The organism is Novosphingobium organovorum (genome assembly GCF_022832435.1).
GTDB lineage: Bacteria > Pseudomonadota > Alphaproteobacteria > Sphingomonadales > Sphingomonadaceae > Novosphingobium > Novosphingobium organovorum.
On record NZ_JALHLF010000017.1, the window covers coordinates 1 to 56,075 of the forward strand.

Sequence of the window (56,075 nt, forward strand, 5' to 3'; positions counted from 1 at the left end):
CAGCCGCGCCACACACTCGCGGCCACGCTCGCTTCGCGCCTGCCCGTGCCGGCAGGCATGCACCTCAACACGATCGAGAGCGATGCGGGAATGGCGCTCGTCTGGGCGACCCAGCCGCCGCACCAGGACGTGCCGGCCACGACCATCACGCCCGCCACCACGCTCTATCTGGTGGAACCACTCAAACCGACACAGTAGGCCGACCTGCCATCGCCCGACTCCCGAACACGCTGAGGACCGCGCCGCTTCCAGGCGCGGCAGAGCCCATCAGCACTGCGGCTGCGTTTGCCGAAACCTGCTCTCGATCCAGAACGTCGGCTAAACACAAGACCAGTCATGCTTAACTCAACCAGCGACAGGTCCGATCCTGTGATACTGCCGACCGAAATAGATCAGACCTTCCCCCTGTTCCCGCATATGCACCTCCTCGACGTGACCAATGAAGACCCCGTGGGACCCCACCTCCTGGATATGGTGGAGACTACAGGATAACGAGACGAGCGCATCGCTCAACAACGGCGTGCCGTTGTCGAACGCGCGCCATTCCCCCTTTGCAAAACGTTCCTGTGACCCTAGCCCTGGCGTTGCGAAGGTCCCCGACAAGTCTTCTTGATCGCCCCCCAGAACGTTGATGGCGAGAACTTTGTTTTCGATGATCGCCGTGTTCAGCCGGGAATTGCGATTGATGCAGACCAGTACCGAACCAGGGTCATCCGAGACGCTGCAGACCGCCGATGCCGTGCTTCCAAAGCGCCCTGCCGGGCCATCCGTGGTTACAATCGTCACAGCAGCACCGAGTTGGGCCATAGCCGCGCGAAAAAGAAGCTTATCCATGCCGTTCTGCTTTCCCGTTGATCTGCTTTTTAAAATGACTGGCCCACAGCATTTCTCTGCGGACCGCCTGCCAGCAGGCTCCCCTTCGCGCTCTATGGCGCGTGTTAAGAGGAATGCCTTACCGCAGTTAAATTACAGAGCCCCGATCATTTAGGAAATTCATTATCATGAACTAGGCCATCAAGCATACTAATGCGAAGAGCCTTGAAGCCAGTGATATTGTGCTGCGTTCGGCGGGAGAGGCCATCAAGCAATATGGGCAAGCTCCCCCCTTTCCTCCTGCATCTGCCTTGGTCAGGCTCCCAAGCCATGGCTACGCGCCACCTGCCCCGCCTCGGCGAACCCACGCATGACGATGTCAATGTCATTGGCCCCTACGACAAAGGCGTAGCCTTGTTCCAATCGCCTTGCCGCGGCCTGGGCGTTTCCGGTAAAGATCCCACACGGCTTTCCGATGGACCGGCATGCATCCAGGATTGCCGTGCAAGCATCCTCGTGCGCCGTGCCCTCGCCTGGGCCGCAGTCGAGCGACAGAGCCAGATCGCCCGTACCGATGAACACGAAATCCACGCCTTCAACCGCCGCGATCTGGGCCGCGTTTTCGATACCGGCACCCGTTTCGATCATGACCCCGATCAGCGGGGCCATGCTGCGCTTAAGATAGCGGTCAAAGCCTTCACTTAGGGGGCGTACGCCGCCGCCCGACCGATTTCCGACAGGTGGAAACGTCGCGGCAGCGACACCCGCGCGCGCTTGTTCTGCGGATTCGACGAGCGGCACCAAGACACCAGCGGCCCCCGTGTCGAGCGCCTCGCCGATAGCCTGTGGCGTATTGGCAGCGACGCGCACAATAGAGCGCTCCGTCCCGATGGCGCCGACTGCCAAATGAGCCCCCATGCGATCCCACAGGCCATGTTGCAGATCGAGCACCCCGGCATCGAACAGTGCACTATGCCCTCCCTCGACGAGGGGGATCGAACCCATAGTAAACCAGGAGACGACAAGCCCTCCGGCGGTCAGTTTCGCGCGTATGTCCGTTCCGGTTTCGGGCACCGCCAGGTCGACCTCACTCATGGTAACAAATCCTTTTAATGACGGGGAGAGACTGGGAAGCTAGCGGTTCGATTCGGACATTTGACACCCTATCGGATAGGGCGCGCTCAAATGTCCGAATCGCTTCGAACCACTAGCATTTATTTGATTCTAGTGGATTTTACGATTTTGGCATTTGCAGACCCATCCCAGCCGCCAGGGGATGCAAATGGCAAAATCAATCCACTAGCTTCGCAAGGAAAGGTCTGCGCCTTGCGGCAGGCGAGCCGTTTCGAGCACCGCGAAATAGCGCAGCCGTGCGGTGTCCAGAAAGCGCCCCATGGTATCGAAGACCGCCAGGGAATCGCGCCGCCGGAAAGCATCGAGTTGCTCCCCCAGAAGCTTGAGCACCACCTGCTGCGTGCTCGTATCGTGCAAGGTCGTGCGGCGTACGATCTGCACATGATCAGCAAAGCGCGTAATCGTGGTCGCCATTTTGCGGTTGGGCACCGCTCGAAGCCAGACCTTGCGAAAGTCGCTGTTGGCGCGCATCAATTCGCGTCCGCTGCCACTCTCGACCGCCTCGCACGTCAGGCGATAGCCCGCTTCCAGATCAGCAATATCGGTCATCGTCAGGTGATAGGCCGCACTGGCTGCCGCACGCGGTTCGAGCAGACTGCGCAGTTCGAAGATATCCGCGACATCCTGATCGCTGAAATGCGGGAGGACGAACCCCCGCGTCGATCCGACCAGATAGCCCTCATGGACAAGCCGCAACAAGGCCTCGCGCACAGGCATGCGTGAAACGCCCTGCTCCGCCGCAATTGCCGTATCGACCAAGCGATCGTCGGCCGAAATTTCCCCCTGCTGCAACCGGCGCAGAATTTCGAGGTAGACCGCAGACCCTTCCGGGCCCTCGTCGCGTCGATCACCCATGCCTTACGATCCTTCTCTGGAGGGAGGTGAACAAACAGAATACTGATTTGCGATAAATCGTCCATACAGAATACAAATTTTCGCCATAAATCGGCGGAAAACTTTCAAAACGTCTCATCATTGCGCAATTTTCCTTGACCACGGTCAAATTTCGTATTCAGTTTAGCCCTGAAGCAAACTGCGAGATTCGGCACATCATTACCCGCCTGCGGTCGTCCACAACCAGAACAGAGCCGGGTTTTCGCAGCCACATCAAACAGATCAGGGCCGTCTGCGGCACCAGCACAAGGGAATTGCCACTGTGACCAGCGCCACCCAGACGAACGAAGGCATCGCGCTCTTCTCGCAGAGCGCCAATCCCGTGTCGGATCAAGCGCTCTTCAACAAGGTCGCACGCAGGCTCATTCCGTTTCTTTTCATCAGCTACCTGATCGCGCAAGTGGACAAGATGAACGTCGGCTTTGCGAAGCTGACGATGCTCAACGACCTGGGTTTCAGCGATATCGTCTATGGCCTTGGGGCGGGCATGTTCTTCATCGGCTACGTCCTTTTCGAAGTGCCGAGCAATATCGCCTTGCGCCGGTTCGGCGCACCACGCTGGCTTGGCCGCATCATGATCTCCTGGGGGTTGCTCTCGGTAGCGATGCTGTTCGTACACTCCCCGACCAGCTTCTACAGCTTGCGTTTTCTGATCGGCATTGCCGAAGCTGGCTTCTTCCCTGGAGTCATCTACTACCTGACCTTGTGGTTCCCGGCTGAGCGGCGCACACGCATGACGGCCATGTTCATGAGCGCGATCGCACTGGCGGGCGTCGTCGTCGGCCCGGTCTCAGGCCTCATTCTGGAAACGCTGAACGGCTTTGCCGGCCTTCGCGGCTGGCAATGGCTGTTCATCATTGAGGGCACTCCTGCGATCGTCCTGGGCGTCATCGCCATCGCCCATCTGGACAACGGGCCGGATGAGGCCCGCTGGCTGACCACCCGGGAACGCGAACGCATCAAGACACTCGTCGCCAGCGAGGCCAGCACGCGTGGACACGCCCCTCTGAAATCGGTGCTCTTGAACGGCCGTGTCCTGCTGCTCAGCCTGGTTTACGGCTGCTACGGAACATCCTTCTTCGGGTTCGTGTTCTGGTTGCCGACGATCATCGAGAATGCCGGTGTCCAGCGCCCACTGCTAATCGGCATTCTGAGCACCATCCCGTGGATCGCCGGTGCGGTCACGATGCTGGGCCTGGCTACGTTCGTGAAGCGGCGCGAACAGACCACGCCGCTGCTCATTGCGCTCGCCCTGCTCGCCGCGTTGGGCTGGGCGGCAAGCCCGTCGGCGCTTTCCAGCCTCCCCATGGCCATGCTGTTCTGCTCGCTGGCCATGGCCGGAACGATGGGATCGCTGCCCCTTTTCTGGAACCTGCCCACCGCCATGTTCTCCGGGATGGCCGCAGCGGCGGCGATCGCCCTGATCTCTGCCCTTGGCAACATTCCTGGCTTCCTCTCCCCCTACATGGTGGGCTGGGTGAAGACCGCCACCGGCTCGTTTGCCCTGCCGATGTACATATTCGCTTCCGGCATGCTGCTGGTTGCCATCATCCTTTTCATTCTCCAAAGGCCCACATCCGATGACTGACAGCCCTCTTGCTGCGACACCGCCCGCCCGCACGAACCCGCACACCATTGAACGCCTCGTCGCGCAGCTCGGTCCAGACGTCATCCTGACCGGTTCAGCCATCGCAGACCGCCGGTTCGCCGACTGGAGCCAGGTGCCCAGTGGCACGGTGCCTGCCCTTGCTCGCCCACGCACGACGCAGGAACTGTCCCAGATCATGGCGATCTGCCACGAAGCTGGCCAACCCGTCGCCATTCAAGGTGGTTTGACCGGCCTGGCCGGTGCCGCCAGCGCCCAGGATGGCGAAATTGCCATCACCCTGGAGCGCATGCGCGAAATCGAGGAAATCGACGCCGTTTCGGCGACCATGACCGTTCAGGCCGGCTGCGTTCTGCAATCCATCCAGGAAGCGGCCGCAGAGGCAGGCTACTACTTTCCCCTTGACCTTGGCGCACGCGGCAGTGCTGCGATCGGAGGGGTCCTGGCCACCAATGCCGGTGGCAATCGCGTCATCAAGTACGGCATGGCGCGCGATCAGGTGCTGGGCATCGAGGCTGTTCTCGCAGACGGTCGGATCATCACTGGCCTGCACAAGATGATCAAGAACAATTCGGGTTATGACCTCAAGAACCTGCTGATCGGGAGCGAAGGTACGCTGGGCATCATCACCCGCGTGGTCCTGCGCATGATCCCCCGTCCCAAGGCCATTTCGACGGCCTGGTGCGGACTTGGCGACTTCACGGCCGTCACGACGCTTCTGCGCCGGGCTCAGGCGGAACTGCCCGGCGGCGTTTCCGCCTTCGAAGTGATGTGGCCCAGTTATCATGATTTCGTCATCGGCCATTTCGATCAATTGCGCCGCCCCCTGCAAGAGGACCATGCCTTCTACGTTCTGTTGGAAAGCGAAGGCAGCAATGCGGACATCCAAAGCGAGCAGTTCGAAGCCTTTCTGGGCCAGATGTTCGAGGACGGCATTCTCGAGGATGCCGCCATTGCCCAGTCCGAACGCGATGCGCTCGATTTCTGGGACGTGCGCGATGCACCGGCGGAATTCCCGATCCTGATGCCGCGCCTGATCGCCTTCGATATCAGCTTTGCGGTTCGCGACCTCGCCACGGCAGCCGATACGATCACCAAGGGCATTGATAAGCGCTTTCCCGGCGCCCTCGCGCTTGTCTACGGGCACCTAGGTGACGGCAACATTCACCTGATCGCCAACATCCCCGACGGCGACGATGCCGCGATCAAGGCCGTTGAGGACTTCGTCTATTCGGTGGTGAGCGACCTCAACGGTTCGGTTTCGGCCGAACACGGGATCGGCCTGAAGAAGCGCAATGTCCTGGGGAAATCGCGCTCAGTCAACGAGATCGCCACGATGAAGGCCATCAAGAACGCTCTGGACCCACGCAATATTCTAAGTCCTGGGCGTATCTTCGCCTGAGGCGAACACGCGCTCAAACCCTCTTGCCGCAGGAGGCAATTCGTCCGCGATCGGTCCAGAGGACACAAGTCCCTGGATCCGGTCGCGGATTTTCTTTGCACAACCGCCACGCCCCGACGATGTTGATGTAGGAGCGAGCCCTGCGCCAGAGCATGTACGCGCTAGTGGTTCGATTCTGACATTTGGTACCCTATCGGATAGGGCGTGCTCAAATGTCAGAATCTCTTCGAACCACTAGCATTCATTTGATTCTAGTGGATTTTACGATTTTGACATTTGCAGACCCATCCCAGCCGCCAGGGGATGCAAATGTCAAAATCAATCCACTAGCCCCCCTGCCTCTTTCCGGATGTCTGGGAACAAGCCTGGTTGGCACGCGCCACCGATGATCTGGAATGGCCGTACAGCTCTGGGCCGCCTTGCAGGCACAGAAAAACGGGCCGAACGACGGAGGGAGGATGCTTCCCGTCGTTCGACCCGCCTTCCATCCATCGCATTATGGTCGGACGAGCGAACACGCTTTCAAACCCGAAGCCGCGCCGAGTTCGCGCAACAATAACCCGGCTGAACCACAGGAACTAGGCGAGTGCCCCCGACCAGGTGCGATGAGAAAAACGTCGTAGAGGGTGCGGCCCCTAGTGGTTCGATTCTGACATTTGATACCCTATCGGATAGGGCGCGCTCAAATGTCAGAATCGCTTCGAACCACTAGCATTCATTTGATTATATTAGATTTTCCAGTCATGTGGAATCACCTGACGGTTCAGAAAATGCGTTAAAACAAAAGGCTGGAGCGCTCGATCTGACGCAATCCGATCGAAAACCGCTCTCGTGCATCGAAAGGCCGCTCGTCGAAAGAACAAGCCGGGCGACCCGGGATGCATCAGCCGGCTGCGGCAATGGCCTTGTCCAGTGCGTTGCATGTTTCGTCTGACAACGCCAGATCGCGCAGATTGCGGACTTCAGCCGCTGTCTGGCGACGGGACGTGTGCAGCGCGATAATCGCGGAATAATTGCGCAGACCCCGTTCGAACGTGTCACCGTAACCCTTGATGAGGCGCTGGCAGCGGACCAGCTCAAGAGCCAAGGCACGATCCCCGTTGCCAACAGCCTCGTGCACGAGAGACAGCCAGCCCTCGATCCGCTCCTGCTCTTCGAGGTAGCGCAACGAACGCGGGCGCAACGCCTGCATCCGAGCCACCATGCGCAGCATGAGAAACCAGCGCAGGCTGGTGGTTTCAACGTGGCGACCGGTGTTGAAGAAGCGCGCAAAGAACGCCTTGGCGACCCCGCTTCGAAGCAGCTTGCGGGCAAGCCCTGCAGGCAGCATCTCGCAGATTTCCTGCATCCTCGGGTGCATGAATTCGGTCACCGAAAGGACCTGATCGTCTTGCGCCTTGACCTCGTCGCGGACGCGTTCGACGCGCGCCGCACGGGTCTTGAGATCGGCAACACGAACCGTATCCTCATAGCTCATCCACAAGGCCACGTGGCGCGCGGCCTCCGCAGTCAGATCGAAAGGCTGCGCATCCATGCGCGCCAGCGAGACGAGACGATCGATATAGAGAGCAGCATAGTCTCCACTCTGGTAATCCATCAGCCGCGCGACGCCATGCAGGGCATTTTCCTGCGCGGCCGCTGGCAGCTCCGCCCGGACCCGCGCCTCCAGTTCCCGTCCCTTTTCCGTGGTCGCGACCGGCACCGCGTGCGCAATCTCGACCGGCTTGGCGACCGGCTTTTGTGCGGCATCGAACCCTTCGGCGAAACCGCGAAAGTTGCTCGTGACGGCAATACCGCTCTTTTCTATAACCGAGCGGAACGTTTCGGTCGGGAACGGCAGCGCACCGCTCCCCGCCAGCGCGCCGAACATGATCGAACTGATGACACTGCCCGACCGATCTGTGGCCGCTTCCATGTCAAAGCCGATGAACCTGCGCGAACGCTCATGCGCGGCGGCGATGATCTTGTCGCCGTTGCCGCGGCCGTCGCCCATCGCCATCTTTTCGCCAATGGCGTAAATGCGATGGGTCGAGCCGATAAGCGTCGTGCGCTCAGCGGTCGAGAAGCCGCGCAGCAACGCGCGCCCGGTTTCCATGAGTTCGGATGCCAGTACGATGTCCACATCGCCCGGCATCGGCATTTGCGCCATCACCGGAAGGCGACCCGAGGCATCGGGTCGGGCCAGTTCGACATAGTACACGGTCGACCCGGTACGCTGGGCAACGCCCGCGATCGACGTTCCTTGCGCCAGCCAGCCTTCCTGGCGACCGACTTCCTGAATCCAGTCGGCGAGGACACCACCACCCTGCCCGCCAAGTGCGAGGATGGCGATCGTGATGCGATTTCTGTTTTCGGACATGACCACTGTTCTCCGCAGAAGGCTCAGAATGCACGCGCCAGACGGCGCTGTTCGCCGGCGGCTTGAAAGCGAGCGATGACCGCTTTGCTGAGCTTGGCCTTGAAGCGCTCAAGACGCGTCGGGTTGGCGACGATCGTGGCCCGAAAGAAGCTGGGGCACAGCACGGCGGCATGACTGACTTCGCCGCACACGCCGCAGCCCACGCACGAATTTTCGACATGCGCGACAGGGTCCTGGCGCAATGGGTCGGGGTTGGACTTGATCGTCAGCGAAGGGCACCCAGACAACCGAACGCAGCTGTGATCACCCGTGCAGGTATCGGCGTCAACACCGAACCGTTCGCGCACCACACGCTTGCCCGCCTTGAGCATCGCGGCTTTCTGCTTCTTCTCTCGGCGCTGCCGGTTGAGCATGCATTCGGACTGCGCGACGATCACCTTGGGCCCCTTTTCCCTGGTCGTCATGGCTTCGCGGATGGTGTCGCGCATGAGCGGGATGTTGTAGGTTCGCGAAATTTCGCGCACCCACTTGCCGCCAACGCCCTGAACCGCCTTCGAGATCGGATTTCGCGTCACCCGCCGCTTGTTGTCAGCGCGCGAGGAGAGGATGTCCTGTCCGCCGGTGGCCGCCGAATAGCCGTTGTCGATGATGACAGTCAGCGTGTCATCCTTGTTGAAGACGGCGTTGCCAATCCCCGAAGTCAGACCGTTGTGCCAGAAGCCGCCGTCGCCCATGACGGCGATGGCGCGCTTGCCCTCCTCGGCCTTGGGTTTGAACGCCGAGGCACCAGCCGCGCCAAGGCCATAACCCATCGTCGTATTGCCAAGATTGAACGGGGGCAGGATCGAAAACAGATGACAGCCGATGTCGGCCGAAACGTGCGTGGGGCCCAGTTCGCGTTCCACCAGTTTCATGGCGGTGAAGACCGGACGTTCGGGACAGCCGGTGCACAGACCCGCCGGGCGCGCCGGGATTTCACCAGCGACATCCTTTTCCAGCGGGACGATCGGCACGACCTCGCGTCCCAGGTGCGGGGCAAACTGCCCCAGGAACTTGGCAAGGCCTTCGCGAAGCACTTGCGCGGTGTAATCGCCCGTACGCGGCAGGATGTCCTTGCCCACGATGCGCGTGGCGAGACCCGCGCGCTGGATCAAGGTGTTAAGCTCGTGCTCGATGAACTCGGGCTGGCCCTCTTCCACAATCAGGACAGCCTTCTTGTCCTTGCAGAATTCGGACACTTCCTCGGGCACCAGCGGGTAGGTGACGTTGAGGCAATAGACCGGCAGATCGCACGCCCCATAAGCATCGGCCAGGCCCGCCGCTTCCAGTGCGCGGTTGAGGTTGTTGTACATGCCGCCCTGAACGATCACGCCAATGCCGCTCTCGACCTGCTTGGGGCCGAACCATTCGTTCAGCTTGTGGTCGCGGACATAGGCGACACCGGCGGGCCAGCGCTTCTCGATCTTCTCGATTTCATGCTTGAAGTTGGCGGGGGGCAGGACGATTCGGTCTGTCTCGCGCTGCGGAGCGGCGGCCGCTTCCCCCACGGTCAGCGCCGGACGCACGTTGTCCTTCGCGACGAACGAGCCCGACATATGGCAGGAACGGATGCGCAATTGAAGCATGACCGGCGTGTTCGAAGCCTCGGACAGGCGGAACGACTGTTCGACGGCCTCGACGATCGAGGGCAGGTTGGGGCGTGGATCGACCAGCCACATTTGCGACTTCATGGCGAACGCGTGGGTACGCTCCTGCATGATCGAGGAACCCTCGCCATAGTCCTCACCCACGATGATGAGAGCACCACCGGTCACGCCGCCCGAAGCCACGTTGGACAACGCGTCCGAGGCCACGTTGGTACCCACCACGGATTTCCACGCCACCGCACCGCGCAAAGGATAGTTGACCGATGCGGCCAGCATCGCCGCAGCGGTCGCCTCCGAGGCGCTGGCTTCGAAATGGACGCCCAACTCCTCAAGCATTTCGCTGGCATCCGCAAAGACGTCCATCAGATGGCTGATCGGCGAGCCTTGATAGCCGCCGACGTAGGCGACGCCCGACTGGAGCAGGGCCTTGGTGACGGCCAGAATGCCCTCGCCGGTGAAGACCTCGCCCTCCCCGGCCGTCAGCTTCTTGACCTCGTGTGCGAAAGAACGTTCAGCCATTGGGAATCACCCGGCCACGAGCGCAAGGGCACGCAGCGGACTGCCCGAACCGTCACGGATCTTGAGCGGCGGCGCGATGACGATGGCCCCGGTCGCGGGCAACTGATCCAGGTTCTGCAAACACTGAAGGCCGTATTTGCCCGCGCCGTGAAGCAGGTGGTGCGCCGGGTACATCGGTTCGAGCAGATGCGCCTGGCCGGCATCGGTACCAATGGTCTCGACCCCGAAGCCCAGCACATCGCGCTCTTCGATCAGATAGCGGATCGCGCAGGCATCCGGCCCCGGCGTATGGGCGCCGTCCTCCTGGCGGTTGGTGTACGCCTCTGCATCACGCTTCGACCAGTCGGTGCGGAACAGCACCCAGGACCCGGCCGGGATCGCACCATGCTCCGCTTCCCACGCCACAACGTGCTCCGCCTTGAGCAGAAAATCGGGATTTTCGGCCGCTTGGGCGGAAAAATCGAGAACCACGGCCGGCGCGACGAGGTTTTGCGCAGGCACCTTGTCGACCGTGTTGTCGGGCAGGTCCTTACCGCTCACCCAATGGATCGGCGCATCGAAGTGCGTCCCCGAGTGCTCGCCCACCGTGAAATTGTACCAGTGCCAGGCCACACCGCGTTCGTCATAGCGCGATATTTCCTCGCGGGAGAACGCGGCGGTCTGACCGAAGGGTTCGGGCAGGACCAGCAACGGCGTGTCTTCCGAGAGTTCCTGGGTGATGTCGACCACCCGGACGGAACCGGAAACGAGCTGCCGGGCAAGGCTTGCGAGAGTGTCTGCGCTGGTCATGGTGTCTCCTTTTGGATGGACATTTGCTCCAGAGCCTATTCAAAAAAGTTGCATATGCAACTAAAATCTTGATTGCGTGGAATTTGCGCCTAATAGCGGTTGCATGACCGAGGATTTGCGCCCGCTTGGGAACCCCAGCTCCGAAAATTTTCGCCTCGATGCTTACCCGTTCTACCTGCTCAACCGGGCGGCGAGCCGGTACAATGTTGTGATCGAGTCGGAATTGCGGCGGATAGGAATCGACATCCCCGCCTGGCGCGTCCTCATGATCCTTGGAGAAGCGCAGCCCCTCTCCATTGGACAGGTCGCGAAATCAGCGGTCATCAACATGTCGACGATGATGCGAATCATCGAGCGCATGACCAAGGCCGGACTGATCGAAACCAACCCCAGCGAAGCGGATGGCCGGGTCAAGGAAGTGCTGCTGACCGATCATGGCAAGGCGAAGCTGGCCGACGCCCGGATCGTAACCGCCCCGCTCTACGACAAGATCATCAAGGGCTTCAGCGCCGCGGAATTTTCAACGATGCTCCAGATTCTCGAGCGTCTACACGACAACCTCGAATAGGGTACAGCGCGCCGCGACCAATGAATTTGGCAGCGGGCAGGATAACAGTTGTAAATGCAATTATTATGCTTTAGGCCTAAAGCAATACGAGGAGCTGTTTATGCGTATTGCCTGCCTTGGCGGCGGACCCGCCGGAATCTATTTCGCAATCTCGATGAAGCTGCGTAATCCCGAACATGACGTCCACGTGTTTGAACGCAACCGCTCCGGCGACACGTTCGGGTGGGGGGTCGTGTTCTCGGATCAGACCCTCGTCAATCTCGAGGCCAACGACCCTGTCAGCACCAAGACGATCGTCGATCGCTTCGTTCACTGGGATGACATCGAGGTCGTCCGCGGCGAGGCCTCGATCGTCTCGACCGGTCATGGCTTCATCGGCATTGGCCGCAAGGAATTGCTGCAGATCCTTCAGGCGCGCGCAGCCGAACTTGGCGTCGTGATGCATTTCGAAAGCGAATTCGACGCCGACCTCACCCGCTTTGCCGATTTCGACATGATCGTGGCTGCCGACGGTATCAACAGCCAGATCCGCACCGCGAACCTCGACAAGTTCGACGTCGACATCCAGGTCAAGCGCAACAAGTTCAGTTGGCTGGGCACCACCAAGATGTTCGACGCCTTCGCCTTCATCTTCGAGAAGACCGAGGCTGGCTGGATCTGGGCGCACGCCTATCGCTTCGACGAAACACACTCCACGTTCATCGTCGAATGTTCACCCGAGACCTGGGAAGGCCTGGGCTTCGATACGATGGAACAGAGCGATTCCATCGCGCTGTGCGAAAAGATCTTCGCGCGTCACCTCGATGGCCACCACCTCATCTCCAACGCCACACACCTGCGCGGATCGGCCGCCTGGATCAACTTCCGGCGCATTTTGTGCCGTCAGTGGTCTTTCGACAATGTCGTGCTGCTCGGCGATGCGGCCCACACCGCGCACTTCTCGATCGGTTCGGGGACCAAGCTCGCGCTTGAGGATGCCATCAAGCTGGCCGAAGTGCTCGATCGCTCGGGCGCGGCGGACCGTGAGGCGCTCGCTGCAGCCCTCGCGGAATACCAGGCCGAACGCCATACCGAGGTTCTCAAGATCCAGAACAGCGCCCGCAACTCGACCGAATGGTTCGAAACCCTCGACCGCTATCTGGACTTCGATCTCCCTCAGTTCGCCTACTCCCTGATGACTCGCAGCCAGCGCGTCAGCCACGAAAACCTGCGCCTGCGCGACCGCGGCTGGCTGGAAAGCCTCGAACGATGGTTCTGGGAAGGCAACAAGAACCGCGACAAGCCGGTCCAGCCAATGTTTACGCCCTATCAGCTGCGCGAGATGAAACTGGCCAACCGCGTCGTGATACCGGCCATGCTCACCTATCAAGCCGAGGACGATGGGTACGCGACTGAGTTCCACTCCGTCCACTATGGTGCACGCGCCCTGGGCGGGGCGGGACTGGTGATCACCGAGATGCTCGCCGTGAGCGCCGATGGCCGCAGCACGATCGGCTGCCCCGGCTTGTGGCACCTGGGTCAGGCGGACCGCTGGGCGGCGTTCAACGAATTTGCGCACGCCCATTCGCAAGCCCGGACCTGCGCTCAGATCGGCCATGCCGGCGCGCGTGGCGGCTGCCAAACGCCCGACGAGCGCACGCCCTATGACACACCTCTGGCCGAGCCCTGGCCGCTGGTTTCCGCAAGCGCCAAACCGTGGCGCGCCGGTGGCCTCGTTCCAGCCGAACTCGATGCGGCCGGCATGGACCTGATCGTCGAGCAATTCGTCGAAACGACCCGGCTTGCCGACAAGGCTGGCTTCGACATGATCGAAATTCAAGCTGGTCACGGCAATCTTCTGTCGAGCTTCATCACTCGCGCCATGAACGCTCGAACGGACGCATTCGGCGGAAGCCTTGAAAACCGGATGCGTTTCCCGCTGCGCGTCATCGACGCCGTGCGCTCTGCGTTGGCGCCGCAAAAGCCGCTTGCCGTGCGCATCTCCGCGACGGACTGGCTGGGTGACGATGGCATGACCCCTGACGAGGCCGTCCAGATCGCGGCCCTGCTGCGCGAACACGGTGTCGACATCGTCGATGTGTCTGCCGGAGAGACCGCCCCCGACCGGGCCCGTCCGGTTTACGGCCGGATGTTCCAGACACCGTTCGCAGACCAGTTGCGCAACGAAGCCAAGATTCCGACGATTGCGGTTGGCAACGTCACCGACCCCGACCAGGTCAATTCGATCCTTACCGCGGGACGCGCGGATCTGGTGGCACTGGGAAGGCCGCATCTGTTTGACCCGATCTGGACGCAGCGCGCGGCCGTACACGCAGGGCTCGACACAGGAGACGTTCCGTTCGCCTATCGCCTGGGGCAACAGCAGGCGCTGCGGGCCAACCGACCGGCATCCGAACTCGGTCACGCTTGACATGCGAGACTCCGCCGAATTTATTTCGGGCATATACTTTCTCGAGGAACGAGCTAAGGACGGGCCCGAAAGGTGGAGTTTCGCCGAAATGACAAAAAAATCATCGCGCTCACGCCCAGGAGCATTGGACCTGCGTGTTTGGGTCCGGCTTCTGGGCTGCGCCAAGGTCATCGAGAAACGGTTGCGTCGCAACTTCGAGGACCAATTTCAGACAACGCTGCCACGCTTCGACGTGATGGCAAGCCTTGCCCGTGAGCCAGAAGGAATGCGCATGGGTGCCTTATCCCGCGCTCTGCTTGTCTCCAACGGCAACGTCACCTCGATCGTACGGCAGTTGCAGGACCAGGGGCTCGTTGTGTCAAAGCCCGATCCGGAAGATGCACGCTCGGCAATCGTCTCGATGACGGAAGCTGGCAACGCTCGCTTTCAGGAACTGGCAACGGCCCATCACGGCTGGGTACGCGAAGCTCTCAAGGGCTTCCCCCCCGAACAGCAACGCCAGCTTCTCGATCTGCTCATCCAGCTCAAATCGACTCTCAGCTAGGGAAAACCCTAAGATGCCTTTCACGACGACCACCACGGTCCGCTTCGCGGATGTCGATCCTGCGGGGATCGTCTTCTATCCGCGCTATTTCGAGATGCTCAATGGCGCCGTGGAAGATTGGTTTGCGAAGGATCTCGGGCTCAATTTTGCGACGATGCACCTCAAGAACCGCATCGGTGTCCCGACGGTCAAATTGGAAACCGAGTTCCTGTCACCGAGCGAATTGGGCGATACGCTCGAAATTCACATACTGCCCCGTTCGCTGGGGCGTACCAGCTGCGCGTTCGACGCCTTGTTCACCGGGGCCGGACGCGACCGCCTGAAGGCATCGGTCGTGCTGGTGTGCATGGACCTTGATACCCAGCGGCCAGTCCAATGGCCTGCAGCCGTGCGCGAAGCCATCGCGGAGACACTCGTCTAGTGGATTGATTTTGACATTTGAGCGCGCCCTATCCGATAGGGTATCAAATGTCAGAATCGAACCACTAGCAGTGATCGCCGCCAGCCGGCTCACTTGCACCGTGTTTCCGATTTCGGCCCGCCCGTCTTGCGACGGGTGGGCCGGTTTCGTTGGCGCAACCGGTCGGAGCCCGTACCGCCCGTCACGGCAAAAAAGGGGGGAAGCCGGTGCGGCTCCCCCCCCCTCAGATCATCCGGAACGCGTGCGTTCAGGCCTTGACGATCGGGTGCGTCAACGTGCCGATGCCTTCCACCGTCGCAACGATGGTATCGCCGGGCCAGAGCCATTCCTGCGGATCCATGCCCGCGCCCACGCCGGCCGGAGTGCCGGTCGCGATGATGTCGCCAGGCTGCAGCGTAATGCCCTGGCTGATGTCGGACACCAGTTCGTCCACCTTGAAGAGCATGAAGGCGGTGTTGCTCGACTGCTTGGTCACGCCATTGACCGTCAGGCTCAGGTCGAGCGTCTGAGGATCGGGGATCTCATCAGCCGTGACAATGCACGGCCCCATCGGCGCGTACGTGTCCTGCCCCTTGGAGTAGATCCACTGGCCCGACCGACGGCAATCACGCGCGCTCATGTCGATACAGACGGTGTAGCCGAAGACGTAGGAAAGGGCTCCCTCACGCGCCACGCCTTTGGCCGTGCGCCCGATGACGGCCGCGAGTTCGACCTCCCAGTCGAGTTGCTGGGTGATGTTCGCGTCGTGGCGTACGGGTTCACCCGGCGCGATGACCGTCGTCGGCGGCTTGGAAAAGATCACCGGCTGGCGCGGCAGTTCGGGCGAGGTGTCGAGCGACTTGGCACTTTCTGCAACGTGCTCGGTGTAGTTGAGACCGATACCGAAGATGTTCTTACGCGGAGTAGGGATCGGCGCCAGCAGCTTGACGTTGGTGGCCGGGATCGTCGTCCCGAGCGGGAACAGGCCCTCGCACTCGGCGATCAGCTTGGTGGCAATGGTCACCGCCTGCGGACCAAGGTCGATGAACTCCAGCATAGTGGCGGGGAAGGGAACGCCCTTCACCGCGCCGAAACGGGCCAGGTCAAGGACCAGATCGTCCACGAGAGCGCCCAGGCGGGCCTCGGCTTCAACGGTCGCACGATAAGTAACAAGACGCATATTTGCTTTCCTTTATGACCAGGTGAGAACGGGTTGGTGCCCGTTGTTTTCCGCCAAAGCTTCCTCTCGGTAGAGGCCAAGCGCGCGCATGACGGGAAGATCGTTGAACGTGAAGAGACAGGCATCCTCGTTGTCGGATGCGTTGGCGTGCTCGTGGTACATCCAGGACGGAACAACGAAGATGTCGCGTTCCTGCCAGTCGAAACGCTGCCCGTTGATGATCGAGTAGCCCTTGCCCTTGGCGCACTGGTAGACGAACGAGCCCGTCTGACGGTGCGCCTTGGTTTTCTCGCCCGGTCGCAGCAGCTGCATCGAGGCACCTATGGTCTGCATAACGGGTCCGCCCGTATGGGGGTTCACGTATTCCATCAGCACGCCATCGTATGGCGAACCGTCGGTCACACGGGCAAACTTGCTAAGCGCCTCGTAGGTCGGCGCCCACTCGTACTTGAGCAGCGGCGAATAGGCCTTGGTCCAGACATGCCCCGCCGGACGCAGGCCGGTTCCGGCCCAGGTCGCAGTTGAATCGTCTATCGGAAAGGAAACGGCCTGCGCCAGATCGGGGTGCACTTCGTAGAAGTTGGCGTCGAGCGCATTCATCAGAGGAATATCGAGACCATCCTGCCAGATACAGGGGGTCCCGTCCTCGGCGACGCCATGTTCGTGCCAGGCGCCATTGGGCGTAAGCACGAAGTCATTCGCACCCAACGTCATCTTGTGCCCATCGACGTTGGTGAACGCGCCCTGCCCCTCCATGATGAAGCGCAGCGCCGAAGCCGAATGGCGGTGGCTGGAGGCCACTTCGCCCGGCCCCATCACCTGCAGGCCCGAATAGAGCCAACCACAGGCCGCCACGACATCGGCGCGGCCTGGATTTTCGAGAAAGACCACGCGCCGCCCCGCCTTTTCCGGCGTAACCAACTCGAGAGCCTTCATGACATCGTTGCGCAGATCCTTGTAACGCCAGATCCAGGGCACCGACGTCGAGACCGGCTCCCACGGTTCGATCTTGTTTGCGACGGTCCACAGCGCGCCCGTTCCAAGCTCCTTGAGGCGCTTGTAATACGCAATGAGTTCGGGAGTGTCGGCCACGTTCGCGCGGCCCAGGATATCCTCGCGGTACTGATCAAACGACGTGTCTGTCATGTATGCCTCCTGATGAGTTATTACAGGCCTAAAACAATTTGAAAAAAGTGTCAAATGCAACTATTAAGGTCGGCGTTGTCGCGGATTTTCCACGATTCTGACCGGAAGGAGTTTCATGTCCCAATCCTTCAAAGCCGCTGTAATCCAGGCGGCTTCCATTCCCGCCGATTCTCTGGCGGCGGCCCGTAAAGCCGCCGATCTGGTGCGCGAAGCCGCCGCTGCCGGCGCCAGCCTGCTCGTCTTCCCCGAAGCGTTCCTGGGCGGCTATCCCAAGGGCGCTTCGTTCGGAACGCCGGTCGGAATGCGAAAGCCGCAAGGTCGCGACGATTTTCGCGCCTACCATGCGGCTGCGATCGACTTGGACGGTCCGGAAGTCGATATCCTGGCGGAAGCCACCGCGCAGACCGGCGTCTTCCTCGTCATCGGCGTCATCGAACGGGACGGAGGCACGGTCTATTGCACGGCGCTGTTCTTCGATGGCGAGAAGGGCCTCATCGCCAAACACCGCAAACTCATGCCGACAGGTGCGGAACGGCTCATCTGGGGCTTCGGAGATGGGTCGACCCTGCCCGTCATCGACACGCCCCTCGGCAAGATCGGCGCCGTCATCTGCTGGGAAAACTACATGCCCATGCTGCGCATGGCGATGTACGATCAGGGCATTGCGCTTTACTGTGCGCCGACGGCGGACGATCGCGACGGCTGGGCTTCCACCATGCAGCATATCGCGCTCGAAGGGCGCTGCTTCGTCCTGTCCTCATGCCAACACATCACTCGTGGTGCCTACCCGGCCGATTACGATTGCGCACTGGGCGATGATCCCGAAACGGTCCTCATGCGCGGCGGGTCGATGATCGTCGACCCGCTGGGTCAGGTCCTGGCCGGCCCCGACTATTCCGGCGAAACCATCCTGTACGCCGATATCGACCGCCAGCAGGTCGTGCGCGGCAAGTACGATTTCGACGTCGTGGGCCACTATGCCCGTCCCGACGTCTTCAATCTGTCCGTCAACGTGGCACCGCAACGCGCGGTAAACCGTCAGGGCGAGGAGTAAGCATACATGGAATTCGATTTTAGCCAGCTGAGCCCGCCCGACCGCTACAAGCTCATGGGATCGAGCGTCTGTCCGCGGCCGATCGCCTGGGTCACCACCCTGAACGAGGACGGCTCGGTGAATACGGCGCCCTACAGCTTCTTCAACGTCATGAGCGCGGAACCCCCGCTGCTGGCCCTGGGGATGATGCGCAAGCCAGACATGGACTTCAAGGACACGCCTGCCAACATCCGGCGCACCGGTGAATTCGTCGTGAACCTCGTGAATGAGGAAAACGCTGAGGCGATGAACTTTACCTGCATCGACAGCCCTCCCGGTTTCGATGAGCTTGCCGCTGCCGGACTGGAAACCGCGCCTTCAAGTGCCGTGGCCCCCCCCCGCATTGCCTCCGCTCCGGTCTCGATGGAGTGCCGGACGTTCGAAACGGTCGAGACCACTCATTCGACGATTGTGCTTGGTCAAATACTGCGCTTCCACATTGGCGATCGCTTCGTGAACCCGGACAACCTCCATGTCGACGCCCTGCCGATGGGACTGGTCGCGCGTATGCACGGCGCTGGCTGGTACACGCGCGCTACCGATCTTTTTCAAATGACCCGTCCCGTCTTCGCGCAATGGCAAGCGGATCAGGAGCAAGCCGAACAGGCATCGGCGCAAGACTAAACTCGGGCGAACCCGCCAAACGCGCTGTCCCGGTAGACAGTGGCTGATACAAAAAAGGGACCAGACTGACACGACAGCCTGGTCCCTTTTTTATCTCCATTCCAAATGGTCACCTCGTGCGCGATGGGATCAAACAATCAAAGTCAATCGCCGCCAATCCCCATCAGCCGGGCGTTGAGCGCCCGGTCTGAACCGCTATCGGCAAAGTCGTCGAAGGCCTTGTCCGTGACACGGATGATATGCTCGGCGATGAACGGCGCGCCCTGCGCAGCTCCCTGCTCGGGATGTTTCAAGGCGCACTCCCATTCCAGCACTGCCCAGCCGTCAAAATCGTACTGTGCCAACTTTGCGAATATCTGCCTGAAATCGACTTGCCCATCCCCAAGGCTGCGGAAACGCCCCGGACGGTCGATCCAGTTCTGATAGCCACCGTATACGCCCACCTTGCCCGATGGCCGAAACTCGGCGTCTTTCACGTGAAAGCATTTGATGCGCTCGTGATAGATATCGAGAAAGGCCAGGTAGTCGAGCTGCTGCAGGACGTAATGGCTGGGATCGTAGAGTATGTTCGCGCGCGGGTGGTGCCCGACGCGGTCCAGGAACATCTCGAAGGTGATCCCATCGTGGAGGTCTTCGCCTGGATGAATTTCGTATCCGATATCGACGCCATTCTCGTCGAACACGTCGAGGATCGGCTTCCAGCGGCGCGCGAGTTCATCGAACGCATCCTCGACAAGGCCAGCCGGGCGCTGGGGCCACGGGTAGAAATACGGCCAGGCCAGCGCCCCGGAAAAGCTGGCGTGTGTCCGCAGCCCAAGGCGCCGCGAAGCCCGCGCGGCAAGCTTCATCTGGGCAACGGCCCATTCCTGGCGGGCCTTGGGATTGCCACGCACGTGCGGTGCGGCAAAGCCGTCGAACTGTGCGTCATAAGCCGGGTGGACGGCAACCAGCTGTCCCTGCAGATGGGTCGAAAGCTCGGTAATCGCGACCCCCTTATCGGCGAGCATCCCGGTGATTTCGTCGCAATAGGTCTGGCTTTCCGCTGCCGTTTCCAGATCGAACAGGCGCGTGTCGTTGCTGGGAATTTGGATGCCCTTGTAGCCGAGTGAGGCAGCCCATTGCGCGATACTTTCCAGGCTGTCGAACGGGGCCTCGTCACCCGCAAACTGGGCGAGGAAGAGGGCCGGTCCCTTGATGGTCTTCATGACCTTTTCTCCGATGCGTGTGTCGCCGTTCGGTTCTGGAACAAAAGGGCGAACAGGAGTGCGACGATGGCCGCGAGGAGCGCAGGAACTGTCCAGAAGCGGGTCCAGTCGTGCATCCCGTGCGCGGCGGCGGCGTTCGCGTTGAACACAGCGTTGGCGAGCAGGCTACCGACAATCGACCCCACTCCCCAGGTTACGAGGGCCAGGAACGATTGCGCGCGCGCGCGCGATTCGACCGGGAAACGCTGATCGACCCAGATCTGACCTGCGACCAGGAAGAAATCGTAACACACACCGTGCAGCGCCAAGCCAGCCAGCAGCATCGGGTAGTCGGGCCCTTGCGCATCGAAACCATAGGCGAACAGGATATAGCGGGCCGTCCAGGCCAGCATTCCGACCAGGAGAACCGCCTTCATACCGAACCAGCGCAGGAACACCGGCAGCAACAGCAGAAAGCCAACCTCCGACACCTGTCCAATGGTCTGCACACCCGCAGCCCCCTGAACGCCTACGGCGACCAGAAAGGCGTTGGCATAGGCATAATAGAAGCTCAGCGGCACCATCAGCAACAAGGAGCACGCTACCAGCGTCCAGAACGATCGGTCTCCCGAACGAATGGCGTCAATCCCGAGAAGTGCCCATAGCGTCTTGGGGGCATCCCCAGCTCCCGGTGGCGTCGCAGGCAGGGTAAAGCAGTACAGGCCATAGACGACCGAAGCCCCGGCAGCCAGGCGGATCGGCCAGGTGGATTGTTCCGCGTGGAGCCAGCCAACCAGCAACCCGGCAACGATCCACCCCAACGTGCCCAGCACACGAATGGCAGGAAACTCCCGCTCGGTGTTCTCCATCGCGCCAAAGGCGATCGTGTTCACCAACGCCAACGTGGGCATGTAGGCCATCAGCGTTCCCAGCGTGAACAGGAACACAATAGCCGGGTTGGCTCCCGCGAGCGAAAGGCCGGTGAGCGCTGCCGCGCCCAGCAATTGCAGGATCCCGGTCAGGATGTGCGCCGAAAGATAGCGATCGGCGATTGCCCCCACGAACAGGGGCGAGAGGATCGCAGCAAGGCCTTGCGCCGAGAACATGGTTCCTATCCACGTATCCAGGCCGATTTTCGCAAGGTAGCTGCCAAAAGGCACCCACCAGGCACCCCATACGAAGAATTGCAGGAACATCATCAGCGACAGGCGCAGCCGCATCGAAAAAGTCATGATCGTTGTCCTCTCCCGCGCTGCGGGCGATCCCTCGCAGCGCATCCATCGCCTTACCAAAGGCGGGACCGCAGCTATCCGTTGTGCACCGCGACCCAATGCCAGCGACCATCCGCCGAACTGCTCGCGATAGCCGCATCGACAAAGGCCATGCAGCGAAGCCCAGCCTCGATGGGCGCGAAGGCTGGCATCGCAACGGTCCGTCCGGCCACGGTATCGGAAAAATCGCGGTAGATGTTCGCGAAGGCTTCGATGAAGCCCTCAGGATGCCCCCCCGGCGTACGACAACCGGTGCGCACGGCCTCTTCAAGCCATGCCTGATCCGACCCCGCGCGCCAGACCTGCTCCGGCTTTCCGCGCGAAAGGAGACGCAGCGCGTTGGGCTCTTGCTGCGCCCAGTGCAACGAGGCCTTTTCGCCCCAGATCGCAATCGACAGACCGTTGGCCTCACCGGCACAGACCTGGCTGGCAATCAACGTGCCCTTCCCTCCTCCGGAAAGGGCAAAAAGGGCCGCACCGTCATCATCAAGACGGCGCCCTTCCAGAGTCGCGCGCAAATCGGCGCTCAAACGCACGATCGTTTCGCCTGTCAACGTTTCAACGAGATTGAAAGCGTGCGAGCCGATGTCACCGAACGCGCCGGCTGGACCGGCCTGGGCGGGATCGAGGCGCCACGCGGCCTGCTTTCCGCCCTCGTCCTCGGACGCGCCAAGCCAGCCCTGAATGTAGCTTACCGCGACCCGGCGAACCGCGCCCAATTCCCCTTTCGCCACCATGGCCCGCGCTTGCAGGGCCATCGGATAGGCGATGTAAGGATGGGTCACGCCGACAAGCCGGCCTGTGCGTTGGGCCGCCTGCGCAATCGCGCGCGCCGCAGACAGACCGTCCGCGAGCGGCTTTTCCAGCAAGACATCGAAGCCCGCTTCCATCGCGGCGATGGCCGCCGGTGCGTGCACGGCGTTAGGGGCGACGATCGCGACGAACTGGGCACGCTGCCCCTCGGGTCGCGCCGCCTCGTCGGACAAAAGGGTTTCCCACCCGGCATGACAGCGGTGCGGATCAAGGCCCAATTGCACACCGGTCGCTTGCGAATTGTGCGCGTCGCGACTGAACGCACCGGCCACGAGTTCGCAGTTGCCAGAAAGAGCCGCAGCCATCCGGTGAATGGGACCGATGAACGCACCGCCTCCCCCTCCGACCATCGCAAAGCGAACCGACGTCATACCATCCTTCCCGAAAACCGATTTCACAAAGCCTCGACACACAGGGGGTGACGGCTCGGCGATTCGTTTTAAGCCTGCAGCAATTAACATGCATATGCAACTGTCTTGCCTGGCTCGACCGTTCTGTTCCGACAAAAAGAACTCCGATTCGAACGGCACAGGCCATCGCTCTGAGCGCGCCGGCGGACCCGCACATAGGGGTCGACGACGGAATGCTCCAAGTGCAGCATATGCGCACTAACCTTCGGGCAGATCGGAAAAAAGTACGATGAAATGCCAACCTACATTTCACCTTGATTGTTTAGGCTTAAATCAATACCACTGTAATCAAAGGCGCCTCGAGACAAGCCGGACCCACCATGCGGGGAAGAAGTTCATGCACGCCACTACCCAATGCCGACCGACCCGGCATAGCGTCCACGCGACGCGATGCCCGCAAGTCACGACGCCATCCTGCACATCTGCGGGCAATAGAATCTCCTCCCCTATTGCCCGCCGGCCCGCACCCTCGCCCCGGCCCGGTCCGGCGGCAAGGGTGCGGGTTGCTCCGCTCTCGGCCCATTCGAATGCAAGGTGCTGCTCATGACCGCTCCCCTGGCGCCCACCGCCGCACAGCCAGCGCCTTATACGCCCGTGACGCCCAAGGGACTGCGCACTTCGCGCATGGTCACGGCCATCTGCTGGTTTGCCTTGGTCTGCGAAGGCTACGACCTGGGATCACTGGGGGCCGTGCTGCCTCGCATGCTCGTGTACAAGCCCTGGTCGCTCACACCGACCATGGCCGGAGCGATGGCCAGCGCAGCGCTGGCCGGGGCTTTCTTCGGTGGATACCTATTGGGTATGTTCGGGGACCGTTTCGGCCGCAAGCCCGCTTTTCTGATCTGTCTCACCGTATTTTCGGCGGCTACCGGCCTTGCCGCCTTCGCCGCGAGCCCGCTCGAATTCGCGTTCTGGCGTTTCATCGCCGGTGTGGGGATCGGGGGCATCGTCCCGGCATCGTCCTCGCTGACGACCGAATTCGCGCCGAGGGGCCAGGCGAACAAGGCCTTTGCGATCATGTTCTCGGGCTATTCCCTGGGCATCTTCGGGTCTGCCGTGATGTCCTATTTCATCGTTCTGGACTTTGGCTGGCGCATGGTCTTTGCCATTGGCGCACTACCGCTGTTGCTGGTTCCGATCTTTGCCTGGCTGCTGCCCGAATCACTGAACTTTCTGCAATCGGCAGGCCGTCATGGCACGGCGCAGGCGCTCAGCGCCAAACTGGGCGTACCCATGCCCGAACCCGAGACTGCCCCCGACACGGGAGCCGAGCCCAAGGCGGGACTGCGTGCGCTCTTTGCCCGGGGCAATGCCCTCGCCACGACCGGCTTCTGGCTGGCGACGTTCATGGACATGATTCTCGTCTACGGGCTCAATACCTGGCTTCCCGAAATCATGCGCGCGGCGGGCTACGATCTTGGTCCAAGCATCCTGTTCCTGGGCGTGTTCGCCCTGGCTTCCGCGGTAGGCGGCGTCCTTCTCGGTGCCATCGCCGACCGGGTCGGACGCAGATTGACGATCATCGCCTCCTTCACCATGGGCGCCGTGATGATCGTGCTCCTCGCGTTTCCCTGGCCGCTCCCGGTCACGTACGCGATTGTCGGCCTGGCCGGGATTGGCAGCGTGTCTGCCGCCGTGCTCGTAACGAGCTACCTTGCGGCGTATTTCTCGGCCCGGTTGCGCGCAACGGCGGTCGGGACCTGCATCAGCTTTTCGCGTTTCGGCGCCGTGTGCGGTCCGATGATGGGGGCGATGATCGCCCAATACCATCTGCCAACCGCCTGGAACTTCCTGTTCTTCGCCCTGGCCGCCCTGCTCGCCGGTGCGTCGATCCTTCTTGTCCCGCCCCGCCATGGGGTAAAAGGATGACAGTCTGGACGTGCCGTGGCGCGCGCGCCCCACGTAACGTGCCTGTATATACCGCCAAGGTGTCGCCAAGGTAACGAGGATCCCCATGAAACAATCCCCTTTTCCGTCATCGACCGGGTCCAGTCGACGCGACGCCTTGCGCCTCGCCCTGCACGTCTCGTCGCTTGGCGCACTGGCCCTCCCGCTCGGCGCGCTCGCCGGGTGTGCGCATCATCCGGAAATGAGCTACGAGCGTCGCAGCCACATGCTGGAAGCGCTGATCAAGCTGGTTCTTCCCGATGCGCAGCCCGCACAAGTGCTTGAGGATCGCAGCTTCGTGTTCCGTTCCATTGACCGCAAGATGCGCGGCGTGACCTTTGCCCACCTCGATGCTCTTGCCGGTCAACTCGATGAAATGTCGGGTGGCGACTTCCTTGAGCTTTCCCCAGATCGCCGCAAGGCGAGCCTCGAAGCGGTCGACCATCAAACGTTCACGGACGCCTCGCCGATCGCGCACCCCTGGTATTCCATCAAGGCCATGATCGTCATCGCCTACTTCACCTCCAGCCCCGGGATGGAGGACACGCTTCTCTATGATCTCGTGCCGGGGCGCTACGATCCCGACATTCCCGTCACTCCCGATTTCAAGCCGATGTCCAACGACTGGTCAGCCGTGAGCATCCGCAAACCACTGGTGTCCTCATGAGCAATGATTTCGACGCGATTGTCATCGGTTCCGGTATCACGGGTGGATGGGCTGCCAAGGAACTGACCGAACGTGGCCTGCGCGTCCTCATGATCGAGCGCGGCCCGATGATCGAGCACCAGAGCGGCTATACCACCGAAATGACGCCGCCTTGGGAATTGCCCTATCGCGGTTATGGCGACCCGGACGAATTTGCCACCGACTATGCCGTGCAGAGCAAGGGCATGCACTTCACCGAGTGGACCAAGACCCATTTCGTCAACGATCGCCTCAACCCCTACGAAACGCCCGAAGGCAAGGATTTTCAGTGGCGCCGGGGTTACCAGATGGGCGGACGCTCGCTGACCTGGGGGCGCCAGTGCTATCGTTGGGGCGATCTCGATTTCGGCGCCAATGCCCGCGATGGCCATGGCGTCGACTGGCCAGTGCGCTATGCCGACATGAAGCCTTGGTACGACCATGTCGAAGGTTTCATCGGTGTCTCGGGCTCTTGCGAAGGCTTGCCGCAATTGCCCGACGGAAAATTCCTGCCCGCGCGTCCGCTGAACGCTGTCGAGACCGCTCTCAAGCATGCGGTCGAACAGCGTTACCCCGAGCGTCGGGTCATCATGGGGCGCAGCTCCAACATCACCGAAATGGTCGGTGATCGCGGTCCATGCCAGAACCGCAACATTTGCGCACGCGGCTGCTCCTACGGTGGGTACTTCAGCACCCAGGCATCGACTCTGCCCGCCGCACAGGCAACCGGCCGCCTGACCATCAAGACCGACAGCATCGTCGAAGGCCTGGACTACGACGCTGCCAGCCGCAAAGTCACCGGCGTGCGCGTGATCGATGCCAAGACCAAGGACAAGGCCACCTATTCCGGCCGGATCGTCTTTTTGTGCGCGGGTTCGGTCAACTCGGTCAGCATCCTGCTAAGGTCGGCTAGTCCGGCCATGCCCGAAGGCCTTGGCAATTCCAGTGGGACACTCGGTCGCTATTTCATGGACCATGCGCTCAGCCTTTCGCTCTCGGCGAACATCGCGGGCTTCGACGACCATGTCTACTTCGGCAATCGGCCCAGCTCAATCATCATTCCACGCTGGATAAACGTAGACGAACAGAGCCGCCATCCCGAATTTCTGCGCGGCTATTCCTTCCAGGGCGGAGCGACCCGCCGTGGCTGGCCCGACAACCTCGGGCTCCAGGGCCTGGGCCAGAACCTGGTCAACAAGACCGCAAAGCTGGGCCACTGGTCCTTGTTGCTTGGGGCCTTCGCCGAATGCCTGCCGCGCGCGGACAACCGCATTACCCTGTCGACCACGACGCGCGATCGCTACGGCATGCCGCTGACCCGCATTGATTTTTCCTATGGCGAAAACGAGCACAAGTTGCTGCGGCACGCACTCGAGGAAGCCAAGAAGATGATTGCCCCGCTCAACGCCACGATCACCAACGAAAGTGTCGACCCCGGTTCAGGTGGCGGCGCGGTGCACGAAATGGGTGGTGCACGCATGGGCGCGGACCCCGGCGTCTCGGTTGTCGATGGCTTCAACCGGATGCATGACGTTGCGAACCTTTTCGTGACCGATGGTGCCGCGATGAGTTCGAGCGCCTGCCAAAACCCCTCGCTGACGTACATGGCCTTCACCGCGCGAGCGGCAGCCCACGCGGTCGACCGTCTCACGAGCGAGGGCATCTGAACGCCTGACGCGGTGTCTCAAGCACAAAAAAAGGGGCGCTCCTTGCGGGGCGCCCCTTTTTCTTTTCATCCTCAAGATGTTTGCGGCTCAGGCGTCCTGCGCTCTGGCGATCCACACACCCGGCCGATCCTGCGAAGGCGCAAGGCACACCCGTGCCGGTGTCTGGAGGCCCGGCTCGGCAAAGCAGATCACCTGCACGCCGCAATCCAGATCAACCGTTGCCAGTTGCACAGGAAGATGTGCGCGCCACTCGGGGTCCAGCGAATGATGGACCGTGCTGAGCGCCAGCAGCACTCCCCGCCCCTCGATCGCGCAATCGGCCAGAGCATCGGAAAGGCAGTTTCCGCAGACGGCATGAGCCGGATAGTTGAAAGTGCCGCAGCTCTGGCAGCGCTGTATCGAAATTGTCATCGCGCCCCCTCCAGGATGACCGCACCCGTTCCCAGGCACCGGTCGTACGTCACCATGCCGTAGCCGCTCGCCAGACCGATCCGCGCATCACGAACCTGCCCGCCGAGCGGCTGGCCCGTGACTTGGCGCAGCGTTTCCACGACTGTCAGGAACCCGCCCGAGCAGCCGGCCTGCCCGCACCCCAGCTGTCCACCACTGGTGTTGACGGGAAAGTCGCCCTGAATGGTCAGGTCATGACGGCGAACGAAGTCCGCAGCTTCGCCCTTGGCGCAAAAGCCGAGGTCTTCCAGCTGCATCATGGTGATCACAGGATAATCGTCATAGGTCTGAACGCAATCGATGGCGCTACAGTCAAGACCGGACTGAGCGTAGAGCGCATCGCGATCCATCGCCCAGCCACTGCGCACCGCTATCGGGTCTTCGCGATAGGCGTTGTGCCGTTCGATCGCACCGCGGATCGTTGCGTACGGCAGGCCCAACGCGCGCGCCCGTCGTACCTCCATGACCAGAAAGCCTTCCGCGCCGGCACAGGGCATCACGCAATCGAACAGGTGCAAAGGGCCGGCCACCGGCCGCGCTGCAAGGTAGTCCTCCATGGTCAGCGATTTCCCGCCGAGCAAAGCGTTGGGGTTGGTCGCGGCGTTGGCCCGCTGAGCGAGCGCGATGCGGCCAAAGTCCTCACGCGTGACGCCGAAGCTTTGCATGTAGTGCTGGGTAATCAGCGAAAAGCAACCGTTCGGCCCAGCGGACGCGTAAGGGATGATCGCCTGGCTCGAGAACGAACTGAAGTTGTTGACCAGCCCTGCGAACGTCTCAGGATTCGCCGTGTCGCCCGCGATGCACGCCACGATATTGGCATCACCCATCTGCACCGCGCGCGCAGCCCGGCGCAGCGCCATGACCCCGCTGACGCCGCCAAAGGGCAGCCATTCGATCCAGCGCGGCGCCATGCCGAAATGCTCGGTCAGAGCGATCGTCGAGTCGGGAGCGAGCGTGAACGAGGCACTCGCCAGTCCGTCAATCTCCTCCTTTGCGATTCCCGCAGCAGCGATGAGCTGGGCCAACGCGCGCGCCAAAAACCAGTGCGCGCTGCGTGTCGAGGTCTTTTCATACGTGACGGTTGTCGGGCAGACGACGGCGACACCGTCATAGGCGTGTGGCCGGGTCACGCGGTATGCTTGCGCGGCACATCGCGGCGCACCTCGTATCCGACCTTTTCCCGGTCCCAGGTGTCTTGGGTCACGCCCTGTTCGCGCAACTTGAACTTTTGCACCTTGCCGTTTTCAGTCGACGGCAGTTTCGAACAGAAACGCACGAAACGCGGAACCGAGAAGTAGGTCATGCGCGGCTGGCAAAAATCGAGGATTTCCTCGGGAGAGACACGCGCCCCTTCATGCAGCACGATCGCCGTCATGACCTCGTCTTCGGCCAGTTCGGAGGCCACGGCATAGACGGCCGCCACGGCAATTGCCGGATGGCCGTGCAGGACTTGCTCGACTTCGTACGAGGAAATGTTTTCGCCCCGGCGACGGATCGCATCCTTGATGCGGTCCATGAAGTAGAAATAGCCCTGCGCGTCCTGATAGACCCTGTCCCCGGTATGGAACCAGAGATTACGGCGGCTTTCGCTCGTCGCCTCCGGCATTTCGAAATAGCCTGTCGCGGTGGAAAAGGCGATGTCGCTGCGCAGCAAGAGTTCGCCGGGCTCACCGGTGGGCACCGGGTCGTCCTGCGCATCGGCGACCATGGCATGATAACCGGGACGCACGCGGCCCATGGCGCCAGGCTTTTGATGCGCAAGCGTCTCGCCGATTACAAAGTTGGTCTCGGTGGAACCGTATCCGTCGATCAGGCCGATCCCGAAACGCTCGGTGAATGCCTTCATCGAATCCGCCGGAACCCCTGGAGCCAGGGCTCGCGTGGTCGGATGATCGGCATCGTCGTCCTTGGCGGCGGTCGACAGCAGGATCGGCACCATCGCCCCCAGAACATACGTCACCGTCGCGCCATGCTCGCGCAGACTGGGCACGAAACCGCGTGCCGAGAAGCGCTCCAGAACGACGATCATTCCGCCGCTGACCAGCGCCTGGTAGAACGCGCCCAGCGCGTTGACGTGAAACAGCGGCAACGTTGTGAGCAGGACGTCGCACTGCGTGATTTCCAGGATTTCAGCCGAATTCACACCCCACCAGTAGAACTGCGCGTGCGGGCAGCATACGCCTTTGGATGGCCCGGTCGTACCCGAGGTGTAGATGATCGCTCCGGTGTCGCTGGACGCGCATTCCACCGGATCGACGCGCCCCGCACCTTCGGGAAGCGCAGCGGCCGGCCATGGCCCCACCGTCTCGACCAGGCCATCCTCGCCCTCCGCACCGATCAGCCAGACCTGCTCAATGGCCACGGCCCCGGCATCGATGAAGTCGAGGATGGAAGCCAGAGCGCTTTCGATGGCCAGCAAGCGTGCGCCGCAGTTGCCCAGGATATGCTGCAACTGCGCCCCGCGCGACGCCAGGTTGATCGGGACGGCCACCGCATTCAGCCATGAGCACGCCAGAATGAGATCCATCATCTCGATCCGATTGCCGCACAAAATGGCGACCCGATCGCCCGGCCCCACACCCTGTTCGCGCATGGAATGGGCAAGGCGCGAAGCGCGTTCGATGAGATCGGCGGCTGAATAATCCTGCCCCGCCATGCGCAACAAAGTCGTTGGCGCACTCTCGCGTGCCCGGATTTCTAATAGCTTGGATGCACGACGATCGATCGGAGGTACCAACATCATTGCCTCTGTTCAGAAAGTGGATGGGGGGATGAATTTCAAACGCAGGGCTTTTGCTCGCTTCGTCCTGCCTCGCTTGCGGGATACCATCGGCAAGACTTTACTTCAAACTTAAAACATATAATTTGTCCAGGACGCGACACCCAGTCCAAAAGGGAATTACGATGACGATTGCACGACGCGACCTGCTTTCCGGCATGGCTATGGCCGTTCCAGCGCTCTACGCCAGCAAGGCTTTCGGCCGCCCCTGTTCGGCTCAGGCCCAATTTGGCGTTCAGACCTACAGCTTTCGCGACATGCTGCCGACCGAAGGCGACATGATCGACAAGATGATCGTCGGTTGCCGCGAAATCGGCGTCGACATGATCGAGCTGTTCGAACCGACCATCGAACCTCCGGCGCTGAGCAGCAGTGCCCCCTGGGCGGTCAAGACGGGCAAGATCACCCAAGCCTCGCTTTACGGGCGCCCCCCGGAAGGGCCCAAGCCCGAAGCCGAGCTGCGCAATCGTGAGGACATTCGCAAATGGCGCATGGAAACGCCCCTCGCCCAGTTTGTCGAGATCGGTCACCGCTTCCGCTCGGCCGGGATTACCGTTCAGGCCTTCAACTTCGGCCTCAAGGATGATTGTACCGACGCCGAAGTCGATAAGGGCTTCATGGTCGCCAAGGCACTCGGAACCGATTTGATGACGGCCTCGACCACGCTCACGATGGCCAAGCGGACCGTCCCGTTCGCCGCCAGGCACGGTATCTACCTTGGCCTGCACGGCCACTCCAATCTGCACGATGCAAACCAGTTCGCCACGCCCGAAAGTTTCGATGAGGGCCTTGCGATGTCGCCCTGGTACCGCCTGAATTTCGACATCGGGCACTTTGCCGCCGCCGGTTTCGACACGCTCGCCTTTCTCGAAAAGCACAAGAGCAAGATCGTCAGCGTGCACTTCAAGGATCGCAAGAAGAACCTGGGCCCCAACGAACCTTTCGGTCAGGGCGACACGCCCATCGCGGACGTCTTGCGCTACATCCGTTCGAATTGCCTGCCGATCCCGATGATGCTCGAATACGAATACGATGGTGGATCCTCGGTCAAGGCGCTGCGCGAAATGCTGCAATACTGCCATGAAGCCTGGGCACAGGCGCCTCTTCACACCCTGTAAGGGCTGGTTTGCGAAAAGGCCCTGACCGGCCTTTTCGCAAACGCCACCAACCCGCGTCCGTCCCCCCACTATCCCGGCAGACACAAGAAAAGGCCGGACTGCGCGTTCCGCAATCCGGCCTTTTCCGTTGGGACGCCTTTTGCCACCGTCACTCCCTGCCCTGCCTTTCAAGAACGGGCAGGCAGCCCGGTTCAGCCAACCACCCGCTCACACAGCATCGGCACATGGATGGCTCCCCCTTCGAAGGGGGGGAAATCATGAAAGTCGGCGCGCATCTCGTCGCGAACGGGCGAATTGAGCGCCGCTTCAAGCGCCTCGGAAGAGGCGAACACCACTTTGTTGCGCTGCATATGCTCAGCGCGAGGCCAGGGCGCAGTGTCGACCCAGTCCGTACGGGTGCAGATCTCGATCCCGATGATCCCCGGGAAACGCGCCATGATCACCGGATGATGGGCGATATAATACCCAAGCCAGGCGTTGAGATCCTGCGCATGGCCGGGATAATGAACCATGTAGGCACAGGAGAAGTCCCGCTCGGGTTCCGCACCCTCGGGCACCGCATAGCCGCGTGCGACCATCACCTGCTGGCTGGCGACGGCCCCGGCCAGGCTAGGCAGCGTTTCGGCTGTAATGCCCGCCAGAGGTGCATGTGCGGTCAAGGCGCTTTCGGCATCCTCGATCGTGTCGAAATAGGCCTGAATTCCCAATACCGGCACGGGATCTTGCGAATTGTAACGGTCGCGGGCTTGAGCGGGCGTCATGACAAGCACCTTGCGCGCCCGTTCGACCGATCCGGCAAGACGCCGGACACGCTCGAGGTCCACCGCCGCGATCCGTGCAGCCGGGTCGGTGTTGTGGAACTGAAGGAACAGAGTGAACATACCGTCCGCCTTTTCAGAGGCCCTTGGAAGCACCCGCGAGGAAGCCGCCCACTTCCTCGATCGTTGAATCGTTGAGCGAAGCGTGCTGCATGACCACCATCGCGTCGCGCAGGATTTGCTGCAGGCGGTGCGTCTTGGCGATGACCGACATGCCTGCGGCCCGGAAGCAATCCTGCACGATCTCGGCGCCAGTCTTCGCTGCATAGGATGCGGCAAGGCGCATCAGGTTGCGTTGATGGTCGCTCACCTCGCCCGTCTTGACCACCATGTCCCAGGCCTCCTCGGCGGTTTCGTAGAAAAAGCCTGACAGCGATTGCCAGCGCGCTTCACCCAGCGCCAGGGCGGTTCGAAAATACGCGCGATCGCCCAGGGTTGCCTGCCCCGGCATCATCTTGGACGCCGCCGCCATGTCGCGCACGAGATCCAGCGCGGCGCGAGCCATGCCGATATTGCACACCGCGTGCACTTGCGCCTGGAACACCATCGGAGGGTAACGGTAAAGAGGTTCGTCGACGTCGCTCTTGCCGCCACGCGGACAAGTCCATTCGCGCGGGTAGAACTTTTCGGTGACACTGGTGTCGTGACTGCCGGTCCCCTGAAGGCCGAACACTTCCCAGTTGTCGATGATCTCTACATCCGCGGCCGGTGCGACGGCCATGCGCACGTCGGTTCCGGCCGTACCGGGAATGGTGATACCCACGCCAATCCAGTCCGCCCCCTTGCAACCGCTGGCGAAGCGCCAACGGCCCGAAACGACGTATCCGTCTTCGATCTCGGTAGCAGGCTTGAGAGGATAGAGCCCCCCGGCGAAGACCTGGTCCGGGCCGCTCGCGTAGATCTTGGCCTGCGTTTCGACCGGCAGCGCCGCAACATAGGTATTGGCCGACCCGAAGGCCGCCACCCAGGCCGCTGAGCCGTCTTCGCGCGCGATCAGATCGATCATGCGCAGGAAGTCTGCCGGTGGCATCGCGTCGCCACCGAACATTTTGGGAGTGGCCGCACGGAAAATGCCCGCCGCCTTCATCTGTTCGACGACGTCGCGCGGAACGTGCGCAAGCCTGTCGAATTCCTCGCGGCGATTTCGGATGGTCTCGATAAGCGTGGCGAATGCGTCCGTCGCTTCGGCGGCTTTGGTCATAACGTCTGCGGTCACGATTCCATCCTTGTCTTGAAAACCTGCAGCCGATCGTATTCACACAATGACATAGATCAAATCTATTGTTATTATCTTTATCATGAACAATTCTTATAATCAGACGTTCGACACGAACCTTGTTCGGGCCTTCCTGGCGATATGGGACACGGGAAGCCTTACCCTTGCTTCTCAACAGCTTGGCCTGACACAGCCTGCATTGAGCCACGCGCTGAAGCGGCTTCGCGAACGGTTTGACGATCCTCTTTTCGTCCGCGGCCCGCAGGGAATGGCCCCTACCCACAAGGCCTCGCAGCTGCACGAGCCCTTCAGCAACGCCTACGCTCTGATTCACAGTGCGGTGGAGCAAACCCGCCGATTCGATCCCTCGACATCCAACCGGCGCTTCAGCATCGCGATGTCCGACGTTTCGGAAGTCTATTTCCTCCCGCGCCTGCTGTCCTGGTTGCGCAAGTCCGCTCCGGGCGTCACGATCGAAAGTGTCCCCTTGCGCGCGGGTCGTATCGCTCGCCGCATGAAGTTGGGCGAGATCGACCTTGCCATCGGGCATATTCCGGAACTCGAAGGGGAGTGCATCAGCCAAACGCTGTTCCATGACAGACTGATCTGCCTGGTACGCGCCGATCATGCCATGGCCGGACGCACCCTCACCCCACAGCAATTCGCGCAACTACGCCAAATCGACGTGGGTGCGACGGCCCCCAGCCACGCGGTACTCGACGCTCCCCTCGCCCGGCTGAACCTCCGGCGCAATTACGTGCTGAGCATCCATCACCTGCTCGCCGCCCCCCAACTCGTGCGCGATTCCGATCTGGCCACGATCTTTCCCGAAAGTCTGGCTCATCAGATCAACCGCAACGCGGAATTCAGCCTCCTGCCGCTCGGCCTCGACCTGCCCGAACTCGAAGTTCAACTTCACGTCCACAAGCGCATGGCCAAGGACAAAACCCTCGGCTGGCTGATGGCCGGCCTGCGCGAACTGTGCTCGAAACCCGAAATCTAGTGGATTGATTTTGCCATTTGCATCCCCTTGCGGCTGGTATGGGCCTGCAAGTGTCAAAATCGTAAAATCCACTAGAATCAAATGAATGCTAGTGGTTCGAAGAGATTCTGACATTGAGCACGCCCTATCCGATAGGGTACGAAATGTCAGAATCGAACCACTAGAGCGCAAACTCATAAACGGCTTTGTGGCGCCAATGGCGGCGGGATTCCGTTCGTGAATCCAGTTCGGTAAGGGGAGGCGATGAGCAGACCACTCCGCGCGCGCTACCGCACGACGAATTGGAAGTCCTGCAACGCAGCGCTGGCGCAAAGAGGTTCGCTTCAGGTCTGGTTTGATCCCGAGATGCAGTGGCTGTCCGCGCCAACCGGCAAGCGCGGGCGCCAGCCCGTCTTCTCGGACGCCGCGATCCCGGCCTGTTTGACGCTAAAGGGCGTGTTCAAGCTGCCCTTGCGCCAGACCACCGGCATGGTCGCCAGTCTTCTTAAGATGGCCGGGCTTGATTGGCTGGTGCCGGATTTCAGCACGCTGAGCCGGAGGCAGAAGACCTTGCGTGTCGAGATACCCTGTCAGCCCGGTTCCGGGCCGTTGCACCCGCTGATAGACAGCACGGGTATCAAGGCGGTTGGTGATGGGCAATGGTCCGGGCGCAAGCCTGGCCCGAGAGTACGCCGGGCGTTGCCGCCCGCAATGAAATCGTTCGCTCAAGCCGGCGGTTTGGCAGGGCAATCTGGAAACGATGGAGCGGCTATCACCAGCGCAGCCTGGTCGAAACCAAAATGCATTGCTTCAAGCTGCTGGGCGAACGCATCATGGCACGCGACTTCGATCGCCAGGTCGCCGAAAGGCAAATCCGCGCCGCCATCCCGGGCCGCTTCTCCACGCTCGCAACGCCTCGGACTCAGCGTGTCGCGTAGCTGAATGCATGCAAAGGCCAACTGCTACCCTCTGGCCGATTTGTGCGACAAAGCCGATACCGGTGACGATTGCACAACGCGAACTCCTCTCGACGATGGCGATGGCGCTTCTCTATGGCGGCAAGGCCTTCGCGCAGATTTGCACGGGCCAGGCGCCGTACGGCGTCCAGACCTACAGTTTCCGCGACATACTGCCGACCAGTGGCGACATGGTGGACAAAGTGATCGCCGATCGCCGAAGTCGTCCGCTACATCAGCGCCAACTGCCTCCCGATCCCGATGACGCTCGAGTACGAATATGACGGCGGCGTTTCGGTCGAGGCACTGCGCGAAATGATGCGCTATTGCAACAAGTCCTGGGCTTCGACAGCGCTACCGAAAGGCTGACGCGCTTCCTGCAGGTGCAGGACAGGAAAAGGCCGGATCTCGCTGATGGCGAGGCCCGGCCTTTTTCGTTGCGCTTACCACCGCGCAGTCCAGCCTGGATCGGTATCCACGCCGGCTCGCTGCTATTACGCGCGCCCGGGCATCTCGATAACGGCAAGGAGGGGGCGATCCAGATGTCTTCGGCCCTCTCCTTGCCGGATGAGGTCAGTTGCTCGTGCCTGTGTTCAGTGCCTTGTCCTTCTCGGCGCTTTCATCGTCAGCAAGACTGACGACGACCTTGTTGATACCAAGCTCCCAAGGGCCGAACGGTGCATAGTCGCTAGTCACCGCAGCCCCGGTGTCCATGCCGATGTCCATGGTTTCGCCCTGCCCGGCGTCCTTGACGTCGGAATAGGGCAAGTGACCGCATCCGGCCTTGTTGCCATTGATCTCGAAGCACAAAGTGCCGCCGCCATTGCCGTCCTTGCCCTTATCGGCGGTGAAGGCGAACGTGATATTAGCAGCGCCCGCCTTGACGGCGGTGTCGGCGGTGACTTCTGCGTGGTCCTGCGGGCGCTGGGTGTACGCTTGGTGGACCACCGGCACGCCGTTGCGCAGATAGAAGGCCCAGCCCCCGAAACGGCTGCCTCGCACGATAATCGGCGCGCTGACGCCATCCTTGCGCACGTCGAGATCCGCCGAGATCGTGAACGAACGGCGCCGGAAGCTGGGAGCCTTGTTCTCGCTCACGGTCAGGTCGCCGCCCCAGTATGTGAAGGACTTGCTTTCCGGCAGGTAATGGCGGTGCGAGGCGCTCAGGCGCGACTTGGCAAGATTGTCATCGAGAGGCAGGACATTGTTGCGTTCTGCCTCCCGCATCCAGATGCCCTGCATCTCTGCCAGCTTTTCGGGATACTTGGCCGCCACATCGCGCGACTGGCTGAAGTCCTTCGAGAGATCGTAGAGTTCCCACTTGTAGTCGGTGAACGGATTGCCGCCCGGGTTGCCCATCTCCCATGGCATGCGGCGCGGCGTCGTGTTGGCAAGCCAGCCGTTCTGATAGATCGCCCGGTTTCCGAACATTTCGAAATACTGGGTATCGTGCTGTTCGGCAGCGTCCGGATTGCGGAAGGTGTAATAGAGGCTGATGCCATCCATCCGCTGCTGCGCGACGCCATCGACCGACTTGGGCTGCGGCAGCCCGATCGAATCGAGGATGGTCGGGAAGATATCGCTCACATGCGCAAACTGATGCCGGATCGTGCCGGTTTCCTCGATGTGCTTGGGCCAGGAGATCACCATCCCGTTGTCGATGGCGCCCAGGTGCGAGGAAATCTGCTTCATGTAGGGGAACGGCGTAGCCATCGCCTGCCCCCAGCCGGCGGGATAGAGCTGGATGGTGTCGGGGCCTCCCATCGCATCGAGGTCCTTGGCAATCTCCGCGGCGGTCTGCTTGAACTCGTGCGTCATGTGCTGGACCTGGTTCAGCGTTCCGCTCGGCGATCCTTCGCCGCTGGGCCCGTTGTCGCCAACCAGATAGACGACCATCGTGTTGTCGGTCTGGCCCATGCGATCGATCTCGTCGAGAATGCGGCCGATCTGCGCATCCTGATAGGCGATCATCGCCGCAAACACTTCCATGTAGCGGGCATAGACGCGCTTCTCGTCCGCAGAGAGCGAAGACCAGGCCGGGATTTCGGCCGGCCAGGCCGCCAGCCGCGTGTCGGCGGGCACGATGCCCAGCTTCTTCTGATTGGCGAGGATCTGCTTGCGCGCGACGTCCCAGCCCTGATCGAACTTGCCCTTGAACTTTGCGATCCATTCCGGCGGCGCCTGGTGCGGAGCGTGCGCACTGCCCGGTGCGAAATAAACCAGGAACGGACGGTCGGGCCCCGTGGCCTTCTGCTGATGGATCCAGTGGATGGCATCGTCCGCCAGGGCATGGTCCAGCGTCTCGCCCTTGGGCATCTCAGGCTGGTTGACGGACAAGGTGTTGCGATAGAGGCGCGGGTTCCACTGGTTAGTGTCGCCGATCACGAAGCCATAGAAATATTCGAAACCAAGGCCAGTCGGCCAATGATCGAAGGGCCCGGAAAGGTTCGATTCCCACGACGGGATATTGTGATGCTTTCCAAAAAAGGCAGTGTTGTAGCCGTTTTCTTCAAGGACCTTGCCGATCGTCGCCGCGCTCTTCGGAATGATCGAACTGTAGCCCGGGTAGCCTGACGCAACGTCGGTCACGGCGCCGCTGCCCACGGCATGGCTGTTGCGGCCGGTCAGGAGCGCAGCCCGGGTCGGCGAGCACATGCCCGTCGTATGAAAGTTGTTGTAGCGCACGCCGTTCTTGGCGAGCCGGTCCAGATTGGGGGTCGGGATCAGGCCGCCGAACGCCGAGGTGGCACCGAAACCGACGTCATCGGTCATGATCAGCAGCACGTTCGGCGCGCCCGCAGGCGCAGCAACCGGCACCGGCCAATCGGGACGCGACTGGTTGACCGTCGCGCCCATCGTCCCGCGGAACGGGCTGGGAGTGATCGGCAAGGTCTCTCGCGAACGTCCGTCTTCGGTCGTGCGATGGATCATCGGAGCGGTGGCGTCTGCCGCCTGGTCCGGCGCGGCGGCGACTGGACCTGCGGCGAATGCGCCGCAGGTCAGCGCGAGAATCGACAGGATGCTTACCGAGTTCGCCAGACGGCGCTTTGGACGGGCACTACCAAACATGTGCTTTTGGCTCCTTGCTGACGGGCACGCGCATCCGGGCAATTCGGTGCGAAACCCGCTGGAATATCGTCTTGACAAGGCGCCCACCGGCTAAGTCTGGCGCCCTTCCATACTATCGACCCTTGCGCCCCCTTCGGAACGGCTTCGATCGTGTGCACTCCTCATCCGGCCCGGCGTACAAGCGGTGGAATGGAGCGAATATCTCCAAATCGAAGAGAGCCACCCCGCGGCCGCACGTCAGCCTGACAGCATTCGCCCCCTGCCTGCTTTTGCAGCGGGGCTCATGCAGCCTGAAAACAGAATACCGTTCGTAAGGGAAATGTCTATATTCAAGTCGAATTTTTTGCAGAACTCCGAGAAAATCGCCAGAAATCCGCCAAATTCGCAGAACAGACATCGAGTTTTTAGTATTCTATTTTTGGTTAGTGAATTCAGATTTCCGACTGGATCGTGGCAGGAGGCAGGCCGTCCAGTCGCCAGCAGCGCCTTCACATACACCCATTTTGGCGCCCCCAAGCCCACCCCCTGTCACGGCCCGAGTTTACGGCTCCTGCTCGCCAAAAAAATTGACCAAAAATCCCTTAAAACACATGCTTTTCAGCATCTTAAACAACTGAATATTTCGTGCTTGAAATTTTAATCATGAAACAATATTGCTAGGGAACTGCCACAAATTGGCGTGATTCCTGTGCGTTTCGCTCCAGAAGAGCAGATAAAATACCTAACCAGGGAGTGTTCGCTATGCGAAACGTGTTCAAAGCCGCCGTCCCATCGACCCTTGCAATCGTTGCAGCTCTCAGCGCCGCGCCCGCCTTCGCACAGTCCGCGCAGCCGGAAGCCGGTGCTGGCAGTTCGGGAATTTCCGAAATCGTCGTGACCGCTGAAAAGCGCCCGAGCACCGAGCAGAAGACGCCGATCGCCATGACGGTGATCAGCCCTGAGGTACTCGAGAAGAACAGCGTGAGCGATCTTGCCTCGATCGCGCGTATCGCACCGGGCGTTTCGTTCGCCGCGGCAGGCCCTGCGACGATCATCTCGATCCGCGGCGTGTCGAGCCGTGACACCAGCGAAATCGGCGATCCCGCCGTGTCGATCAGCATCGATGGCTTCAATCTCCAGCGCGCCCTCGGCCTCAACACCTCCATGTTCGATCTGGAGCGCGTCGAGGTTCTGCGCGGTCCGCAGGGAACTCTGCTTGGCCGTAACGCGACCGGCGGTGCCATCAACATCATCTCGGCCAAGCCGAAGGACGAATTCGCAGCGTATCTGGGCGGCGAAATCGGCAACTACAACACCTACAACACCAAGGGCATGATCAACGTTCCGGTGACGGACACCCTGCAGGTGCGCGCCGCGTTCCAGACCCGTGACCACAACGGCTACCGCAACAACGCGCCCTCGAAGGACGGCGACGACGATCACAGCCGCGCCGTGCGTCTGCACGTCCTGTACACGCCGACCGACAGGCTCTCGATCCTCGCCACGGCTGAATACGCCGAGCAGAACGGTGTCGGCCCGGTGACCAACAACATCCCGCTCGAGTACTACACCGCCGACAACGTGCCGGACGGCCTGCTGGTCGGTGATATCGATCTTTCGGCTCCCAGCAGGGGCAGTGGCAAGACCTATGCCATCGCTCCTGGCTCTTTCCTCAAGACCCGCAGCTGGAACTATCGCACCGAAATCAACTATGACCTCGGCTTCGCCAACCTTACCTACCAGGGTGGCTATCGCCGCCTCAAGGTTGCGCGCCGGACCCTGCTCGGCGGCGCCTACGGCACCACCGCCCAGAACCTGACCTTCGGCCAGACCGAAGATCTGCCTTCGTGGAACCACGAGCTGCGCCTCTCGTCGAACGGCGACGGTCCGCTCAAGTGGCAGTTCGGCGGCTTCTTCTTCCAGGAGAAGAACGACCTCAACACGCAGTTCCAGGACTATCCGGATAGCGACGGCATCTACGGCACGCCGTTCGTCATCCAGGACTATGTCTATCCTGACATCCTGTCACGCGCGAAGGCTCTGTTCGGCCAGGTTGCCTATGAACTGACGCCGGGCCTGACCGTCGAAGCCGGCATGCGCTACTCGAAGGACCAGAAGCACCGCAACGGCTACAAGGTCACGGTGCCGTTCAGTTCCTACATGACCGATCGCTGCGATCTGACCGACACCTGCGTGTACACCACGACGGCTCAGGCTTCTTCCACGAAGAGCAGCCAACCCACGTACCACGCGGCGATCAATTACCAGGCAACGCCGACCAACATGGTCTACGCCAAGTTCGACACCGGCTACAAGGCGGGCGGCTTTACCGATATCGCGGAATACAAGCCCGAGAAGGTCAAGTCGTTCGAAATCGGCACGAAGAACCGCTTCCTGGGCAACACCCTGCAGGTCAACCTGTCGGCCTTCTACTACGACTACACCGATCAGCAGGTCTCGCAGAACGTCGTCCTCGACGATGGCACGGTGGGCACGATCGTTCGCAATGCCGGCAAGTCGCGCTACAAGGGTGCCGAGCTGGATGTGCTGTACCAGCCGACCAATGTTGACCGGTTCAACGTCTACGTTGGCTACGTCCACGCCCGCTATGTGGACTTCAAGGCATCGGTCAGCGGCCAGCTGGCTCGCCTTGCCACCTCGCAGGGCCGCCTCGACGAGGACAGCAACTACGTGCTCGACGGCTTCACGCCGCCGCAGTCGCCGGATTGGACGTTCAACCTGGGCTACGAGCATGACTTCAACGTCTTCGGTGGCAAGCTGACGCCTGGCGTCCAGACGCATATCGAAACCAAGTCGTACTTCACGTTCTACAACCTCGAGCTCGACGAGCAGAAGGCCTACAGCCGTACCGACCTGACGCTCAGCTTCTCGCCTGACAGCGCTCAGTGGACGGTGACTGCGTTCGTGCGCAATCTCGAGGATCGACTGATCCTCACCTCCGCGCAGTACCCGAGCGCTACGTACGGGACCTATCGTGAACAGTATGCTCCCCCGCGTACCTTCGGTGCCGGCTTCACGTACAACTTCTGATAAACCCAGCATGCGGAAGGCGGCATCGTCCGCCTTCCGCTACTTTCGCGGCCATCGCCGCAAGAAGGGCATCATGCCGACGGGAGTATGGATATGGCCTTTTCAACTGCGCTTCTCATCCTGGCCTCTGCCGCAGCTCAACCGATCGCCAATCCCGAGACGGCCCCTGCCCTACCGCCGGAACTGGCGGCGGCCCTCAATGATCCCGGATTTGCAACGGCGCAGGATGCCTTGCGGCGCGATCATGACAGGCTGGTCCAGCAAATCATCGAATTGACGCAGATCCCGGCGCCCCCCTTCGGCGAGCAGGCAAGGGGCAAGGCTTACGCCGAGCTGATGAAGCAATCAGGTCTCGCTGACGTGGCCATGGACGCCATCGGCAACGTGATCGGTGTAAGGCCCGGCGAAGACAGATCGCTGCCCCCGCTTATTGTCGCCGCCCATCTCGATACCGTTTTCCCGGCCAAGACCGACCTGAAGGTGCGCCGCGAAGGAACCCGGTTGCTGGCGCCCGGCATCGGCGACGATACGCGCGGCCTTGCGGTTCTGATGGCGATGGCACGCGCGATGAACAGCGCAGGACTTCGCACCAAGCGTGATATCATGTTCGTCGGCAACGTGGGCGAGGAAGGGCCCGGTGACCTGCGCGGCATGCATTACCTGTTCGAGCACAACCCGCGTGCGCGCGAGGCCTTCGCCTTCATCTCGGTCGATTCAAACGGCGCGACCGCCATCACCACGCGCGGCGTCGGCTCCCACCGCTACCATATCGTGTTTTCCGGTCCGGGCGGACACAGCTACGACAAGTTCGGCACGGTCAATCCGCTGGTGGCGCTCGCCAAGACGGTCGAGGGGCTATACCGAATCCCGGTCCCAACTGTCCCCAAGACCACCTATTCGGCAAGCGTCGTCGGCGGCGGGACATCCGTGAACACGATTCCCCCCGAAGTCTTCCTCGATGTCGACATGCGCTCGGTCTCGGAGGAAGAGGTCGCGCGCGTGGACAAGGCCTTGCGCGACATTGCGCAAAAGGCCGTCGATGAAGAGAACGCCCTGCGCTCCACCGAGTTCGGCAAGATCACCGTGACCTTCAACACCATCGGCATGCGGCCCGCAGGACAGACCGACGAGACCAAGGGCCTCGGTGCTGTAGCGTACGCTGCGTCTCAAGCGTTCGGCTACAAGCCGCAGTTCGCAGCCAACTCGACTGATGCCAACGTACCCATGAGCCTGGGCATTCCGGCCATTGCCATCGGTTCTGGAGGCCGCGGCGGGGGAGAACATACGCCGCACGAATGGATCGACGTTGAAATCAACGAAAGCGTGCGCGGCATCAGCGTTGACCTCGCCACTGTGCTGGCGATGGCCGGCGGGCACTGATACCTTGCCTCGGCCGGCGGTGCGCAAAGCCTCCGACCAGCCGTCAAATCGGTAGGTAGGCCAATGCTGCTGCCGGTCGATTGCGAACGGCAGCAGGCGTCAAGACAAAGTGGGAGCAGGTCCCTCGCTTCAAATTGCCCTGAAGCGAGGCGGTGCATCTGACGTGACCCCATAGAGTTCCTCCACGAACGATTAGAGTCTGGCCTGAGAGAAGGTCGGACGAGATGAAGAGAGCACGTTTTACAGAAGAGCAGATCATCGGGGTTCTGAAGGAGAGGCCGAGGTTGGAGCCAAGACGGCCGACCTGGCGCATCGGCACGGCATCTCTGAGGGTACGATCTACAGCTGGAAGGCGAAGTACGGCGGGCTCGAGGTGTCGGAAGCCAAGCGCCTGAAGGTTCTCGAAGACGAGAATGCGAAGCTCAAGCGGCTCCTTGCCGAGCCGGAGGCCAGCGAAGCTACAGCATGCTGGATAACGCTGCGCTGAAGGATCTGCTGTCAAAAAACTGGTAACGCCCGCGGCAAGACGGGAAGCTGTCGCGCATCTGATGGAACACCATCGGATAAGCGAGCGGCGGGCGTGCCGTGTCCTTGAGCCGATCGCAAGAGCGTGCGTTACCGTTCCAGGCGGAGCGATGACGGCGCTCTGCGGGAGCGTTTGCGCGAACTGGCGAACCAGCGCTGGAGCCTCGATTTCGTGCACGACCAGATGGTGTCCGGGCGACGTTTCCGTGTGCTCAACATCGTCGATGACGTGACGCGCGAGTGTCTGGCCGCAATACCCGACACGTCGATCTGCGGGCGCCGTGTCGTGCGCGAACTGGCAGCATTGATCGAGAGGCGGGGCAAGCCGGGGCTGATCGTCAGCGACAATGGCACCGAGCTCACCAGCAACGCGGTCCTGTCGTGGTGTGGCCAAGCCCATGTGGAATGGCATTATATCGCACCGGGCCGCCCCATGCAGAACGGTTTCGTCGAGAGCTTCAAGGGGCGCATGCGTGACGAACTGCCGGGCGAGACCTTGTTCCTGAACCTGGATCACGCCCGCAGGCAAATCGCCGCGTGGGTCGAGGACTACAACCGCCACCGACCGCATTCGGCGCTCGGCTATCAAACCCCCGCGGGCGATCCACACCCGCGCGCGCAGCGGAATCACCGCAGCGCCTTCAAGGTCACGCTAAACAACGCGGCGGGCGCTCCGGCCGAAATGCGAACGCGCCGGCCTTCACTCAGTTCGACGGTGATCACCGAGCACCGGCCACGACCATCTGACTTCTCGTCCTTGGCGATGCCCCCCCCCCTGGGCAAACGTTGCCCCCACCATCGGAAGGGATGTCCCTTCGGCTTGTTCGCACCGCAGACTGCGCCGCCAGGCGCAGATCAGGCTGATCGAGACGTCCTGCCGCCGGGCCACGTCTGCGACACATGCGCCCAGCGCGAAGGCATCGGCCAGGATCTGGAACCGCTCCTCGTCCCGACACCAATGCCGCCGCTCCCGCCCCGTCATCGCCGTGATTTGCCCCATGCCGCGCACCTAAGCTCGCTCATACGAGCGCTCTTGAGACCGGTCGCTCACTCACCGGGCAAGGCGGGCCTCACCGGATGCGTACCCCGATGATCCCCGATAATATTCACCTGCTCGCCGACCAAGATCAGCGTGTTGTCGTGGTCGAGAAAGGTTTTCTCGTCCGGAAAGACGACCTTCTTGTAGGTCTCGGACGTCAGCACAGCTTCCATGCCCTGCTCGCTGTCGAACCAGAGTTCTGCGGTGCCGTCGAAATCGGCATTCTTTGCAGCATCGGTTTCCAGTTCGACAGGGTGCGTCTGGATGTAGCACAGGCAATGCGCCCCCGCTTCCGGAATCGAGCGAAACTTGGGTCCATGAACCTCGATATGGTGGGTCACGAAGTCCTCGTGACTCAGGCCTGCCCTGCGTTTCAGAAACATGGTCATCTTGATCATCAGTCTGCTTCCTTGAAAAAGGGTGGTCGACATTATGTATTGGGTTGGGGCTTCCAGCGCGGCATCGGGCAGTCGGCGGGGTAGTCGATCCCATCCGGGCTGGAGATGAGTTCGATCAGAGCGCCCCATGGCGCCCGTGCGTAGACGCCAGAATTGCATTCGCCCCCCTCGACGCCTGACAACGGATGAGGATCGGATAGCAAGGCGCCGCCCGCATTCGTCAGCCGCCGCGCAGCGGCGTCGATGTCGTCGACATAGAGCGCGATGTGTTGAAGTCCGTAATCGACCAGCCCGGCGGGGTCGGCTTGCTCGGCATTGGCAATGCGAAACATCTCGATATTCGCCGATGCGCCAATCCTCATAAGCCGCATATGCTCGATCCGCGCGCCCGCGGGAAGGCCGAGCTGATGCTCCACTTCGTCACCCTGCATCGGGTCTGCATCAGCGGGCTGTACATCGTAAAGCGTGCGCGCGCCGAATGCGTCAGCGAGAAACTTCGATGCGACATCGATGTCGGGCACGGTCATCCCGACATGGTCGATCCCGCGAATGCCAGGCGCGGCGTCGTCCGACCGGCAGGCAGAGACAAGCTCGGTCACATAGGATGCGCCGCCCTCGACCAGATTTTCCAGCGCATCATTGAACGCCTTAGTGTGCGGCTGACCGAGATGCGTGTCGAAGGCTTTCCGATCGCGATATCGTTCAATCATCGTCCAGCTGCGTTCGGTTTTGGGGTGCTGAAACACCTCGAACCCTTCGTTGCCCGCCTCCATGCGAACGGCGCTTGCCAAATCTGTGATGCGGCTATGGAGCGCGTCCTCACAACCTGGCAGCGCGGTGCATTGCGCCATGACGATATGAGGCATTTTCTGATTTCCTTTCTTAATCATACGCCTCGATAAAGTGGGCTCGCGCACTGCCGTTCCCGCATTCTCGCCATGAGTTGCCACTAAGCGTATATCTTCAACATAATTGAAGAGATGGTCGAAAAGGGGCGTCAATGAGTAAGCCGATCCAGTCGGTCCAGCGCGCGATACGGATGCTGGAATTCCTCGCACAGGAGCAAGGCGCCGCGCCGCTCGGTGCGATTGCGAAGGCAGCCGAAGTGCAGCCATCGACGGCGCACAACATCCTCGCGACGCTGGTCGCGCTGGGGTATGTGCGGCGCCCCGCGACAGGTTCGGACTACCGGCTGGGTGGCCGCATCCTCAACCTGGCTCGGATCGTGGGCGACGACGACGCATTGCGGCGGCATTTCCGGCCCCTGGTGGTGGAAATGGCCGCGCGCTTTGAGGAATCGACCTATCTAATCGTGCCAAGCGGCGATGAACTCTATTATCTCGACGGTATCGAATTGCAGAACAATCCGACCGCTCATAGTCGCCTGGGCCGCCGCGAGCCTTTATCCAGTTCCGCAATCGGACTGGTGCTCGCCGCGTTCATGCCCGGTGTCGCGCAATCCTTGGTGACCGCAGACCAACGATCAAGCCTGACCGAAGAACTGGACCATGTGCGCCAGTGCGGCTTCGCTCTGGATCTTGGAAACTACCAGTCCGGATTGAACTGCGTGGCGATACCCTTGCGGCTTCACGGCGAGACGGTCGCTGGCTTGTGTCTGAATGGCGCAGCACGGCGGTTGCCACAGCGCAAGCTGGTGTCGATTGCCCGCGCCGTTGCGGATATGGCGCTGACGATCCCTGCCGTCCGGTGAGGGAACCGCAGCCGAATAAAAGCGAAAGCCTCGTCCGCGAATGTCCGCCTCCGACTTGTCTGCCGTCAAGAGCCGATAATCCGAAATCGTGAAAAGTTTCGGGCGCGGCGAAGCGTACGAAAGTTTCCGAGGCAAAAACCCGCGGGCACGGATTATCGATCTATGGGTGTTTCGCTGTTAGGCCCGTCGGAACGGGTGACGGATAGCGCGACGGGCGCCATCAACCGGGCCGCGCGGGGCTGATATCGCCGCCGGATGGGCGGGGGCTAACCGTTCGATCACATGATCCAATCGGCTCGGGAGCTCGGTTCTGGCCGATAAGTGCAAGGCAAGCCGACGGCCGAAGCGAGCTTGCCGCGACCCGTGAGCGGGTTGATCCATGCCGGGTCATGGGACTCTTGCCCGGATGGGCATTGCCGCATCAGGCAGCGCCCGTAGCGGGTGCCAGCGCGCGAAGATCTCGATGACGATCATGCCGCCGCCGCCGCACAGGCATGGTGGCAACCGATCCGCAGCGGCCTCCTCGTCGGTGACCATACTCGGTTCAGGTGCGATCGCGAGCAATTGCCGCGCGCGCGCAAGGCTTGCCTTGCGGGATGAACCGCCGAGCAGGCCATAATGACCAATGCGATGGAACCCGCGCGGCAAGACGTGAAGCAGGAAGCGGCGGATGAACTCGTTGCGCGCAGCCATCACGCTGTCGACGGCGGAGATCGTCGCCCCTGTCTCCGTGCGGGGCGGAATGATCAACAACAACACGGTCGTAGGCTTCGACGATCAGGGGCGCGTGATGATCACTTATCACAAGTACGATGCCCGGGGGGACACGCAAATCTTCGTGGCGCGGCGCGAACGGAAAGGCTGGGTCACCGTCCAGGTCACGCACTGGAAAGGCTTTCGCTGGGACTTTCATGGCTATGGTTCGCTCGACAGCCGGCTCTTCGTGAAAGGCCCCCAACCAGCCGGAAACGACTTGCTGCGGGTCTCGGTCGTTCGCGACGGCGCGCCGATCGATCTTCTGATCGACGCCAAGACGCTTGCCCTCGTCGCGGAACAGCCGCGCCACACACTCGCGGCCACGCTCGCTTCGCGCCTGCCCATGCCGGCAGGCATGCACCTCAACACGATCGAGGGCGATGCGGGAATGGCGCTCGTATGGGCGACCCAGGCGTGGCAAAGCCCATCAGTACTGCGGCTGCGTCCTGACGCCCCAAGAATTCGATACGGTCCGAGAGGCTTTGATGATGTGACCGCCCCCCGACAGTATTGATGTGCGAAGGTGGGTCTGGAAGGATCCACACAGGAGAGCGGTCATGTCGGAGATTATCACGGTCGGGCTCGATCTGGCGAAAAATGTATTCCAACTGCATGGCGCCGATGGCGTTGGCCGGCCGGCTTTGCGCAAGAAACTGCCGCGTTCGCATGTACTGGAGTGCTTTGGTCAGGTTCCTTCTTGCGGTGTTGCCTGGGAGGCTGGCCAGCGCCGCTCCGCCAAGTGAACGGTGCCAATGAGCCGTGTCTTATCCGAAGCCTCGCCACACCACACTTCATAGTCACCGGTAGCTATGTTCCAACTATGCGTTACCGGGTCATACGTGGCGAGCAGCCTGTTATCGACAGTAGTCTGCGCCCGCCCCGATGCCCCTGCCGTCAGTGCGATAGGCTCAAAGCCCACCAACCGGCGAGGCGCCTCCCAGCCAGCGTTGCCCGGAGCCTTGACGTAAAATTGCGGCGTTACCCCTCCCTCGCGCCCGCCGACATTGCGAAATTCGGCGGAGAGGCGCAATGCGCCTTCTGTCAGCTTCGCTGAAGCCTCTCCCATTTCGAACCGGGTATAGGACAGGCCATGGCCAAAGGCGAACAGCGGCTTCAAGCCTTTCTCCTCATACCATTTATAGCCGATGGTCGCACCCTCGTCATAAGTAACGGAGACGGGCGTCTTATCAGGCTCACCCATGCCGGCGATCGTGGCATGCGCCAGTTGTTCGGGGCCGGCGGGGAAGCTGATCGGCAGACGGCCGCTGGGGTTGATCTTGCCGGTCAGCACCTCCGCGATGGCCTGCCCTCCGCGAATGCCCGGATACCACGCTTCCAGAACCGCCGGAACCTGCCCCAGCCACGGCATATACAATGCCCCGCCGTTCTCCAACACCACCACCGTATGCGGGTTGGCGGCGGCGACGGCGGTGATCAGCGCGTCCTGATTGCCAGGGAGAGCCAGTTCGTGATCGTGCTCTTCGGCACTCCACTGGTTAACGAAGACGATGGCCAGGCCGTGCGCGGCCGCCGCCTTGGCCGCCACCGTCGCATCGGTGCCGGCATCATAATCGATTTGCGCCTTGGGCAGCATTTGGCGCAGCGAGGCCAGCGGCGAGGAAGGCATATAGATAGCTTCGCGGCCCCACGGCGTCTTGACCCCCGGCGCGGCATTGCCCCCCACTGGATACACCGCTGAAGAACCTGCACCCGAGAGCACGCCGACATCGGCATGGCCGCCGATGATCACGATACTGGCGGCATGGTTCAAGGGCAGCAGATCGCCATCATTCTTCAGCAGCACCATCGAAGCCTCAGCGGCGCGCAGCGCCACTTGCGCATGGGCCGCGAAATCAATGGGACCGACTTTGGGTTGGTCATCAAGCAGACCCTTGGCGACCATCGCGCGCAGGATACGCCGAACCATATCATCCAACCGCGCCATGGGCGTTATTCCGGCCATAAGATCGGCGCGCAAGGCACGGCCGAAATGGTCGATATGATCGCCGCCGCAGCAATCATAGCCGGTTTGCTGATCGAGCCCGGCCATCGCCGCCTTGTGGCTCGAATGCACAGCGCCCCAGTCCGACATGACATAGCCTTTGAAGCCGAAATCCCCCTTCAGCAGCCCAGTGAGCAAATGATCATTTTCGCAGGCCCAATCGCCGTTGACGAGGTTGTAACCGCACATCGCCGAGCCCGGATCCGAACGCTCGATCAGCAGTTCAAAGGCCAGCAAGTCGCTCTGCCGCATGGCTTTGTCGTCAATCTTTGCATCGAGAGTGGTGCGCTGACTTTCCTGATCGTTGAGCGCATAATGCTTGAAGGTGGAGATCATATGGCGGCTCTGGATGCCGTTAATCTGCCCCGAAACCATTGTGGCGGCCAACAACGGGTCCTCGCCGGCATATTCAAAATTGCGGCCATTGCGCGGTTCGCGCGCGAGGTTCGCACCGCCAGCAAGGAGAACATTGAAGCCGGTGGCGCGCGCCTCGTCGGCGATCATCTGGCCGCCAAGATAGGCCACGCGGGGATCAAAGCTCGCCGCTATGGCAAGAGAAGAGGGCAGCGCGGTTCGCTCGACCCCTTTCACCCGCACGCCCATCGCGGCATCGGTTTGTTGCTGCGCCGCAATGCCCAGCCGCGCCACCCCCGGAACATAGCCCGCCGAGCCGCGAATGCCCTCACGCAACGCATCGGCCAGCACATCGTCTGGTATCGTGCCCACGGGCAGCTTTTTCAGCTCATCAACATCGACGTAGCCCATCACCAGCCGCAGCTTCTCTGCAAGGCTGAGCTGGGCCAGCAGAGCCTTGGCGCGCGCTTCCACGGCCGGATCGTTAAGACGAGGTGTGCTGGGCATCTGCGTTGCGGCGAGAGTGGTTTCGGCTGGCGCTTGCGCCATAGCCGACGTTGCCAGCGCAGAGACAGTCAGCAGGCCTGTCACCAATAGCCATACCCGATGGCGCAGTGTGTCCTTCTCACGCGAAAATGCCATATGAATGCGCCGCCAATCATTATTTCGGGCTGATCTGAACCCAAAGGCTCATCGACTTGAGAGCCAATCCGGAGGCCCTGTTGATGCCCATGGCCGCGTGTGTCGGCAAGGCTTTGATGATGTGAATAGCCCCTAGTTTTCTAAGTGGTTCGATTCTGACATTTGCAGACCCATCCCAGCGCCAGGGGATGCAAATGGCAAAATCAATCCACTCGGCTGACGTGAAGCTCGGTGCACGAACGCGCTGCCGCTTCGGCACCCGCACCGAGATTCCCGCGACAGGATTTTCGAGCAACTTACGGTTCTCAACCGCCCACGCGAATACGACCTTCGCGGATGCTAGGTAGACCTCTCTGATCGTGCGGCCGCCCACTCGCTGCCCGGCAAGGGCTTCCTTCAAACCAATGATGTCATCGGCACTGACACGGTCACTCCTATCATGACCAAGATAGCTCACGAGATGGGCCATGACAGGACGCCATCTCTTGATGGTCGAAGGCGCGGGCCTTCGCTCGCGGACGTATCCATCGAACAGATCCATCAAGGGCGTCGAAGAATGGATTGGTCGTGCCTGTCCACGCGACATTGGCAAGGCGGTCTGCGCAGGTGAGCCAACATCATCGCCGCCCGCTCTGGCCTGTTCAAGGACGCGCTGGAAATAGCAGATGACGGGTGCTGCACGACGGTTCGCTTCCAGCATGGAGAGGCGGCCAAGACGCTTCGTCAGATTCGCTTTTCCAACCGTAGATCGCAGGTCTGGGGGCACGACGATACGGACTTCAAACCCGCCGTCGGACGACCTTCGAACGTGCGTCATCAAGCGCATTTTGCAGCACCACTTTGTAGCACCGGAGTGCTGCGAGGTGACGCTTTCCAAGAATATTCAGGGATGACAGTCGCTTATGCGACTTGTGGCGGAGAGGGTGTCCGACCAAAGGGACTTCAAAATGCTAGGATTTCCGGGATTTTCGCCCCCTAATAGCATATCGACCCTAAAACCGACCCTAACACGCGCTCAGCCTCTCAAGTCGTCGAGAAATTCACTCCCAGGATCGATACCAACAACAAGCAAGCGATCGCGCGCTCTCGTACATGCCACGTAAAGCAGATGGCGTTCCGTTTCGTATGCCGCTTCCAAATCGGCGACGTCCCCGACAGCTGCGAGACGAGCAGGGTCGGGAACTACGTCCTCGTCACAGGCGATGACTGCGACTGCACGAAACTCCAGGCCCTTGGCGTCGTGCATGGTAACGATCCTGACGCCGTCACCAGCGCGCGGATCGCAGCCTGCTTGACGAACGGCATCGCGAGCGCGCCCAAGTTGCTGGTCGCCCCTGACAAGAACGCCAATATCGGCTTGGTCGATGCCGTCGGCCTGGCATGAAGCAAGGAATTTGCTCAGCAACTCCTGCTCTTCCTCATCGTCCGCGACCAATGCGATCTCCGGAACCGGCCCATCGAAGACCGACACCGTGCCACGGCGCCCTTCTTCCACGCCGTCCATGTCCACGATAGCCGGGGGCAGCAGCCTATCCGCGAGACTGCGGATCTGGTGTGAGGTTCGGTAGTTCACCTTGAGTGCGTGACTGCGACCGCGAATGTCGAGGCCGAGCTTCGTCCAACTGAACGGCAGGTGGAAAATCCGCTGCCCTATGTCCCCTGCGAGAAACGCGGCATCCGCTCGCACTCGACTAATCTGCCCCAGAAACCGAACCTGCGCGACAGAAAGATCCTGCGCCTCATCGACGACGACGTGCGTGAAGTCCGGATTACCGCCAGCAGCCAGCCACGCGCCCATCCGCGCATAAATCTGCGCCCAGGTCATGGCTCCGCGCTGTTTCAGACGTTCACGAACGAACTGGAACACGGCCCACGCAGCGTCCCGCTGCTGAACGCCTAGCCGAGTGCGTCGCCCGATGCGGGGGACAACGGCGTAGCCTTCGCCTGTTTCCACATTCCAGGCATCGATCACCTCGTCCCATTCTTCGGTGAGGAAGTCCGCGGTCATCCCGTCGCCCAGACCAGCCTTCTTCGCATCTGCGATGGCAGAACGGATCAAGGCACGATTGGCCACGTTGGGCTGACCGAATTGCGCGGTGTGAAGGTCAAACACCGCCTGGTCCAAAGTGCGCACGGTAATCCGGTCGCGAACTTGCGGTTCTGCTTCGGTCAGGATGTCACGTTTACGAGCCAGGGCCGCAGCCAGGGGCTTGGAAAATGTCGTCAGTAGCACCTGGGCGCCAACGTCTTCACGGGCGATGTGCGCAGCCCGATGAAGGGCGACGATCGTTTTCCCGGTCCCGGCCGACCCCGTGACCCGAGCTGGCCCGGACCATTCCCGTTCAGCCAGAGCACGCTGCGCTGGGTGCAGGAACACGGCCCACTTCTCGAACGGCTGATCCAGCGCGGCCTGTAGTTCCTCCAGGTTATCGACCACACGGAAGCGCCGCTGCGCGTCGGGATGTGCGAATGGGTCTGCGCCCGGCAGAGCCTTGAGCGCAATGTGGTCCTCCAGCCGCCCCCCGGTCAGGAAGTCCAGCAGCGCTTCCGCGGCCTCGCCGGGCAAGCTGGCGAAGAGGCCATCAACACTAGCCTCCTCTGCCTGACGGACAGGCTCCAGCCAGTCGCGAGGGACGCCGACGTCAAGCAGTTGATCATCGCTCAGACTGGTGAAGGGCCTGGTGACCGGAAGCGGCTCTGGCTGATGATCAACGACCTTCTCGGTGTAAACGAGACGCTCTTCAACGCGCTCAACCACTTCGACGATCTGCATGGCGCCTGTGCGCTCATGCTGGACCAGACGCTTGCGCTCGGCCCAGCGATAGGCGTCGTCGTGATGACCGACATAGGCCAACAGCGTGCGCTCTCCATCCTTGTGGAGAACGATCCGCAGGTCTTGGCTAACACGAGCCGTCCAGAAACCCGGCGCCGCCTCAACCTTATGATCTGGCACAAGAAGAGCGAAACCGCGAAGCGTGTCCGAGGTCGGATCGAAAAGATCCTCGGCGCCGCCACCGTTCTCGGGTTGCGCTCTGGCCATAACCCGGCTGCGTGGCGCGGAAACCTTGAGCACGTACTCGGGAGGCACCGGAAGGGCACGAAGCGGCATCAGCCCGCGATGCCTTACGCGGCGGTCCCTTCGTTCCTTTCCAACCTGAACGGTCAGGATGGACTTGCCGCCCGCGCCCTTGAATTGCTGATCCACACCGCTTCGCGCACTTCCGAAGTGCTTAATGCCCGGTGGAGCGAGTTCGACCTTGAACAGCGCATCTGGACTATTCCGGCCGAGCGCATGAAGGCCGGGAAGGAACATCGTGTGCCGTTGACGCCGCAGGTCGTCGAAATGCTCCAGAGCCTTGTCGGACACAGGACCTTCCTGTTCCCCGGGCAGTCCAACAGCAAGCCGCTCTCCAACATGGCTATGTTGATGCTGCTGCGCAGGATGGAGGTCGCTGACGTCACCGTCCACGGCTTCCGCTCTTCGTTCCGCGATTGGTGCGGCGAACGCACTGAGGTCCCGCGTGAAATTGCGGAGATGGCACTGGCCCATGAGGTCGGCAGTGAAGTGGAGCGGGCTTATCGCCGGGGTGACGCTCTCGACAAGCGCCGCAAGCTGATGGAGCTGTGGTCGGAATACCTGACCGCACGGGGGGCGACGACCGACTAACAGCGCTAGCGCCACCAGCCATGATCGGGGGGCGACCCTAAAACCGACCCTAAAAACAGGTCGCGGTTGCCCCCGGTCAGCGCCGAACACCTTCGGGCATCATTAAGCGAAAACCCAAGGAAATCTGCCCTTTTTCGGGCGATTACGAACAGTGCTGATCAGGTAAGTGGCGGAGAGGGTGGGATTCGAACCCACGGTACGGTTGCCCGTACACCGCATTTCGAGTGCGGCGCATTCGACCTCTCTGCCACCTCTCCGCTAGAAGTGCCGTCTTGCGGGTTGCCCCGCGAGGTCTGGAAGCGGCCCGATAATGGAACTTGCAACGCTTGCCAAGCCCCTGAATCACAAAAAGCGGAACAAATTTCCACCTTGCTTGTCGCGAGCCCCGCACAGGCCTATATTGCAGGCATGAACAGAGCGTCCTTTTTTTCGCCACAGGCCGGACGCGTGATCGAGGCGCCGCTGCGCACCCGAGCACGGTTCGCGATCGGTGACATCGTGCGCCACAAGGATCACGATTTTCGCGGTGTGGTTTTCGACATCGACCCCGTCTTCGCCAACAGCGAGGAATGGTACGAATCGATCCCGCTCGAAATCCGGCCCGAGCGCGAGCAGCCCTTCTACCACCTCCTCGCCGAAACCGACGATTCAAGCTACGTCGCCTACGTCAGCCAGCAGAACCTGATGGCCGACTGCGAGGCCGGACCGGTCGATCACCCCTCGCTCTCGCAGATCTTCGAGGACTATCGCAACGGACGCTACCAGTTGCGACGCGGGCTCGCCCACTAGGACGCGCGCTCGGAACCTTCCCCGACACACGAAGCCCCGCCGGATCGCTCCGGCGGGGCTTCGTGTGTCGGGTGCGCCGAGCGCCCCTGGTTCTCTCCTGCCGCGCTCAGCCCTTCAGCTTCCAGCCCGAGCGCAGCACCAGATAGACGACCACGGCCAGCACGGCATCGACCAGCGTCATGCCCAGCGCGCTGTGCAGCACGGCCAGATTGGTATCGCCGATGTCGCTTTGCCCCAGGAACCCGAAGCGGAAGCCCGAAATCACGTAGAAGAACGGGTTCACCCGGCTGATTGCCTGGAAGGCCGGCGCCAGGTTGCTGATGACGTAGAACGTCCCCGACAGCAGCGAGAGCGGGGCGATCACGAAGTTGGTCACCGCCGCGTTGTGATCGAACTTTTCCGCCCAGATCGAGGACAGCAGGCCGAGCAGCGCGAGGAAGACCGATCCCACCAGCCCGAACCACACCACCGCCCAGGGGTGCGCCACCGACAGGCTGACCCCCGGCCACAGCAGCATCGCGAGGCTGAGCGCGAGCCCGACCAGCAGCGCACGGGTCACCGCCGCTGCGACCATCGCGGCCATCAGTTCGGCTTCGCTGAGCGGGGGCATCAGGAAATCGATGATCGTGCCCTGCACCTTGCCCGCCAGGAACGAGAAGCTCGAATTCGCAAAGGCGTTCTGCATCATCCCCATGACGATGAGGCCGGGCGCCACGAACGTTGCGAAATTGACCCCCAGGATCATGCGATCGCCGCGCCCCATCGCCACCGTAAAGATGACCAGGAACAGCATCGTGGTGATCGCGGGTGCCCAGATCGTCTGCGTCTGGACCTTGAAGAAGCGCCGCACCTCCTTCATATAGAGCGTTCCGAGCCCGACCCAGTTCACGTTGTGAATGATCGGCTCGCCCTTCGCCGGAAACTGACGGGGTTGGATAGGCCTGTCTGCGTGCAGAAGGTCGGTCGAATTCGTTTGATCGTCCATGGTCCGGCGACTATCGGCTGACGTTTGGCATGGCAAGCGCCAGCGTAGGATTTTCGGACGGTCGCGCGGCCGTCCTGTGAGGAACGGAACACGAATGAGCTGGACTGACGAGCGCATCGAGAAGCTGACCAAGATGTGGGAGGGCGGAGCCACCGCCAGCCAGATCGCGGACGAACTCGGAGGCGTCAGCCGTAACGCGGTGATCGGCAAGGCCCACCGCCTGGGCCTCAAGGCCCGCCCCTCCCCGGTCAAGGCCAACGAAAAGCCGGTGCGTCCCGCGCCCGCCAAGAAGGCCAAGGCTCCGGCCGAAACGCCCGCGAGCGCGCCCGTGGCGAGCGAAAGCAAGCCGGTCGCACCGCCGGCCC

45 protein-coding genes, 1 tRNA gene and 4 pseudogenes are annotated in these 56,075 nt (G+C 61.5%); 25 read left to right on the top strand and 25 right to left on the bottom strand.

Annotated elements, in window-relative coordinates:
- The coding region (locus MTR62_RS06890; protein WP_244018340.1) for a hypothetical protein at window positions 1-198 on the top strand (198 nt) is incomplete at its 5' end.
- A gap of 147 nt (window positions 199-345) precedes the next feature.
- On the opposite strand, the gene MTR62_RS06895 is transcribed toward MTR62_RS06890, so the two are convergent.
- From MTR62_RS06895 to MTR62_RS06905, 3 genes are all read right to left on the bottom strand, one after another.
- The gene (locus tag MTR62_RS06895; protein ID WP_244018342.1) at window positions 346-834 is read right to left on the bottom strand and encodes a flavin reductase family protein; all 489 of its coding nucleotides are present in this window, start codon (window positions 832-834) and stop codon (window positions 346-348) included.
- 294 nt (window positions 835-1,128) lie between these two features.
- Window positions 1,129-1,908, bottom strand: a complete 780-nt coding sequence (locus tag MTR62_RS06900; RefSeq protein ID WP_244018344.1) for an HpcH/HpaI aldolase family protein — start codon at window positions 1,906-1,908, stop codon at window positions 1,129-1,131.
- 204 nt (window positions 1,909-2,112) lie between these two features.
- Entirely contained in the window at window positions 2,113-2,802 is a 690-nt protein-coding gene (locus MTR62_RS06905; protein WP_244018346.1) for a GntR family transcriptional regulator, read from the bottom strand.
- A gap of 301 nt (window positions 2,803-3,103) precedes the next feature.
- Between MTR62_RS06905 and MTR62_RS06910 the strand changes: the two genes are divergently transcribed.
- Together MTR62_RS06910 and MTR62_RS06915 are read left to right on the top strand one after the other, a co-directional pair.
- A complete protein-coding gene (locus tag MTR62_RS06910; protein WP_244018348.1) occupies window positions 3,104-4,429 on the top strand; it encodes an MFS transporter in 1,326 nt (441 codons plus the stop codon).
- A complete protein-coding gene (locus tag MTR62_RS06915; RefSeq protein WP_244018350.1) occupies window positions 4,422-5,849 on the top strand; it encodes an FAD-binding oxidoreductase in 1,428 nt (475 codons plus the stop codon). Before MTR62_RS06910 ends, MTR62_RS06915 begins: the two co-directional genes overlap by 8 nt.
- A gap of 883 nt (window positions 5,850-6,732) precedes the next feature.
- On the opposite strand, the gene MTR62_RS06920 is transcribed toward MTR62_RS06915, so the two are convergent.
- From MTR62_RS06920 to MTR62_RS06930, 3 genes are read right to left on the bottom strand one after another with little or no spacing between them, the layout of a single operon-like run.
- Window positions 6,733-8,208 carry an indolepyruvate oxidoreductase subunit beta family protein gene (locus MTR62_RS06920; RefSeq protein ID WP_244018352.1) on the bottom strand — a complete coding sequence of 492 codons (1,476 nt, stop codon included), beginning with the start codon at window positions 8,206-8,208 and terminating at the stop codon, window positions 6,733-6,735.
- A 23-nt stretch (window positions 8,209-8,231) separates the two neighbouring features.
- Complete coding sequence (locus MTR62_RS06925) at window positions 8,232-10,373, bottom strand: indolepyruvate ferredoxin oxidoreductase subunit alpha (RefSeq protein ID WP_244018354.1); 2,142 nt, start codon at window positions 10,371-10,373, stop codon at window positions 8,232-8,234.
- A gap of 6 nt (window positions 10,374-10,379) precedes the next feature.
- A complete protein-coding gene (locus tag MTR62_RS06930; RefSeq protein ID WP_244018356.1) occupies window positions 10,380-11,162 on the bottom strand; it encodes a cyclase family protein in 783 nt (260 codons plus the stop codon).
- A 103-nt stretch (window positions 11,163-11,265) separates the two neighbouring features.
- Between MTR62_RS06930 and MTR62_RS06935 the strand changes: the two genes are divergently transcribed.
- The 4 genes from MTR62_RS06935 (at window position 11,266) to MTR62_RS06950 (ending at window position 15,105) form a co-directional block, all read left to right on the top strand.
- Window positions 11,266-11,730, top strand: a complete 465-nt coding sequence (locus tag MTR62_RS06935; RefSeq protein WP_244018358.1) for a MarR family winged helix-turn-helix transcriptional regulator — start codon at window positions 11,266-11,268, stop codon at window positions 11,728-11,730.
- Between the two features lie 100 nt (window positions 11,731-11,830).
- Entirely contained in the window at window positions 11,831-14,140 is a 2,310-nt protein-coding gene (locus MTR62_RS06940) for a bifunctional salicylyl-CoA 5-hydroxylase/oxidoreductase (RefSeq protein WP_244018360.1), read from the top strand.
- A 124-nt stretch (window positions 14,141-14,264) separates the two neighbouring features.
- Window positions 14,265-14,684: a MarR family winged helix-turn-helix transcriptional regulator gene (locus tag MTR62_RS06945; RefSeq protein WP_244018362.1), complete on the top strand. Its 420-nt coding sequence runs from the start codon at window positions 14,265-14,267 to the stop codon at window positions 14,682-14,684.
- 13 nt (window positions 14,685-14,697) lie between these two features.
- Window positions 14,698-15,105 carry an acyl-CoA thioesterase gene (locus tag MTR62_RS06950; protein WP_244018364.1) on the top strand — a complete coding sequence of 136 codons (408 nt, stop codon included), beginning with the start codon at window positions 14,698-14,700 and terminating at the stop codon, window positions 15,103-15,105.
- Between the two features lie 247 nt (window positions 15,106-15,352).
- On the opposite strand, the gene MTR62_RS06955 is transcribed toward MTR62_RS06950, so the two are convergent.
- Together MTR62_RS06955 and MTR62_RS06960 are read right to left on the bottom strand one after the other, a co-directional pair.
- Window positions 15,353-16,264: a fumarylacetoacetate hydrolase family protein gene (locus tag MTR62_RS06955; protein ID WP_244018366.1), complete on the bottom strand. Its 912-nt coding sequence runs from the start codon at window positions 16,262-16,264 to the stop codon at window positions 15,353-15,355.
- 12 nt (window positions 16,265-16,276) lie between these two features.
- Window positions 16,277-17,410 carry a cupin domain-containing protein gene (locus MTR62_RS06960; protein ID WP_244018368.1) on the bottom strand — a complete coding sequence of 378 codons (1,134 nt, stop codon included), beginning with the start codon at window positions 17,408-17,410 and terminating at the stop codon, window positions 16,277-16,279.
- Between the two features lie 115 nt (window positions 17,411-17,525).
- Between MTR62_RS06960 and MTR62_RS06965 the strand changes: the two genes are divergently transcribed.
- Window positions 17,526-18,464: a carbon-nitrogen hydrolase family protein gene (locus MTR62_RS06965; protein WP_244018370.1), complete on the top strand. Its 939-nt coding sequence runs from the start codon at window positions 17,526-17,528 to the stop codon at window positions 18,462-18,464.
- A 6-nt stretch (window positions 18,465-18,470) separates the two neighbouring features.
- Complete coding sequence (locus tag MTR62_RS06970; protein WP_244018372.1) at window positions 18,471-19,127, top strand: flavin reductase family protein; 657 nt, start codon at window positions 18,471-18,473, stop codon at window positions 19,125-19,127.
- A 143-nt stretch (window positions 19,128-19,270) separates the two neighbouring features.
- Here MTR62_RS06970 and MTR62_RS06975 read toward each other — a convergent pair whose 3' ends face one another.
- The 3 genes from MTR62_RS06975 to MTR62_RS06985 form a co-directional block, all read right to left on the bottom strand.
- Window positions 19,271-20,332, bottom strand: a complete 1,062-nt coding sequence (locus MTR62_RS06975) for a sugar phosphate isomerase/epimerase family protein (RefSeq protein WP_244018374.1) — start codon at window positions 20,330-20,332, stop codon at window positions 19,271-19,273.
- A complete protein-coding gene (locus MTR62_RS06980; RefSeq protein WP_244018377.1) occupies window positions 20,329-21,543 on the bottom strand; it encodes an MFS transporter in 1,215 nt (404 codons plus the stop codon). Before MTR62_RS06980 ends, MTR62_RS06975 begins: the two co-directional genes overlap by 4 nt.
- Window positions 21,544-21,617: 74 nt before the next feature.
- Window positions 21,618-22,766, bottom strand: a complete 1,149-nt coding sequence (locus tag MTR62_RS06985) for a Gfo/Idh/MocA family protein (protein WP_244018379.1) — start codon at window positions 22,764-22,766, stop codon at window positions 21,618-21,620.
- A 582-nt stretch (window positions 22,767-23,348) separates the two neighbouring features.
- Between MTR62_RS06985 and MTR62_RS06990 the strand changes: the two genes are divergently transcribed.
- The 3 genes from MTR62_RS06990 (at window position 23,349) to MTR62_RS07000 (ending at window position 27,044) form a co-directional block, all read left to right on the top strand.
- Window positions 23,349-24,674, top strand: a complete 1,326-nt coding sequence (locus MTR62_RS06990; protein ID WP_244018381.1) for an MFS transporter — start codon at window positions 23,349-23,351, stop codon at window positions 24,672-24,674.
- 136 nt (window positions 24,675-24,810) lie between these two features.
- Window positions 24,811-25,359, top strand: a complete 549-nt coding sequence (locus tag MTR62_RS06995; protein WP_244018383.1) for a gluconate 2-dehydrogenase subunit 3 family protein — start codon at window positions 24,811-24,813, stop codon at window positions 25,357-25,359.
- On the top strand, window positions 25,356-27,044 hold the full coding sequence (locus MTR62_RS07000; RefSeq protein ID WP_244018385.1) for an FAD-dependent oxidoreductase: 1,689 nt from the start codon (window positions 25,356-25,358) through the stop codon (window positions 27,042-27,044). The genes MTR62_RS06995 and MTR62_RS07000 overlap by 4 nt, the downstream gene beginning before the upstream one ends.
- A gap of 87 nt (window positions 27,045-27,131) precedes the next feature.
- Here MTR62_RS07000 and MTR62_RS07005 read toward each other — a convergent pair whose 3' ends face one another.
- From MTR62_RS07005 to MTR62_RS07015, 3 genes are read right to left on the bottom strand one after another with little or no spacing between them, the layout of a single operon-like run.
- Window positions 27,132-27,455, bottom strand: coding sequence for a Zn-ribbon domain-containing OB-fold protein (locus MTR62_RS07005; protein WP_244018387.1), 324 nt, complete (start codon window positions 27,453-27,455; stop codon window positions 27,132-27,134).
- Window positions 27,452-28,624, bottom strand: a complete 1,173-nt coding sequence (locus MTR62_RS07010; RefSeq protein WP_244018389.1) for a thiolase family protein — start codon at window positions 28,622-28,624, stop codon at window positions 27,452-27,454. Before MTR62_RS07010 ends, MTR62_RS07005 begins: the two co-directional genes overlap by 4 nt.
- Window positions 28,621-30,237, bottom strand: coding sequence for an ATP-dependent acyl-CoA ligase (locus MTR62_RS07015; protein ID WP_327194386.1), 1,617 nt, complete (start codon window positions 30,235-30,237; stop codon window positions 28,621-28,623). Before MTR62_RS07015 ends, MTR62_RS07010 begins: the two co-directional genes overlap by 4 nt.
- Window positions 30,238-30,398: 161 nt before the next feature.
- On the opposite strand from MTR62_RS07015, the gene MTR62_RS07020 reads away from it, so the two are divergent.
- Complete coding sequence (locus MTR62_RS07020; protein WP_244018391.1) at window positions 30,399-31,391, top strand: sugar phosphate isomerase/epimerase family protein; 993 nt, start codon at window positions 30,399-30,401, stop codon at window positions 31,389-31,391.
- Between the two features lie 191 nt (window positions 31,392-31,582).
- Here MTR62_RS07020 and MTR62_RS07025 read toward each other — a convergent pair whose 3' ends face one another.
- On the bottom strand, window positions 31,583-32,272 hold the full coding sequence (locus MTR62_RS07025; protein ID WP_244018393.1) for a hypothetical protein: 690 nt from the start codon (window positions 32,270-32,272) through the stop codon (window positions 31,583-31,585).
- Window positions 32,273-32,285: 13 nt separating this feature from the next.
- Window positions 32,286-33,410 carry an acyl-CoA dehydrogenase family protein gene (locus tag MTR62_RS07030; protein WP_244018395.1) on the bottom strand — a complete coding sequence of 375 codons (1,125 nt, stop codon included), beginning with the start codon at window positions 33,408-33,410 and terminating at the stop codon, window positions 32,286-32,288.
- 97 nt (window positions 33,411-33,507) lie between these two features.
- On the opposite strand from MTR62_RS07030, the gene MTR62_RS07035 reads away from it, so the two are divergent.
- From MTR62_RS07035 to MTR62_RS07045, 3 genes and pseudogenes are all read left to right on the top strand, one after another.
- Complete coding sequence (locus MTR62_RS07035) at window positions 33,508-34,428, top strand: LysR family transcriptional regulator (RefSeq protein ID WP_244018397.1); 921 nt, start codon at window positions 33,508-33,510, stop codon at window positions 34,426-34,428.
- 243 nt (window positions 34,429-34,671) lie between these two features.
- A pseudogene (locus MTR62_RS07040) lies at window positions 34,672-35,345 on the top strand (IS5 family transposase).
- 62 nt (window positions 35,346-35,407) lie between these two features.
- Window positions 35,408-35,647 carry a hypothetical protein gene (locus MTR62_RS07045; protein ID WP_244018399.1) on the top strand — a complete coding sequence of 80 codons (240 nt, stop codon included), beginning with the start codon at window positions 35,408-35,410 and terminating at the stop codon, window positions 35,645-35,647.
- 289 nt (window positions 35,648-35,936) lie between these two features.
- Here MTR62_RS07045 and MTR62_RS07050 read toward each other — a convergent pair whose 3' ends face one another.
- On the bottom strand, window positions 35,937-38,474 hold the full coding sequence (locus tag MTR62_RS07050; RefSeq protein ID WP_244018401.1) for an arylsulfatase: 2,538 nt from the start codon (window positions 38,472-38,474) through the stop codon (window positions 35,937-35,939).
- 831 nt (window positions 38,475-39,305) lie between these two features.
- Between MTR62_RS07050 and MTR62_RS07055 the strand changes: the two genes are divergently transcribed.
- From MTR62_RS07055 to MTR62_RS07065, 3 genes and pseudogenes are all read left to right on the top strand, one after another.
- Window positions 39,306-41,462: a TonB-dependent receptor gene (locus MTR62_RS07055; protein ID WP_244018403.1), complete on the top strand. Its 2,157-nt coding sequence runs from the start codon at window positions 39,306-39,308 to the stop codon at window positions 41,460-41,462.
- An 87-nt stretch (window positions 41,463-41,549) separates the two neighbouring features.
- Window positions 41,550-42,842 carry a M20/M25/M40 family metallo-hydrolase gene (locus MTR62_RS07060; protein WP_244018405.1) on the top strand — a complete coding sequence of 431 codons (1,293 nt, stop codon included), beginning with the start codon at window positions 41,550-41,552 and terminating at the stop codon, window positions 42,840-42,842.
- Between the two features lie 224 nt (window positions 42,843-43,066).
- Window positions 43,067-43,965, top strand: a pseudogene (locus MTR62_RS07065) (IS3 family transposase); the annotation flags it as partial.
- A gap of 449 nt (window positions 43,966-44,414) precedes the next feature.
- On the opposite strand, the gene MTR62_RS07070 reads toward MTR62_RS07065, so the two are convergent.
- Window positions 44,415-44,804: an EthD domain-containing protein gene (locus MTR62_RS07070; RefSeq protein WP_244018407.1), complete on the bottom strand. Its 390-nt coding sequence runs from the start codon at window positions 44,802-44,804 to the stop codon at window positions 44,415-44,417.
- Window positions 44,805-44,836: 32 nt separating this feature from the next.
- Window positions 44,837-45,670, bottom strand: coding sequence for an antibiotic biosynthesis monooxygenase (locus MTR62_RS07075; RefSeq protein ID WP_244018409.1), 834 nt, complete (start codon window positions 45,668-45,670; stop codon window positions 44,837-44,839).
- Window positions 45,671-45,804: 134 nt separating this feature from the next.
- Here MTR62_RS07075 and MTR62_RS07080 point away from each other — a divergent pair, with 134 nt between their 5' ends.
- Window positions 45,805-46,515 carry an IclR family transcriptional regulator gene (locus MTR62_RS07080; RefSeq protein WP_244018412.1) on the top strand — a complete coding sequence of 237 codons (711 nt, stop codon included), beginning with the start codon at window positions 45,805-45,807 and terminating at the stop codon, window positions 46,513-46,515.
- Between the two features lie 387 nt (window positions 46,516-46,902).
- Here MTR62_RS07080 and MTR62_RS07085 read toward each other — a convergent pair.
- Window positions 46,903-47,196: pseudogene (locus MTR62_RS07085) on the bottom strand (transposase); the annotation flags it as partial.
- Between the two features lie 61 nt (window positions 47,197-47,257).
- Between MTR62_RS07085 and MTR62_RS07090 the strand changes: the two are divergent.
- Both MTR62_RS07090 and MTR62_RS07095 read left to right on the top strand, forming a co-directional pair.
- Window positions 47,258-47,785 carry a BNR-4 repeat-containing protein gene (locus MTR62_RS07090; protein ID WP_244018429.1) on the top strand — a complete coding sequence of 176 codons (528 nt, stop codon included), beginning with the start codon at window positions 47,258-47,260 and terminating at the stop codon, window positions 47,783-47,785.
- A 43-nt stretch (window positions 47,786-47,828) separates the two neighbouring features.
- Window positions 47,829-47,990, top strand: a pseudogene (locus MTR62_RS07095) (IS110 family transposase); the annotation flags it as partial.
- Here MTR62_RS07095 and MTR62_RS07100 read toward each other — a convergent pair.
- The 3 genes from MTR62_RS07100 to MTR62_RS07110 form a co-directional block, all read right to left on the bottom strand.
- Window positions 47,957-50,269, bottom strand: a complete 2,313-nt coding sequence (locus tag MTR62_RS07100; RefSeq protein ID WP_327194387.1) for a beta-glucosidase family protein — start codon at window positions 50,267-50,269, stop codon at window positions 47,957-47,959. The pseudogene MTR62_RS07095 and the gene MTR62_RS07100 sit on opposite strands and share 34 nt — an antisense overlap.
- Before the next feature lie 19 nt (window positions 50,270-50,288).
- Window positions 50,289-51,086, bottom strand: a complete 798-nt coding sequence (locus MTR62_RS07105; protein ID WP_244018414.1) for a site-specific integrase — start codon at window positions 51,084-51,086, stop codon at window positions 50,289-50,291.
- Between the two features lie 198 nt (window positions 51,087-51,284).
- Window positions 51,285-53,042, bottom strand: a complete 1,758-nt coding sequence (locus MTR62_RS07110; protein WP_244018416.1) for a 3'-5' exonuclease — start codon at window positions 53,040-53,042, stop codon at window positions 51,285-51,287.
- Here MTR62_RS07110 and MTR62_RS07115 point away from each other — a divergent pair.
- Window positions 52,974-53,936 (top strand): tyrosine-type recombinase/integrase, encoded by a 963-nt coding sequence (locus MTR62_RS07115; RefSeq protein ID WP_244018419.1) that lies wholly within the window; start codon window positions 52,974-52,976, stop codon window positions 53,934-53,936. The two genes, MTR62_RS07110 and MTR62_RS07115, sit on opposite strands and share 69 nt — an antisense overlap.
- A gap of 167 nt (window positions 53,937-54,103) precedes the next feature.
- Here MTR62_RS07115 and MTR62_RS07120 read toward each other — a convergent pair.
- A tRNA-Ser gene (locus tag MTR62_RS07120) sits at window positions 54,104-54,193 on the bottom strand.
- Between the two features lie 151 nt (window positions 54,194-54,344).
- On the opposite strand from MTR62_RS07120, the gene hspQ reads away from it, so the two are divergent.
- The gene (gene hspQ / locus MTR62_RS07125) at window positions 54,345-54,725 is read left to right on the top strand and encodes a heat shock protein HspQ (protein ID WP_244018421.1); all 381 of its coding nucleotides are present in this window, start codon (window positions 54,345-54,347) and stop codon (window positions 54,723-54,725) included.
- A 106-nt stretch (window positions 54,726-54,831) separates the two neighbouring features.
- Here the strand turns inward: hspQ and MTR62_RS07130 are convergent, their stop codons facing one another.
- Window positions 54,832-55,710: an ABC transporter permease gene (locus MTR62_RS07130; RefSeq protein ID WP_244018423.1), complete on the bottom strand. Its 879-nt coding sequence runs from the start codon at window positions 55,708-55,710 to the stop codon at window positions 54,832-54,834.
- A gap of 94 nt (window positions 55,711-55,804) precedes the next feature.
- On the opposite strand from MTR62_RS07130, the gene MTR62_RS07135 reads away from it, so the two are divergent.
- On the top strand, window positions 55,805-56,075 hold a 271-nt coding region (locus tag MTR62_RS07135), incomplete at its 3' end, for a GcrA family cell cycle regulator (RefSeq protein WP_244018425.1).

Coding starts and splice junctions, on each gene's coding strand:
- MTR62_RS06920 (WP_244018352.1), bottom strand. CDS start 8,208: ATGTCCGAAAACAGAAATCGCATCACGATCGCCATCCTCGCACTTGGC.
- MTR62_RS06985 (WP_244018379.1), bottom strand. CDS start 22,766: ATGACGTCGGTTCGCTTTGCGATGGTCGGAGGGGGAGGCGGTGCGTTC.
- MTR62_RS06990 (WP_244018381.1), top strand. CDS start 23,349: ATGACCGCTCCCCTGGCGCCCACCGCCGCACAGCCAGCGCCTTATACG.
- MTR62_RS07080 (WP_244018412.1), top strand. CDS start 45,805: ATGAGTAAGCCGATCCAGTCGGTCCAGCGCGCGATACGGATGCTGGAA.
- hspQ (WP_244018421.1), top strand. CDS start 54,345: ATGAACAGAGCGTCCTTTTTTTCGCCACAGGCCGGACGCGTGATCGAG.
- MTR62_RS06970 (WP_244018372.1), top strand. CDS start 18,471: ATGGAATTCGATTTTAGCCAGCTGAGCCCGCCCGACCGCTACAAGCTC.
- MTR62_RS06960 (WP_244018368.1), bottom strand. CDS start 17,410: ATGACAGACACGTCGTTTGATCAGTACCGCGAGGATATCCTGGGCCGC.
- MTR62_RS06925 (WP_244018354.1), bottom strand. CDS start 10,373: ATGGCTGAACGTTCTTTCGCACACGAGGTCAAGAAGCTGACGGCCGGG.
- MTR62_RS06955 (WP_244018366.1), bottom strand. CDS start 16,264: ATGCGTCTTGTTACTTATCGTGCGACCGTTGAAGCCGAGGCCCGCCTG.
- MTR62_RS07025 (WP_244018393.1), bottom strand. CDS start 32,272: ATGTTCACTCTGTTCCTTCAGTTCCACAACACCGACCCGGCTGCACGG.
- MTR62_RS07005 (WP_244018387.1), bottom strand. CDS start 27,455: ATGACAATTTCGATACAGCGCTGCCAGAGCTGCGGCACTTTCAACTAT.
- MTR62_RS06895 (WP_244018342.1), bottom strand. CDS start 834: ATGGATAAGCTTCTTTTTCGCGCGGCTATGGCCCAACTCGGTGCTGCT.
- MTR62_RS07110 (WP_244018416.1), bottom strand. CDS start 53,042: ATGCAGATCGTCGAAGTGGTTGAGCGCGTTGAAGAGCGTCTCGTTTAC.
- MTR62_RS07035 (WP_244018397.1), top strand. CDS start 33,508: ATGAACAATTCTTATAATCAGACGTTCGACACGAACCTTGTTCGGGCC.
- MTR62_RS07115 (WP_244018419.1), top strand. CDS start 52,974: ATGATCAACGACCTTCTCGGTGTAAACGAGACGCTCTTCAACGCGCTC.
- MTR62_RS06930 (WP_244018356.1), bottom strand. CDS start 11,162: ATGACCAGCGCAGACACTCTCGCAAGCCTTGCCCGGCAGCTCGTTTCC.
- MTR62_RS07070 (WP_244018407.1), bottom strand. CDS start 44,804: ATGATCAAGATGACCATGTTTCTGAAACGCAGGGCAGGCCTGAGTCAC.
- MTR62_RS07060 (WP_244018405.1), top strand. CDS start 41,550: ATGGATATGGCCTTTTCAACTGCGCTTCTCATCCTGGCCTCTGCCGCA.
- MTR62_RS07105 (WP_244018414.1), bottom strand. CDS start 51,086: ATGACGCACGTTCGAAGGTCGTCCGACGGCGGGTTTGAAGTCCGTATC.
- MTR62_RS06965 (WP_244018370.1), top strand. CDS start 17,526: ATGTCCCAATCCTTCAAAGCCGCTGTAATCCAGGCGGCTTCCATTCCC.
- MTR62_RS06900 (WP_244018344.1), bottom strand. CDS start 1,908: ATGAGTGAGGTCGACCTGGCGGTGCCCGAAACCGGAACGGACATACGC.
- MTR62_RS07015 (WP_327194386.1), bottom strand. CDS start 30,237: ATGATGTTGGTACCTCCGATCGATCGTCGTGCATCCAAGCTATTAGAA.
- MTR62_RS06940 (WP_244018360.1), top strand. CDS start 11,831: ATGCGTATTGCCTGCCTTGGCGGCGGACCCGCCGGAATCTATTTCGCA.
- MTR62_RS06935 (WP_244018358.1), top strand. CDS start 11,266: ATGACCGAGGATTTGCGCCCGCTTGGGAACCCCAGCTCCGAAAATTTT.
- MTR62_RS07000 (WP_244018385.1), top strand. CDS start 25,356: ATGAGCAATGATTTCGACGCGATTGTCATCGGTTCCGGTATCACGGGT.
- MTR62_RS07130 (WP_244018423.1), bottom strand. CDS start 55,710: ATGGACGATCAAACGAATTCGACCGACCTTCTGCACGCAGACAGGCCT.
- MTR62_RS07030 (WP_244018395.1), bottom strand. CDS start 33,410: ATGACCAAAGCCGCCGAAGCGACGGACGCATTCGCCACGCTTATCGAG.
- MTR62_RS07090 (WP_244018429.1), top strand. CDS start 47,258: ATGATCAACAACAACACGGTCGTAGGCTTCGACGATCAGGGGCGCGTG.
- MTR62_RS06905 (WP_244018346.1), bottom strand. CDS start 2,802: ATGGGTGATCGACGCGACGAGGGCCCGGAAGGGTCTGCGGTCTACCTC.
- MTR62_RS07100 (WP_327194387.1), bottom strand. CDS start 50,269: ATGGCATTTTCGCGTGAGAAGGACACACTGCGCCATCGGGTATGGCTA.
- MTR62_RS07075 (WP_244018409.1), bottom strand. CDS start 45,670: ATGCCTCATATCGTCATGGCGCAATGCACCGCGCTGCCAGGTTGTGAG.
- MTR62_RS07020 (WP_244018391.1), top strand. CDS start 30,399: ATGACGATTGCACGACGCGACCTGCTTTCCGGCATGGCTATGGCCGTT.
- MTR62_RS06980 (WP_244018377.1), bottom strand. CDS start 21,543: ATGACTTTTTCGATGCGGCTGCGCCTGTCGCTGATGATGTTCCTGCAA.
- MTR62_RS06915 (WP_244018350.1), top strand. CDS start 4,422: ATGACTGACAGCCCTCTTGCTGCGACACCGCCCGCCCGCACGAACCCG.
- MTR62_RS06975 (WP_244018374.1), bottom strand. CDS start 20,332: ATGAAGACCATCAAGGGACCGGCCCTCTTCCTCGCCCAGTTTGCGGGT.
- MTR62_RS06950 (WP_244018364.1), top strand. CDS start 14,698: ATGCCTTTCACGACGACCACCACGGTCCGCTTCGCGGATGTCGATCCT.